61 protein-coding genes (1 of these 61 cut by a window edge) are annotated in these 55,582 nt (G+C 50.5%); 41 read left to right on the top strand and 20 right to left on the bottom strand.

Annotated elements, in window-relative coordinates; translation table 11 throughout:
• The 12 genes from EVJ23_RS12955 to EVJ23_RS12900 form a co-directional block, all read left to right on the top strand.
• A protein-coding gene (locus tag EVJ23_RS12955) for a hypothetical protein (RefSeq protein ID WP_131466307.1) crosses the window boundary here: on the top strand, window positions 1-428 show its 3' portion. Its footprint begins 61 nt before the window's first position; the window shows 428 of its 489 coding nt (coding positions 62-489); its start codon lies off the left edge, out of view; its stop codon occupies window positions 426-428.
• Window positions 429-711: 283 nt separating this feature from the next.
• A complete protein-coding gene (locus EVJ23_RS12950) occupies window positions 712-2,865 on the top strand; it encodes a glycoside hydrolase family 3 N-terminal domain-containing protein (RefSeq protein WP_131466305.1) in 2,154 nt (717 codons plus the stop codon).
• Window positions 2,862-6,080, top strand: coding sequence for a GH36-type glycosyl hydrolase domain-containing protein (locus EVJ23_RS12945; protein ID WP_131466303.1), 3,219 nt, complete (start codon window positions 2,862-2,864; stop codon window positions 6,078-6,080). The genes EVJ23_RS12950 and EVJ23_RS12945 overlap by 4 nt, the downstream gene beginning before the upstream one ends.
• Before the next feature lie 35 nt (window positions 6,081-6,115).
• The gene (locus EVJ23_RS12940; protein ID WP_131466301.1) at window positions 6,116-7,648 is read left to right on the top strand and encodes an alpha-glucosidase; all 1,533 of its coding nucleotides are present in this window, start codon (window positions 6,116-6,118) and stop codon (window positions 7,646-7,648) included.
• Window positions 7,649-7,665: 17 nt separating this feature from the next.
• The gene (locus EVJ23_RS12935; RefSeq protein ID WP_131466299.1) at window positions 7,666-8,640 is read left to right on the top strand and encodes a LacI family DNA-binding transcriptional regulator; all 975 of its coding nucleotides are present in this window, start codon (window positions 7,666-7,668) and stop codon (window positions 8,638-8,640) included.
• A 146-nt stretch (window positions 8,641-8,786) separates the two neighbouring features.
• Entirely contained in the window at window positions 8,787-10,028 is a 1,242-nt protein-coding gene (locus tag EVJ23_RS12930) for a sugar ABC transporter substrate-binding protein (RefSeq protein WP_131466297.1), read from the top strand.
• Window positions 10,029-10,071: 43 nt separating this feature from the next.
• Window positions 10,072-10,959: a carbohydrate ABC transporter permease gene (locus EVJ23_RS12925; protein WP_131466295.1), complete on the top strand. Its 888-nt coding sequence runs from the start codon at window positions 10,072-10,074 to the stop codon at window positions 10,957-10,959.
• A 12-nt stretch (window positions 10,960-10,971) separates the two neighbouring features.
• On the top strand, window positions 10,972-11,865 hold the full coding sequence (locus EVJ23_RS12920) for a carbohydrate ABC transporter permease (protein ID WP_131466293.1): 894 nt from the start codon (window positions 10,972-10,974) through the stop codon (window positions 11,863-11,865).
• Between the two features lie 121 nt (window positions 11,866-11,986).
• Window positions 11,987-12,925, top strand: a complete 939-nt coding sequence (locus EVJ23_RS12915; protein WP_131466291.1) for a DMT family transporter — start codon at window positions 11,987-11,989, stop codon at window positions 12,923-12,925.
• An 18-nt stretch (window positions 12,926-12,943) separates the two neighbouring features.
• Window positions 12,944-13,369 (top strand): DMT family transporter, encoded by a 426-nt coding sequence (locus EVJ23_RS12910; protein WP_131466289.1) that lies wholly within the window; start codon window positions 12,944-12,946, stop codon window positions 13,367-13,369.
• A gap of 11 nt (window positions 13,370-13,380) precedes the next feature.
• Entirely contained in the window at window positions 13,381-14,040 is a 660-nt protein-coding gene (locus EVJ23_RS12905; RefSeq protein ID WP_131466287.1) for a Crp/Fnr family transcriptional regulator, read from the top strand.
• A gap of 12 nt (window positions 14,041-14,052) precedes the next feature.
• The gene (locus EVJ23_RS12900; RefSeq protein ID WP_070329049.1) at window positions 14,053-14,526 is read left to right on the top strand and encodes a DMT family transporter; all 474 of its coding nucleotides are present in this window, start codon (window positions 14,053-14,055) and stop codon (window positions 14,524-14,526) included.
• A 3-nt stretch (window positions 14,527-14,529) separates the two neighbouring features.
• On the opposite strand, the gene EVJ23_RS12895 is transcribed toward EVJ23_RS12900, so the two are convergent.
• A complete protein-coding gene (locus EVJ23_RS12895; protein WP_131466285.1) occupies window positions 14,530-14,733 on the bottom strand; it encodes a hypothetical protein in 204 nt (67 codons plus the stop codon).
• Between the two features lie 78 nt (window positions 14,734-14,811).
• Here EVJ23_RS12895 and EVJ23_RS12890 point away from each other — a divergent pair, with 78 nt between their 5' ends.
• From EVJ23_RS12890 to EVJ23_RS12880, 3 genes are all read left to right on the top strand, one after another.
• Window positions 14,812-15,309 (top strand): hypothetical protein, encoded by a 498-nt coding sequence (locus tag EVJ23_RS12890; protein ID WP_131466283.1) that lies wholly within the window; start codon window positions 14,812-14,814, stop codon window positions 15,307-15,309.
• A gap of 82 nt (window positions 15,310-15,391) precedes the next feature.
• Window positions 15,392-15,859, top strand: coding sequence for a hypothetical protein (locus EVJ23_RS12885; protein WP_131466281.1), 468 nt, complete (start codon window positions 15,392-15,394; stop codon window positions 15,857-15,859).
• A gap of 26 nt (window positions 15,860-15,885) precedes the next feature.
• Window positions 15,886-16,371, top strand: a complete 486-nt coding sequence (locus tag EVJ23_RS12880) for a hypothetical protein (RefSeq protein WP_131466279.1) — start codon at window positions 15,886-15,888, stop codon at window positions 16,369-16,371.
• A 237-nt stretch (window positions 16,372-16,608) separates the two neighbouring features.
• Here the strand turns inward: EVJ23_RS12880 and EVJ23_RS12875 are convergent, their stop codons facing one another.
• Window positions 16,609-17,337: an ATP-binding cassette domain-containing protein gene (locus EVJ23_RS12875; protein ID WP_131466277.1), complete on the bottom strand. Its 729-nt coding sequence runs from the start codon at window positions 17,335-17,337 to the stop codon at window positions 16,609-16,611.
• A gap of 9 nt (window positions 17,338-17,346) precedes the next feature.
• Window positions 17,347-18,072: a hypothetical protein gene (locus EVJ23_RS12870; protein ID WP_131466275.1), complete on the bottom strand. Its 726-nt coding sequence runs from the start codon at window positions 18,070-18,072 to the stop codon at window positions 17,347-17,349.
• A 144-nt stretch (window positions 18,073-18,216) separates the two neighbouring features.
• Here EVJ23_RS12870 and EVJ23_RS12865 point away from each other — a divergent pair, with 144 nt between their 5' ends.
• The 5 genes from EVJ23_RS12865 to EVJ23_RS12845 are packed head-to-tail and all read left to right on the top strand — an operon-like array spanning window position 18,217 to window position 22,683.
• Entirely contained in the window at window positions 18,217-18,858 is a 642-nt protein-coding gene (locus EVJ23_RS12865) for an efflux RND transporter periplasmic adaptor subunit (RefSeq protein ID WP_131466273.1), read from the top strand.
• Window positions 18,855-19,538 carry an ABC transporter ATP-binding protein gene (locus tag EVJ23_RS12860; protein ID WP_131466272.1) on the top strand — a complete coding sequence of 228 codons (684 nt, stop codon included), beginning with the start codon at window positions 18,855-18,857 and terminating at the stop codon, window positions 19,536-19,538. Before EVJ23_RS12865 ends, EVJ23_RS12860 begins: the two co-directional genes overlap by 4 nt.
• Window positions 19,535-20,686 (top strand): ABC transporter permease, encoded by a 1,152-nt coding sequence (locus EVJ23_RS12855; RefSeq protein ID WP_070329060.1) that lies wholly within the window; start codon window positions 19,535-19,537, stop codon window positions 20,684-20,686. The genes EVJ23_RS12860 and EVJ23_RS12855 overlap by 4 nt, the downstream gene beginning before the upstream one ends.
• 18 nt (window positions 20,687-20,704) lie before the next feature.
• The gene (locus EVJ23_RS12850) at window positions 20,705-21,379 is read left to right on the top strand and encodes a response regulator transcription factor (protein ID WP_131466270.1); all 675 of its coding nucleotides are present in this window, start codon (window positions 20,705-20,707) and stop codon (window positions 21,377-21,379) included.
• Window positions 21,376-22,683, top strand: a complete 1,308-nt coding sequence (locus EVJ23_RS12845; protein ID WP_131466268.1) for a HAMP domain-containing sensor histidine kinase — start codon at window positions 21,376-21,378, stop codon at window positions 22,681-22,683. The genes EVJ23_RS12850 and EVJ23_RS12845 overlap by 4 nt, the downstream gene beginning before the upstream one ends.
• 3 nt (window positions 22,684-22,686) lie before the next feature.
• Here EVJ23_RS12845 and EVJ23_RS12840 read toward each other — a convergent pair whose 3' ends face one another.
• Window positions 22,687-23,304, bottom strand: a complete 618-nt coding sequence (locus EVJ23_RS12840) for a TetR/AcrR family transcriptional regulator (RefSeq protein WP_035386467.1) — start codon at window positions 23,302-23,304, stop codon at window positions 22,687-22,689.
• Window positions 23,305-23,472: 168 nt separating this feature from the next.
• Between EVJ23_RS12840 and EVJ23_RS12835 the strand changes: the two genes are divergently transcribed.
• Both EVJ23_RS12835 and EVJ23_RS12830 read left to right on the top strand, forming a co-directional pair.
• Entirely contained in the window at window positions 23,473-24,201 is a 729-nt protein-coding gene (locus tag EVJ23_RS12835) for an ABC transporter ATP-binding protein (protein ID WP_131466266.1), read from the top strand.
• Window positions 24,194-25,207, top strand: a complete 1,014-nt coding sequence (locus EVJ23_RS12830) for an ABC transporter permease (RefSeq protein ID WP_131466264.1) — start codon at window positions 24,194-24,196, stop codon at window positions 25,205-25,207. Before EVJ23_RS12835 ends, EVJ23_RS12830 begins: the two co-directional genes overlap by 8 nt.
• Before the next feature lie 37 nt (window positions 25,208-25,244).
• Here EVJ23_RS12830 and EVJ23_RS12825 read toward each other — a convergent pair whose 3' ends face one another.
• Both EVJ23_RS12825 and EVJ23_RS12820 read right to left on the bottom strand, forming a co-directional pair.
• A complete protein-coding gene (locus EVJ23_RS12825) occupies window positions 25,245-26,744 on the bottom strand; it encodes a phytoene desaturase family protein (protein ID WP_071398961.1) in 1,500 nt (499 codons plus the stop codon).
• Window positions 26,745-26,954: 210 nt separating this feature from the next.
• Entirely contained in the window at window positions 26,955-27,434 is a 480-nt protein-coding gene (locus tag EVJ23_RS12820) for a DedA family protein (RefSeq protein WP_131466262.1), read from the bottom strand.
• A gap of 269 nt (window positions 27,435-27,703) precedes the next feature.
• Between EVJ23_RS12820 and EVJ23_RS12815 the strand changes: the two genes are divergently transcribed.
• Both EVJ23_RS12815 and EVJ23_RS12810 read left to right on the top strand, forming a co-directional pair.
• Complete coding sequence (locus EVJ23_RS12815; RefSeq protein WP_071398959.1) at window positions 27,704-28,396, top strand: response regulator transcription factor; 693 nt, start codon at window positions 27,704-27,706, stop codon at window positions 28,394-28,396.
• Entirely contained in the window at window positions 28,393-29,466 is a 1,074-nt protein-coding gene (locus EVJ23_RS12810) for a HAMP domain-containing sensor histidine kinase (RefSeq protein WP_161567034.1), read from the top strand. The genes EVJ23_RS12815 and EVJ23_RS12810 overlap by 4 nt, the downstream gene beginning before the upstream one ends.
• A gap of 28 nt (window positions 29,467-29,494) precedes the next feature.
• On the opposite strand, the gene EVJ23_RS12805 is transcribed toward EVJ23_RS12810, so the two are convergent.
• Entirely contained in the window at window positions 29,495-30,115 is a 621-nt protein-coding gene (locus tag EVJ23_RS12805; protein ID WP_131466258.1) for an SAM-dependent methyltransferase, read from the bottom strand.
• Window positions 30,116-30,328: 213 nt separating this feature from the next.
• Window positions 30,329-30,838: a glucosaminidase domain-containing protein gene (locus tag EVJ23_RS12800; protein ID WP_236633782.1), complete on the bottom strand. Its 510-nt coding sequence runs from the start codon at window positions 30,836-30,838 to the stop codon at window positions 30,329-30,331.
• 241 nt (window positions 30,839-31,079) lie between these two features.
• On the opposite strand from EVJ23_RS12800, the gene EVJ23_RS12795 reads away from it, so the two are divergent.
• Window positions 31,080-31,526 (top strand): hypothetical protein, encoded by a 447-nt coding sequence (locus EVJ23_RS12795; RefSeq protein ID WP_131466254.1) that lies wholly within the window; start codon window positions 31,080-31,082, stop codon window positions 31,524-31,526.
• Window positions 31,527-31,573: 47 nt separating this feature from the next.
• On the opposite strand, the gene EVJ23_RS12790 is transcribed toward EVJ23_RS12795, so the two are convergent.
• Window positions 31,574-33,067 (bottom strand): DHA2 family efflux MFS transporter permease subunit, encoded by a 1,494-nt coding sequence (locus EVJ23_RS12790; protein WP_131466252.1) that lies wholly within the window; start codon window positions 33,065-33,067, stop codon window positions 31,574-31,576.
• Window positions 33,068-33,221: 154 nt separating this feature from the next.
• Here EVJ23_RS12790 and EVJ23_RS12785 point away from each other — a divergent pair, with 154 nt between their 5' ends.
• From EVJ23_RS12785 to EVJ23_RS12750, 8 genes are all read left to right on the top strand, one after another.
• Window positions 33,222-34,094: a TetR/AcrR family transcriptional regulator gene (locus EVJ23_RS12785; RefSeq protein ID WP_131466250.1), complete on the top strand. Its 873-nt coding sequence runs from the start codon at window positions 33,222-33,224 to the stop codon at window positions 34,092-34,094.
• 146 nt (window positions 34,095-34,240) lie between these two features.
• A complete protein-coding gene (locus EVJ23_RS12780; protein ID WP_131466248.1) occupies window positions 34,241-35,254 on the top strand; it encodes a LacI family DNA-binding transcriptional regulator in 1,014 nt (337 codons plus the stop codon).
• A 197-nt stretch (window positions 35,255-35,451) separates the two neighbouring features.
• Entirely contained in the window at window positions 35,452-36,765 is a 1,314-nt protein-coding gene (locus tag EVJ23_RS12775; RefSeq protein WP_236633539.1) for an ABC transporter substrate-binding protein, read from the top strand.
• A gap of 62 nt (window positions 36,766-36,827) precedes the next feature.
• The gene (locus EVJ23_RS12770) at window positions 36,828-37,727 is read left to right on the top strand and encodes a carbohydrate ABC transporter permease (RefSeq protein WP_016510553.1); all 900 of its coding nucleotides are present in this window, start codon (window positions 36,828-36,830) and stop codon (window positions 37,725-37,727) included.
• Between the two features lie 3 nt (window positions 37,728-37,730).
• Complete coding sequence (locus EVJ23_RS12765) at window positions 37,731-38,657, top strand: carbohydrate ABC transporter permease (protein ID WP_201739241.1); 927 nt, start codon at window positions 37,731-37,733, stop codon at window positions 38,655-38,657.
• A 24-nt stretch (window positions 38,658-38,681) separates the two neighbouring features.
• Window positions 38,682-40,034, top strand: coding sequence for a GH1 family beta-glucosidase (locus EVJ23_RS12760; protein WP_131466244.1), 1,353 nt, complete (start codon window positions 38,682-38,684; stop codon window positions 40,032-40,034).
• A gap of 101 nt (window positions 40,035-40,135) precedes the next feature.
• On the top strand, window positions 40,136-40,378 hold the full coding sequence (locus EVJ23_RS12755; RefSeq protein ID WP_131441496.1) for a hypothetical protein: 243 nt from the start codon (window positions 40,136-40,138) through the stop codon (window positions 40,376-40,378).
• Between the two features lie 2 nt (window positions 40,379-40,380).
• On the top strand, window positions 40,381-40,836 hold the full coding sequence (locus EVJ23_RS12750) for a WapI family immunity protein (RefSeq protein WP_071398940.1): 456 nt from the start codon (window positions 40,381-40,383) through the stop codon (window positions 40,834-40,836).
• Between the two features lie 107 nt (window positions 40,837-40,943).
• Here the strand turns inward: EVJ23_RS12750 and EVJ23_RS12745 are convergent, their stop codons facing one another.
• The 8 genes from EVJ23_RS12745 to EVJ23_RS12710 all read right to left on the bottom strand — a co-directional run bounded on the left by EVJ23_RS12745 (window position 40,944) and on the right by EVJ23_RS12710 (window position 47,594).
• Window positions 40,944-41,492 (bottom strand): hypothetical protein, encoded by a 549-nt coding sequence (locus EVJ23_RS12745; RefSeq protein ID WP_071398939.1) that lies wholly within the window; start codon window positions 41,490-41,492, stop codon window positions 40,944-40,946.
• Window positions 41,489-41,809, bottom strand: a complete 321-nt coding sequence (locus EVJ23_RS12740) for a hypothetical protein (RefSeq protein ID WP_071398938.1) — start codon at window positions 41,807-41,809, stop codon at window positions 41,489-41,491. Before EVJ23_RS12740 ends, EVJ23_RS12745 begins: the two co-directional genes overlap by 4 nt.
• Before the next feature lie 253 nt (window positions 41,810-42,062).
• Window positions 42,063-42,701 (bottom strand): hypothetical protein, encoded by a 639-nt coding sequence (locus EVJ23_RS12735; RefSeq protein ID WP_131466242.1) that lies wholly within the window; start codon window positions 42,699-42,701, stop codon window positions 42,063-42,065.
• Window positions 42,702-43,316: 615 nt separating this feature from the next.
• Entirely contained in the window at window positions 43,317-44,645 is a 1,329-nt protein-coding gene (locus tag EVJ23_RS12730; protein ID WP_131466240.1) for a PTS sugar transporter subunit IIC, read from the bottom strand.
• 11 nt (window positions 44,646-44,656) lie between these two features.
• A complete protein-coding gene (locus EVJ23_RS12725; protein ID WP_131466238.1) occupies window positions 44,657-46,063 on the bottom strand; it encodes a GH1 family beta-glucosidase in 1,407 nt (468 codons plus the stop codon).
• 15 nt (window positions 46,064-46,078) lie between these two features.
• Entirely contained in the window at window positions 46,079-46,387 is a 309-nt protein-coding gene (locus EVJ23_RS12720; protein WP_070329088.1) for a PTS sugar transporter subunit IIB, read from the bottom strand.
• Window positions 46,384-46,731 (bottom strand): PTS lactose/cellobiose transporter subunit IIA, encoded by a 348-nt coding sequence (locus EVJ23_RS12715; RefSeq protein WP_016510548.1) that lies wholly within the window; start codon window positions 46,729-46,731, stop codon window positions 46,384-46,386. Before EVJ23_RS12715 ends, EVJ23_RS12720 begins: the two co-directional genes overlap by 4 nt.
• A 152-nt stretch (window positions 46,732-46,883) precedes the next feature.
• Window positions 46,884-47,594 (bottom strand): GntR family transcriptional regulator, encoded by a 711-nt coding sequence (locus tag EVJ23_RS12710; RefSeq protein WP_070329090.1) that lies wholly within the window; start codon window positions 47,592-47,594, stop codon window positions 46,884-46,886.
• A 195-nt stretch (window positions 47,595-47,789) separates the two neighbouring features.
• On the opposite strand from EVJ23_RS12710, the gene EVJ23_RS12705 reads away from it, so the two are divergent.
• The 5 genes from EVJ23_RS12705 to EVJ23_RS12685 are packed head-to-tail and all read left to right on the top strand — an operon-like array spanning window position 47,790 to window position 50,078.
• Window positions 47,790-48,233 (top strand): hypothetical protein, encoded by a 444-nt coding sequence (locus EVJ23_RS12705; RefSeq protein WP_131466236.1) that lies wholly within the window; start codon window positions 47,790-47,792, stop codon window positions 48,231-48,233.
• The gene (locus EVJ23_RS12700) at window positions 48,230-48,658 is read left to right on the top strand and encodes a hypothetical protein (protein WP_131466234.1); all 429 of its coding nucleotides are present in this window, start codon (window positions 48,230-48,232) and stop codon (window positions 48,656-48,658) included. Before EVJ23_RS12705 ends, EVJ23_RS12700 begins: the two co-directional genes overlap by 4 nt.
• Before the next feature lie 4 nt (window positions 48,659-48,662).
• Window positions 48,663-49,106: a hypothetical protein gene (locus EVJ23_RS12695; protein WP_131466232.1), complete on the top strand. Its 444-nt coding sequence runs from the start codon at window positions 48,663-48,665 to the stop codon at window positions 49,104-49,106.
• Window positions 49,106-49,615 carry a hypothetical protein gene (locus EVJ23_RS12690; protein WP_131466230.1) on the top strand — a complete coding sequence of 170 codons (510 nt, stop codon included), beginning with the start codon at window positions 49,106-49,108 and terminating at the stop codon, window positions 49,613-49,615. Before EVJ23_RS12695 ends, EVJ23_RS12690 begins: the two co-directional genes overlap by 1 nt.
• Window positions 49,608-50,078: a hypothetical protein gene (locus EVJ23_RS12685; protein ID WP_131466228.1), complete on the top strand. Its 471-nt coding sequence runs from the start codon at window positions 49,608-49,610 to the stop codon at window positions 50,076-50,078. Before EVJ23_RS12690 ends, EVJ23_RS12685 begins: the two co-directional genes overlap by 8 nt.
• A 15-nt stretch (window positions 50,079-50,093) precedes the next feature.
• Here EVJ23_RS12685 and EVJ23_RS12680 read toward each other — a convergent pair whose 3' ends face one another.
• A complete protein-coding gene (locus EVJ23_RS12680; protein ID WP_131466226.1) occupies window positions 50,094-50,429 on the bottom strand; it encodes a hypothetical protein in 336 nt (111 codons plus the stop codon).
• Between the two features lie 354 nt (window positions 50,430-50,783).
• Here EVJ23_RS12680 and EVJ23_RS12675 point away from each other — a divergent pair, with 354 nt between their 5' ends.
• On the top strand, window positions 50,784-51,275 hold the full coding sequence (locus EVJ23_RS12675) for a DUF2798 domain-containing protein (RefSeq protein ID WP_070329097.1): 492 nt from the start codon (window positions 50,784-50,786) through the stop codon (window positions 51,273-51,275).
• A 248-nt stretch (window positions 51,276-51,523) separates the two neighbouring features.
• Here EVJ23_RS12675 and EVJ23_RS12670 read toward each other — a convergent pair whose 3' ends face one another.
• The gene (locus EVJ23_RS12670) at window positions 51,524-53,878 is read right to left on the bottom strand and encodes a bifunctional diguanylate cyclase/phosphodiesterase (protein ID WP_236633781.1); all 2,355 of its coding nucleotides are present in this window, start codon (window positions 53,876-53,878) and stop codon (window positions 51,524-51,526) included.
• A gap of 162 nt (window positions 53,879-54,040) precedes the next feature.
• Between EVJ23_RS12670 and EVJ23_RS12665 the strand changes: the two genes are divergently transcribed.
• Both EVJ23_RS12665 and EVJ23_RS12660 read left to right on the top strand, forming a co-directional pair.
• A complete protein-coding gene (locus tag EVJ23_RS12665; RefSeq protein WP_131466224.1) occupies window positions 54,041-54,892 on the top strand; it encodes a CPBP family intramembrane glutamic endopeptidase in 852 nt (283 codons plus the stop codon).
• Window positions 54,893-54,917: 25 nt separating this feature from the next.
• Entirely contained in the window at window positions 54,918-55,439 is a 522-nt protein-coding gene (locus EVJ23_RS12660) for a GNAT family N-acetyltransferase (RefSeq protein WP_131466222.1), read from the top strand.
• Between the two features lie 62 nt (window positions 55,440-55,501).
• Here the strand turns inward: EVJ23_RS12660 and EVJ23_RS15435 are convergent.
• A partial coding sequence (locus tag EVJ23_RS15435) for an IS3 family transposase (protein ID WP_131440828.1) occupies window positions 55,502-55,582 on the bottom strand: 81 nt, incomplete at its 5' end.

The following is a 55,582-nucleotide window of genomic DNA, read 5'->3' as shown; positions in this document are numbered from 1 at the left end:
GGTTTGTACGGTGGTGGATTTGGATGGCCGGGCTCATCGCCACGGTCGTCGTCGGCTATATGGCACCGACGTGGCTCCCGTTTGTCTTGGCCATCTCCTATTTCCCGTATTTATGCCTGGAGTGGCGTAAGACGAAGCTCCTGCTCACGTTCAACGAAAGTCGTCGCTACACACGCTGGGTCTACATGGGCTTCGTGTTCGAATGGATCGGATTCGTCGCGATTTTGAGCCTGTTCGCTTTCTATCATGCAGGTGTTGTTTCGATTCAAGTTCTGCTGGCACTCATTGTCAGTTTGATTGTTTTCAGTATCCTCACCCCACGCTGGCTCGATCGATTCATCTTGATGTTCGATGACGACCATGTCACCGCGAAAGTGTTGAGCAAAGCAAAAGAACAACGGAATACCGAGCACAAAACGAGTCAATGACACATGTCATGGTTCGTTTTTTTTCATTAAGCAATCTCGAATTATGAATCGATAAGCTTCGTAAAGACGCTAGTTCACATAAGGATCCACTTTGTGAGAGTTGGAGAATACCGAGGGCATAGGTAACAAGGTCATTGACCTAAAGATAAGATTTATCCATAAATTATATTTTTTATAGAAACGTTTCGATAAACCATTGCATCTCATTTTGTAAGCGCTTATACTTTTGATATACACAGGTGAAACGTTTCGATTTACAAATTAGAGATAAAGGCGGGATGGAATGAGAGCGACACAATTAGTGCAGCAAATGACGGTAGCCGAAAAAGTGGGACAGCTTGTTCAGACACTGCCATCCATTTTTTCGGATGACGAGCAAGATGTGATCACCGGACCGATCGCGGAGCTACTTAAGGAAGACGGCATCACCGACGAGAATCGGTGGAACATGGGATCGGTCATCGGGATCAGCAACGCGAAGCAAGCGCGAAAACTGCAGGAAAGTTATTTGCGACATAATCGACTCGGCATCCCGCTCCTGTTCATGGCGGACATCATCCACGGGCACCGGACGATTTTTCCGGTCCCGCTTGCGATGGCCTGTTCTTGGGATCTCGACGGACTCGAACAAATGGCACGCACTTCTTCTATCGAAGCGACGGCCTCCGGTCTACACGTCACGTTCTCTCCGATGGCTGACTTGTCACGCGATCCACGTTGGGGACGTGTCATGGAATCGACCGGAGAAGACGTTTGGCTGAACGGGGAGATGGCGGCGGCGTTCGTCCGTGGCTATCAGACGAACGATTTGACGAGAGAAGATACGTTAGCAGCCTGCGTCAAACACTTCGCGGCTTACGGTGCACCGGAAGGCGGACGCGACTACAATACGGTCGATGTGTCCGATCGCGAACTGCGTGAGTACCATTTACCAGCCTACAAACGGGCCCTTGAAGAAGGGGCGAAGATGGTGATGACGAGTTTCAACGTCGTCCATGGTGTTCCGGCCACTGCGAGCGAATATCTCATGCGGGACATCCTCCGAAGCGAGTGGGGGTTTGAAGGCGTACTGATCTCGGATTGGACGGCGATCAAAGAACTCATTCACCACGGTGTCGCCGAAACGTTGAAGGATGCGGGCGAACTCGCGCTACGAGCTGGCGTTGATATCGACATGATGTCGGGCGCATATTCTAACTATATCGAAGCGATGCTTGAAGAAGGGATCGATGAGGCGTTACTCGATGAGGCGGTCTTACGGATTTTGACGCTAAAAGAAGAGTTAGGTTTATTCGACAACCCTTACCGAGGGATCGATCAGACGAAAGAGACAGCGCTCCATCTGTCAGATGAGCACCGTGATCAAGCGCGGCGTCTGGCCGAAAAGAGTGCGGTCCTCTTGAAAAATGATGGTGTCCTCCCGTTACAAAAGCAACGTGTCGCGCTCATCGGACCGTTCGCCGACTCGAACGACGTGCTCGGTCCATGGGCGGGCTACGGGAAAAAAGAAGAGGCCGTGACGTTGCGACAAGCGTTCGACCGGGCCGAACTTCCATATACGTTTACGGGCGGGGCGACCGTCGAAGCAGAGATTGATTGGACGGAAGCATGCCGTATCGCGGAGCAAGCGGACGTGATCGTCTTGGCGCTCGGTGAAGCATCATGGATGAGTGGAGAAGCCGGCAGTCGGACGGACATTCGTCTTCCGAAGACGCAACGCGAAGGGCTTAAACGCCTGAAGGCGCTCGGGAAGCCGGTCGTGACGATCTTGTTCAACGGCCGTCCGCTCGACCTTCGCGACGTTGTCGAGCAGTCGGATGCAGTGCTTGAAGCCTGGTATCCGGGGACCGAGGCCGGTTCGGCACTCGTGAACTTGTTGTATGGGCAAGTCAGTCCGTCCGGGAAGTTGACGATGTCGTTTCCTTACAACATCGGACAAGTGCCGATTCGCTATGATGCGCTACGGACAGGGCGTCCGTCAGACATCGAACACGCCGACCCACGCTACACGAGCAAATATCTCGACGCGCCGAACGAGCCGCTCTTCCCGTTCGGATATGGGATGACATACACGACGTTTAGTTACAACGACTTCATCGTCAAAGAAGTAACGGACGGCATCGTCGAGGCGACGGTCGTCATTCGGAACGACGGGGCGACGACGGCAGACGAGATCGTCCAATGGTATATCCAAGACAAAGTGGCCAAAGTCTCGCGGCCCGTCAAGCAATTGAAAGGGTACGACAAAGTGACGCTCGAAGCAGGTGAGTCCGTGACGGTAACGTTCACTGTTGAAGCAGACATGCTCCGCTATCTTCAGCCGAACGGTACGTTTGACGCCGACCCTGGAACGTTTACGCTCTTTGTGGGCCCGAACAGCCGTGACGTATTGGCAAAATCTTTTGAACTAAAAACAAAAACGAGGTGTACGACGTGAATGTATTAACCGAACAGACGACGCTGACAGCTGGAGACGTGAGCCTCTCGCTCACTCCGATGGGAGATATCCGTCAATTGAAAACCGGACCGATCATGGTCAACCAGTTAATCCACCATCCATTTGATGGCTCAATGGCAAACCTTTATGTCCGATATGAGGGTGGAGTTGCCCGTCCGTTGCTTGGGCTTCATTCACCTAGTGATTTCGTGGCCTCAGGCCAGGAAATCGTTTGGTCCGGGCGATACCCTGAGTTCGCTTATGAAGTACGGGGGACGCTCAGTGACAATGGCGTTCGCTTTGACGCGACATTCGAAGGGACAGGCCGATTCGACGTCACATACGTCCAAGATCTCGGGCTCGCTGATGAAGGCGGTGTCCGCACGAACGAGGCGTACATGGCCCAGTATATCGACTATGTGAAGACGGATGCGGCGCTGATGGCCCGCCAAAACCAAAAGCAGTCGACCGGGTTCCCGGCGATTCGGATGACGTCGTCCCGAGCCATCGCAGAATATGCGACGGACGGATTTGACGTGTATGGGACATCGTATAAATTGACTGGACGGGCCGCGGGGCTAGACGGGGCATTGCCTTCCCGTGTGTATCAATATGAGTTCGCCTTGCCGACGCTTCGGACCGAAACGTTGGACATGGGGACGGACCGAGAAATCGCGTTCGAATTGTCATTCGTTCAAGATCATCCAGAGGCGCTGACCGAGCAATCGATCGAGCGTTTCGTAACGGTCGAAGCGGGAGCGCCTGTCGAACAACCAGTACGTCCGCGTCCGCGTCTTCGCCAACCGTTCCAACCAATCAGCGGAGCCGGGCTCACGATGACCGAAGTCGAGCGCCTCTATCCGGTGCGCCGACTCGAGGAGACGGAAGACGGACAGCTCTTGTCCTTCTTCACAGAAGAGGGCGCGCACGTCGTGTTGGCGGCGAAAGAGCACCTCGTTGAGCGGAGTCACGGCAACATCTTATTGAACGCCGGCAGCCTGATGCCGGACGAGTCGAAGCTCGCGACGACCGTGTTCATGAACGGCGTCTTCAACTCGCACATCGTTTACGGCAACACAAACTTCAACAAGTGGACGACCAACGTCCGCAACCCGCTCAACGTCCCGAAAACTTCAGGGCAGCGCATCTATGTCGAGATGGACGGGGCATACCGTTTGTTGACGATGCCGAGTCTGTTCGAGATGCGGCTGAACGAGGCAGTGTGGCGCTACGAGCTAGACGGGGAGACGATCGTCGTCCGTACGTTCATCGCTTCGGATGCTCCGGTCATCAAGACGACCGTCGAATCGTCGCAACCGCGACGCTTCGTCATGAGTAACCAGATCGCGATGAACACGCAAGAGTACGTCGCCCCGTTCCACATGGAGCAGACGGACAACCGGCTCGTATTCAAGGCGGACGAGGCGGCAGACAGCGCCGCGACACGACCTGATCTGACGTACGCGATCGAGAGCGATCAGCCGTTCCAACTCCTCAAAACATCGGATTGGTTCGACCAACCGTTCGAGGACGATCTCGTCTGGATGGCTTACGAGCCGAGTGAGCGTGTGACGATGCACCTTGGTCTGGCGACGCACACTCCGTTCGAGCTAGATGAAAAGCAGGAGCTACACGCTTACCGTACATGGATGGACAGCTATATGAACGGGCTCACACTTGAAGGTGAGACACCGGACATCGAGGCGTTGAATATTCAGGCGCTATGGTACGTCCAAAACATGCGGGTCCACTACCAGTCACCGCACGGTCTTGAGCAATATGGCGGAGCCGCCTGGGGGACGCGGGACGTGTCGCAAGGACCGATGGAGTTCTTGCTTTCGACCGGTCACTTTGACGAGGCGCGTAAACTTCTCCTCGTGATTTTCAGCCATCAATTCAAGGATGGGGATTGGCCGCAATGGTTCATGTTCGATGAATATGCGGGCATCCAACAAGAAGATAGCCATGGTGACGTCATCGTCTGGCCTCTCAAGGCGCTCTCGGACTATTTGAGCCGGACCGAGGACGTGACGTGCCTCGATGAAACGATTCCGTTCCGCGACCGGGACGGTAAAGCGGAGGCGAACGCTACACTTTATGCACACGTCGAACGCGCTCTCGGATTCATTGAAGAGCATTTCGTCGACGGCTCGGTCTTCTCCGCCTATGGCGGGGGAGATTGGGACGATACGCTGCAACCGGCCGATGAGGACTTGAAACGTCACTTGATCAGTTCATGGACGGTCACCTTGACGTACCAAGCGTTCCGTCAGTTGCATGAACAGTTGCCAACGTCTGCTTTGGCAGAACGTCTAGGCGAGTTGAGCCAAATCATCCGCAAACAGTTCACTGAGGAGATGATCCGTGACGGTGTGATCGCAGGGTTCTTGAAAGAAGTCGATGGACGGTTCGAGGCAATGCTCCACCCGTCCGATGAAACGCTGCCGATGCGCTACCGCTTGTTGCCGATGACGCGCAGTGTCATCGCGGAACTTGTCGATCAAGACCAGATGACACGTAACTTTGATTTGATCGCCACGCATTTGACGTTCCCGGACGGGGTTCGTCTCATGAACCGGCCAGCTGAATACCGCGGCGGCGTCAGCCGTCACTTTATGCGGGCCGAGCAGGCGGCAAACTTCGGTCGGGAGATCGGACTGCAATACGTGCACGCCCATATCCGTTACATCGAGGCGCTCGCGAAAGCAGGACATCGTGAGAAGATTCGCCCGGCCTTCAACATGATCAACCCAGTCCGGATGGACGAAGTGAAAAATGCCGCACCACGGCAACGGAACGCATACTTCAGTAGCTCGGACGGGGACTTCGCTGACCGCTACGCAGCGGAGTCGCAATTCGACCGCTTGAAAGATGGGACAGTACCCGTGAAAGCGGGATGGCGCATCTATTCGAGTGGACCGGGAATCTGGTTCAACCAGCTCGTCTCGAACTACCTCGGGATTCGTCTCGGGACAAACCATGTCGAGCTCGATCCGATCGTGGATGCCGATATGCATGTCCAGCTCCGCCTCTTCGGTGCGGATACGACGATCCAGTTCCGTAAGGGTGACCCGAGCGTGACATTGAACGGTCAGAAATTGACTGGTCACGCTCTGTCGAACCCTTACCGAGAGGCAGGACAACGCATCGGAAAAGATGAATTTTTACGCTACGCCAAGGAAAAGAATGAGTTAGTGATTACGGTGAAAGGGTGACGAATTCGTCACCCTTTTCTTAATAGGAGGAGCATATGGACGCAAAACAAATAAACACGGTCTATCAAGTGTATCCGAAGAGCTTTCAAGACAGCGACGGTGACGGGGTCGGTGATTTACAAGGAGTGGTCAGTCGCCTTGATTATTTAAGCTGGCTTGGGGTCGACATGGTGTGGCTGAATCCGGTATACGTCTCGCCCGGTTACGATAACGGTTATGACGTCGCGGACTATGCGCGGATCGACCCGATGTTTGGGTCGATGGAAGATATGGACGAGTTGATCCGAAAAGCGAAAGATAGAGGGATCGGCATCATGATGGACATCGTCGCCAACCACACGTCGCATCAGCATGACTGGTTCCTCCAGTCCGAGCGTGAGCCGGAAGGGGCATACGGCGACTTCTACATTTGGCGAGATACGCCGAACGAATGGAGCTCGTTCTTTGGGGGCGGGACGTGGACGTACTCACCGATCCGGGGCCAGTACTATTTCCATGCGTTCGCCCCGGAGCAACCGGATTTGAATTGGGGGAATGAGCAAGTACGGACGGAGATGGCGGGCGTCTTGGCGTTTTGGGCCGAGCGCGGGGTGACTGGTTTTCGTTTTGACGTCATCGATTTGATCGGGAAAGATGTCGACCGCAAACGATGGCTCGACTTTCCGTTGATGCGCCGCTACTTAAAAGATTTAGTGGCGCAAGTCGACACCTCTTCTTTGCTTCTTGTCGGTGAAGCGGGCGGATTGACCCCGGACGAAATTCTAGCTTTGCAACGGGACGGTTCGCTAGACATCGTCTTTAACTTTGAAGTCTGTGCCCTCGACGAACAAGCGGGGCAGGGTAAATGGAAGCTCGCCCCGTTCGAGCCGTCGCGGCTGAAAGCCACGCTCGACACGTGGCAACGGGCGTTCGCGGTCGAGGGACGCAATAGCCTGTTTTGGAACAACCACGATCAACCTCGTGCCATTTCAAGATGGTATGACGGTGACGAGCGGGCGGCGAAAATGCTCGCGGTCCTCTTATACGGGTTGAAAGGGATCCCGTTCCTCTACCAAGGGGAAGAAGTCGGCATGACGAACGGTATGATCGCGCCAGAGGATTATCAGGATATCGAGACGGTGAATTACTTACGGACGGGCGGGACGCTTGATGCCGTCCGAATGAAAGGACGTGATCACGCCCGGCTTCCGATGGCATGGGGCGAAGGAGCGGACACGTTCAGCACGGGAACACCGTGGCTTCGGTCGCTTCACCACGACGAAGGTAGGGACGTCTCGACGATGCGCTTGGATGAAACGAGTCTGCTTCACTTGTACCGAGAACTGATTGCACTGCGTCGGACGAATCGAGTGCTACGTGACGGGGCGTATGAACTCGTTCCGACCGAAGATCATCTGTACGTCTATCGCCGCTTCCTCGCGGAGGAGACACCACTCCTTGTCGTCGTGAATCTGTCTCCGGACACGGTACCGATACCGGTTGAATGCGGGGACCGATTGATTGCCACAGAGCAGGTCGAGTCACCAATGCTACGGCCGTATGAAGCGTTCATATGTTATAATTTTTGACAGAAGGAAGTGAGGAAATGGCAGGAATCAAAGACATCGCAAAAGAGGCGGGCGTTTCGATATCGACCGTTTCGTATGCGCTAAACGGTAGTCCGAAAGTGACAGAAAAAACGAGGCAACGCATCATTAAAATCGCCGAAGAGTTGAACTACGTGCCAAACGCCGCGGCGCGTACGCTAAAGACAAGAAAAACGCATATCATCGGAGCGTTTCTCGGGGACTACTCCGGATCGTTCTACGGGGAGTTACTAAAAGGGATCAACCAAGAGCTGGCTGATACCGGCTATGAGTTGATCGTTTGTAACGGTCCCGAATCACATCGTCTGATGACTGAGCGCATGGTAGACGGGGCGCTCATCTTAGGGCATCGCTTCACCCAAGAACAAATTTTAGAGTTCGCGGATCGAGGCCATCCGCTGACGATGCTCGACCGTGAGATTGAACATCCGAACATCAGTTGTGTGCTACTCGATAATCAAATCGGAATGAATCAAGAGATGGACGCCATCTTGGAAACGAACCCTAATCAGATTCATCTTGTGAACGGTCCGGTCGGCAACCATGATGCTGTCGAACGACGGAAAGTCGTCGTTGATCGCGCAAACGCAGCCGGAGTCGCTGTTCGAGAATGGAACGGCGAGTTTACGAAACGTTCAGGTATCCGGGCAGCGAGTGAATTGCTTGAAGTGATTCAAGAAGGCGACGCCATTATTTGTCTGAACGACGATATGGCACTCGGGGTTTATGACGTCTTGCAAAACTTTTCTCTCCGGATCGGGGAAGATATCTCGCTCGTTGGCTTTGATAAACTTGAAATCACCAACTATACTCAACCTCGAATCGCGAGTGTCAGCTACTCGAAGCCGGACTGGGGCAAGAAGGCGGCTCGTGCGTTGCTCCATTTGATTGAAGCGAAGGAAAATTCAAAACAGACAATCCCTTCAAAATTCATTAAAGACGCTTCAATCCGAAAAAAAAATAATAAAAAATAAAATACGTATTGTAAGCGGATACATTGTGAACTATAATGTTTATAGAAACGTTTAACCTGTTGATTTTGCAGTAAACCTTTGTATAAACATTATTTTTTTACATGATAATCGAAACGTTTCGATTATCGAGAAACGGAGGAATTCAGATGAAGAAATTAGGGTTAGCAGCGGTAGCGGGCACGGTAATCATTTCAGGTGTGTTGGCGGGATGTTCTTCTGGATCGAGCGGCGATGACGCGAATACAATCACGGTCTGGGCGATGGGCGAAGAAGGAAAAGCTTTACCGAAACTAGCAGAACAGTATGAAAAAGAGAATGAAGGTGTCAACGTCAAAGTACAGGCGATCCCTTGGGACACGGCGCACGATAAACTGTTGACTGCGGTCGCTTCGAAAAATGGTCCGGATGTCGTTCAAATGGGAACGTCTTGGATGCCTGAATTCGTAGAAGCGGGAGCACTCGCAGATATGAAAGACCTTGTAAAAGATTACCCGGAGCTCGATCCATCGAACTTCTATGAAGGATCGGTTGAAACGGTTCAATTCGAGGACGGCCTTTACGGAGCACCGTGGTATGTCGACACACGCGTTCTTTATTACCGGAAAGACGCGCTTGAAAAAGTAGGTTACCCGGAAGCACCGAAAACATGGGATGAATTAGAAGACGCTTCGAAAAAACTAGCGGCTCGTGACGGGGAAGACATGTACGGGATCACGTTGGACACGAACGACCAAATGCTATCGTTCATGTTCGCTCGTCAAAACGGTTCAGAGCTGTTGACAGAAGATCAAGAACCGCTCTTTGATCAACCGGAATTCATTGAAAGCGCAGAGTACTTAACTAATTACTTCACAGAAGGATATGCGCCAATCGATTTAGGGCTTGATGTCGTTCAAGCGTTTGGGGCCGAGGAACCGAACGTGCCGATGTTCATCAGTGGACCGTGGATGATCAACATCATCAATGACCAAATGCCGGACATTGAAGATAAGTGGGGTACAGCCGTCCTTCCAGCGAAAGAAAACAATATCTCGTTCCTTGGTGGATCGAACTTGAGTATTTTTGAGAGCAGTGAGAAGAAAGACGAAGCTGCGAAATTCATCGCCTATATGAGTAAACCAGAAACACAGACAGAGTGGATGGAGATGACGAAGTCACTTCCATCGACGAAAGCGACATGGGCAGAGAATGAGACGCTCAAAAACGATGAGAAACTCAAAACGTTCGGTGAGCAAATGGAAGCAGCAGAGCCGATGCCGATGATGACAACGTGGGAAAAAGTAGCGCAAACGTACTTGCAGAGTTTTGAGAAGATGTATCGCGGTGCGGCTACTGTAGAAGATGAAGCTAAGGTGTTCCAAGAAAAAGCGAAGTCGATTTTAAAATAAACGGAGGGGTACACCCCCTCTCGTTTTATTAAAGGAGAACCTTATGAAACAATTTCTTAATGATCGAGCGCCATATTTGCTCGTCGCTCCGACCGTTCTCTTGTTACTCATGTTCTCAATCATGCCGTTATTCATCGCGTTTTTCATGAGTTTTACAGACATGGATTTGGCGGGGATTGCGAACTGGGCAAACATCGAATGGATCGGGCTCACCAACTACATCGAAATCTTCAAAGATGAAGTGTTCATTCAAGCGCTATTGAATACGGTCGTTTATGTCGTCATTGGGGTACCGATTGTCATCGGTCTCTCGCTCGCGATTGCGATGTCGATCAATTTCGGGACTGGCAAAGTCTTCGAATGGTTCCGTGTCGTCTTTTATATGCCGTCGATCACGAACGTCGTTGCGGTCGCCGTCGTCTGGGGCTTCTTGTTTAATCCGCAGTACGGCCTCTTCAACTTCCTATTAAACACAGTCGGCCTTCCAGACGTACCTTGGCTCCAAGACCCGTTTATCGCTAAGCTATCGTTGATCATGCTCGCTGTATGGCGTGCAGTCGGAATCAACATGATTATTTTCCTAGCGGCGCTTCAAGGGATTCCACGCACGTACTATGAAGCGGCAGCGTTAGATGGAGCGAGTACGTTCCAGCAAATGTTCAAGATCACAATCCCGTTGCTCCGTTACGCGATTTTCTTCGTGACGGTCACGACGCTGATCGGCTGGATCCAGTTCTTCGAAGAACCGCTCATCATGACCGAGGGTGGACCGCTCAATTCGACGACGTCGCTCGCACTCTTCATTTACAACAACGGTTTCCAGCTTAGTAACTTCGGTTATGCGGCTGCCGGGTCCGTCGTACTGTTCATTTTGATCATCACGGTGACACTCATTCAGTTCCGTCTTCAAAAGAGCGAGAATAACTATTAAGGAGGGACATTCATGATTCCAAACGAAAAACCGGTTGCCGTGAATGTGAAGCGGGAGAAATTCTCGCCACTTCCCGACTTAAACCATAAACGAAAAGCCAAGCTGTCGCAGTTGTTCGTCGCGCTCGTTTTGACCGTCCTTGGCATCGCCTTCATGTTGCCGTTCTTCTGGATGGTGATCTCGTCCTTTAAAACGGATGCGGAAATCTTGTCGCTACCGTTGACAATCTTACCGGAAAACGTGACGTTCGAGCATTACATCGATTTATTCGTAAATTTAAACTTTTTGACGTATTTGAAGAATACGTTGTTGATCGTGCTTGCATCATTTTTCGGTTTATTGCTCACAGCAATGGCCGGTTATGCGTTTGCGAAGCATAAATTTAAGGGAAGTAACGTCCTGTTCATCGGTGTCTTGGCGACAATGATGATCCCGGGTCAGGTTACGATGATTCCAGTTTATTTGATGCTCAATCAAATGGGTCTTACGAACACGATGACGGGGATTGTCCTCCCCGGTCTCGTCGGGGCGTTCGGGGTCTTCTTGTTCCGGCAGTTCATGACGACGATTCCAGAAGAAATGTTAGAAGCGGCCCGCTTGGATGGAGCGAGTGAGTTTCGGATTTTCTTCTCAATCGTCTTGCCGATGTCAAAACCGATTTTGGCTGTACAAGGGATCTTAACGTTCATCGGGGCCTGGAACAGCTTCTTATGGCCGCTTATTATCGCTAACGACGAAGCGCTTTACACGCTGTCTGTCGGACTTGCGCTCCTCCAAGGGCAGCACGGTGGGAACTATGCGTTACAGATGGCCGGGGCCACATTTATGGTCGTGCCGATCATCATCATCTTCATGATTTTCCAAAAGTACATCATCGAAGGGTACAATATATCTGGGATGAAGTGAACCTTACGCCATGTAAGGTTCTTTTTTTATACTCAGGACATCGGTCCTTTATACTTTGGATGAGTGAGATGTACATTGAGATAATAACTTGCACTACATCATAGAATCGAGGAAACGAAATATGTTAGCCATTGTTATTGGACTCGTGATCGGCATCTTACTACCGATACAGACGAGCGTGAACTCGCGTCTGCGTTCGATCGTCGGGTCACCGTTTGTCGCTTCGTTCCTATCATTCGCGGTCGGGACGACCTTTTTATCGCTCATCCTGCTTGTCTCTGGACAAGGATTCGGGTTCGATTCGTCAATCTTTCAGCAACAGCCAATCTGGATGTGGTCGGGTGGCTTGTTAGGGGTCATTTTTTTAACGGGGAACATCCTCTTGTTCCCACGGCTCGGCAGCGTCCAGACGGTCATCATGCCAATCTTTGGACAGATCGTGATGGGGCTGTTAATCGATCACTTCGGTTGGTTCAATTCGACCGTGAGCGTCCTCACACCGTGGCGCGTGTTTGGGGCCTTGCTTGTTTTACTAGGGGTCGTCGGGACGGTCGCACTCACAGACTGGATCAATCGTCGGCGTGGAAAATTTGTCATCGCGAACCGGGTGGAGACCGGTAACTTGAACGTCTGGCGTTTACTCGGAATCGGGACCGGGATGATGAGTGCGATGCAGACCGCCATCAACGGCTATTTAGGGACTGTGCTCGAGTCTGCACTAAAAGGCGCGCTCGTCTCGTTTGTCGTCGGAATCGTCGCACTTCTCCTCATCTTACTCATCCTCCGGCCGAGCGTTGAATGGCGCGGGCTATCGGGACAACCGTGGTGGATTTGGCTTGGCGGGATCATCGGCGCGCTCTTTATCGGCGGGAACGTCTTGATTGTCCCGATGGTCGGGACCGGCATCGCCGTCGTCATCGTCATTGTCGGTTTACTATGCGGAAGTTTGCTGATCGACCGGTTCGGTTGGTTCGGTGCGGCCAAAAATCCGGTGACCGGGATTCAACTCGTCAGTTTGCTCGCCATGGTGCTCGGCATCATGATGATCCGCTTGTCATAATATAAAGGAGGGGATACGATGCGCGGAGTCTTGTTCGCCATCAGCGGCGGTTTCTTTTTAACGTTGCAAAGCGTCGCCAACGCACGAATCAGTTCACAGATCGGCACGTGGCAGGCCGCGACATTGACGCAGATGACCGGCTTCATTGTGGCGCTTCTCGTCATGCTGGCTGTGCGTGACCGGACGTATAAACAGATGCGACACGTGCACCCGCTCTATTTGTCGGGTGGCGCGTTCGCAGCCCTCATCTTGTTCAGCAACATGACAGCCGTCCATCAGCTCGGTGTCACGTTGACAATCTCCTTGTTTCTGATTGCGCAGCTCGCCCTCGCGCTCGTCATCGATTGGCGCGGCTGGTTCGGGATGATACGCCGAGAGTTGAACGTGTCACAATTGCTCGGTGTCGCCATGATGGTCGCCGGCATCATCTTGTTGAAATGGTAGGAGGGGACCGGATGCTAGAACACTATTTGACGCAACTGGAGTTGCAGGTCTTGCCACAAGCGACACACGAACATTTCACGCTCGTCCGTTACGAGCCAGGTGCGACGATTTGCGCCCAAGGTGACGACGCGCACCACCTTCATTTTCTCGTCAAAGGCAAGATTCGCGTGGCGCATACGTCGGCAACTGGCAAACGCCTCGTACTGTCGTTCAAACGTCCGTTCGATTTGATAGGGGACATCGAGTACGTGCGCCGGACACCGTACTTAAATACGGTCGAGGCGGTCACGTTGGTCGAGATGCTCGTCATCCGGTTTGACGATTTGGCCCGACACGCGGCGGACGATGTGGCGTGGCTCCATTATCTGTTAGAAGAGATCACGAGAAAGTTCGAGTTGAAGTCGCAGTCGATGAGTTTCAACTTGTTTTACCCGGTCGACGTCCGGCTCGCGAGCTACTTGTTGTCGATGACGCCGGACGAGCGTGCGCTCGGGTCGACGGTCGATGAGTTGACCGATATCGCCGACTTGATCGGGACGAGTTATCGCCACGTCAATCGGACGCTCAAACGCTTCGTCGAACAAGGATTGATTGAACGGGATCGTCGGTCGATCGCAATCATCAATCGCGCCGGGTTGATCGCTGTCGCAGGGGAGAGTATTTATGAGTGAGGGGGAACGACAATGGCACTTGGAATGATGCTCGCGGTCATGGGCGGCATGCTCGTCTGTGTACAGAATACGTTCAACGCCAACGTGAAACAACGGGTCGGGGCCTGGGCGACGACGACGCTCGTCCTCGCACTTGGTTTTCTCGCCTCTCTCTTCATCGGATTGATCAGTGAAGGTGGCGGTTTGTTTGATTTACGTGACATGGAGACGTGGTACTGGTTCAGCGGCATCATCGGTGTCGGTGTCGTCATGAGCGTGACGCAAAGCGTCCAGCAGCTCGGTCCGAGTTACGCCATCTCGATCGTGATGGTGTCGCAAATCTTGTTCGCCTTGCTGTGGGATACGCTCGGCTGGTTCGGACTTGAGGCGATCCCGTTCACGTGGAAGACGGCGCTTGGCATCGTCTTGATCGTCGGCGGGGTGCTGTTGTTCCAGTTGAGTGGGAAGAAAATGACCGCGCGCCAGCAGGTAAAACAAGTAGGTTGATCTTCAGAATGATTTACGGCAATTTGTACAAGTTTGCCCGTGTTCCTGCCGTCTCACGACGGTTTGGCAATGCGGGCATTTTGTCGTGTGAGAGCCGTTCGGTTGAATGAGTGAGCGTTCCTCGAACGATGACGGATATAAAGTATAGGAACGGGTCACAATAAAACCGACGACGCCGAGCAAGACGGCTAAAATGAGGATATCCATCGAAATCCCTCCTAATAATTGGTATGCTAGTTGTATATACGCGTCATGGATGGATTTGGTTTCAAAGGGGGAGATTGGATGATTACACGGAAAGAACGGACTGAAGAACTATATGGATTGACTGAAAAGCAGTCTAGCATGGGCACGGCGCTTCGAATCGGTCTGATTGGTTTAGCCGCAGGACTATGGTTTTATGGGAATTTTTCGCTAACTCATAGTGCGATGTTTCTGTTTGTCACGACTATTGCGGTGCCGTTTAGCTATATGTCATGGAGAAAGACGCGCACGCAGCTGTCGTTCAATGACAATCGTGCGTATCAAGGATTGATTCGAGTAAAAGGGATTGGGGACATCGCGATGTTATGGGGCATGTTCGGTTTAATGATAGGACATGAATTAAACTTCTTTGAACTATCGACGCTCAGCAGCGTACTTGCCAGCATATTGGTCGTCCATTTACTGACTGCGACGTTGATCGACAAACGATTGCTCCGCATCGATGACGAGCACGTCGTCGACAGTCTGTTCGGGCTGACGAAGCGGGAGCAGATGAAACGGAAATGGGACGAGAAGTGATGGTCGATTACAAGAAATCAATTCAGGATATGTGACGAATCGGGAGTTACGCAAACAAAGACGATTTGGCTAGGAGGATTTGATGGTTGACCATACGGTAAGACTTGAACGAATGATTGAAAATGACCAGAAGCGACAAAAACAGACGCTGTATCCGACATTCGGGTTCATTGCACTGTTCATCGTTTATTTCATGACAACGGAGGTTTTGTTGCTGTTGCCGATCATCTTGGTCGGACAGTTCCCGATGCTCTATAAAAGCTGGCACCGCATGAAGTTGTTGCTTACTTTCAACGACGCTGTCCGTTATCAACAAAAAGTACGGTCCGAATTTGGTTTGGCTGTCGGGAATCTCGTGTTTCTCCTGCTATTGATTACGAGTTCGATGCTTGGATGGATCACATTGCTTACATTTATCATCGTCATTATTGTCGGACTCATCACGTTCATGACGCTCGGTTTCCGGATCGACCGTGAGTTGAAAACGATTGACCCGCAACATGTGACAGGAATTGAACTCAGCAAGGTGCAACGTGAACGCAAAAAATGAAAGAACGTTTGATGGAGGCAGTGACTATGGTGGAAAAACAAGAACGACTGAAACGAATGGTCGAGAACGACCGCAACGTGAACCGGACGGCGCTTTTGCTCACGTTCGCGATTTTAGGGATCGCCTTTTACTTCATCTTCACGCAAGACATTAAAGTGGCGACGTTCGCCGTCATCATCATGGCGACCCAGTTGCCGAGTTTATATCGGGCCTGGCACCGGATGAACTTACTGCTCACCTTTAACGACGAGGCGCGCTATCAAAAGTTCGTCCGTCTCGAATTCGGGATCGTGCTCGCGAATGTCATCTTGCTCGGTATCTTTATCGCCATCGCCTGGTCGATCGAAGGCTCACTCCTCGTCTTCGCGGGAATGCTTCTCGCCTTGTTCATCCCGTTCATTTTCTTATCGGTCTGGGTGAACCGGAAGCTTGAACTGATTGACCCGGAGCATGTGACGAACCATGAGTTGCGGACGGCGCATCGCGATGCGTCGAAGAATCGGTTTAACTAGAAGGAGATAAATAAATGCACCTCACAGATGGAATGTGGCAACTGATTAACATCGTTCTGACGTTTTGTGCAACGTGGATTGGTTTTATGGTTGTCTATCGCTGGATGGAAGACTAAAACCCAGCTTCTGATTCGTCAGAAGCTGGGTTTTCTTATGAAAACATACCGACTAAACAGCCACAGATGACCATACCAGCTGTATAAAACTTGAAGCGGTGTCTTTCCCAAAACGAGTCATTCACGTTGTCACCGCCACATCATCTTGAATGCCTTCGACCATCTTCACGAACGCCTCGTCGGGGTCGGTCGTCCCGGACGCGCGCAACCAGTCTTGGAAATCGCCTTCATACAGGACACGACCTTCATGGAGGAAGATGACATGGGACTCCAGCTGGGATAAGTCATGCAGTTGGTGCGTCGAGATGAGGCACGTCCGACCGTCTTTTACGAGTCGCTGTAAATGGCGCATGATGTTGATGCGTGACGCCGGATCGACGCCGCTCGTCGGTTCGTCGAACAAGTAGAGCGATCGTTTGACCGAGGCGAGCAATGTCACGAATAGCCACTTGCGTTCTCCGACCGACATTTTGCCGAGCTTCATCTTCCACAGATGCTCGAACAGCTCTTGTTCCCGGGCGGTCGTGAGTCCGTTGACATAAGTCGCTAGTCGCTTGAAGTCAGGCCGCTTTGTGAGCCGTCCGATGAAGTACGTGAGATCTTTTCCCGTTAATTCGTTGTGATACAAAATCTGTTGCGTTAAATACAGCATGTCAGACGATGGCACGAGCTGTAGCGAGGCCCGGTCGACTGGGAGCGTCCTTGTCATACAATCAAACAACGTCGTCTTCCCGGCCCCGTTCAGGCCAATCAAGACGTTCAGTTTATTCGGATGTAGCGTGAATGAGACGTCGTCGAGCACGGGACGTGCTGCTTTCGGATAAGAGTAGGTCAAGTTTTGAATGTTCATCATTTCCTCCTAGCGTGTGACGGATGAGACGAGGTTGAAGCGATTCATCGCGAACAGGCCAACGATGACGTAACCGACAAGAGAGAGAATTGTCGTAATCAGGTTAAACGAGACGTCGACTTGCGTGACACCATGAACGACGGCAAGCGACAGTTGAAGTAGGGCATAAAACGGATTGGCATAACCGAACCAGACATCTGGCTGTTTGACGGCTAAAAGGAACAGCGGATAGGTGAGAATGTTCGCAAATTTCATCAAGCTCGATACTTTCACCGGCAGAAGCGTCAAGACGACACTTCCGAGCGCGAACGGGAAGCTGGCGAGCAACAGTAGGATTGGGCTCGCGAGCAAACCGAAAGTGAAATGACCGTGGACGAGCGTGACGACAACTGTGAACAGTAGGAGACTGATTGCGGCAAACAATAGTTGAGCCAACAAGATGGCCAGGACGTATGTATATTTGTTGCCGGAGATCATGACGTACGTCTTCATGAGACCGTATTCGCGCATTCGTGCGAGTTCGAGCGCAATCCCGTTCAAATAAGTCGCCAAGATGATGTACACCCAAAAGTACGACAAATACGTGGCATACTCGGCAGACGTCATCGTACCGATATTTGGTGGACTGTACAGGAGGGCAACACCGAGCGGGAGTCCCATCGTTAAAAGAAATGGAACTTTATCCGTAAGGACGATTTTTGCGTACAGAAAGAAATAACTCGTGATTTGATGCATATATACCTCCGAGGTTGATGTGGATTAATTCGATATACGCATTTACTAGCATGATAGTTTCAATTATTTGTAAATTTATCCGTTCATACTTTGTTTATAACTTCTGTTTATCCTTGAGGTACAACCAAAAGGAGGAATCGACAGATGAACAAAAAACTGAAGTGGGGATTAGGTGGCGGTGCCCTGGCCATCGCGTTAGGAGCGGGCATTGTCTTGATGCCACAATCGGTCGAATATAAGTCAGAGCAAGTGGCGACGGAGACGATTGAGAACGTCTACACGTTTGCCGGTCAGGTGACGACTGTCGGAGAAGATGCGACCGGACGACTGTTGATCGACGAGCGGGATTTAGGGAAAGTCGAGGAAGGTGATGCGCTGACGATCTATGCGAACGCATTGGACACTGAACTCGAAGGAACGGTCGAATCGATTGCGGATGAAGCAGAAGCATTGACGACTCCGGGCTCGTCAGCACGTTATGCGATGAACGTCACGTTGCCTGAAACGGACGGATTACGAAACGGGATGACGCTCGAAGGCTCGATTGTCGTCGAACGTGTCGAAGGAGCAGAGACGCTATCACTCGACAGCATCACGTTTGAAGAAGGCGACGCCTACGTGTACGTCGAGGGCACGGATGGTCCGGTGAAACGGCAAGTCGAGCTCGGCATCAGCGACGGCAGCCGCGTTGAGATTAAAGACGGATTAGACGAAGATAGCGTCCTCTTAATGGATGAGGCGACAGCTGGAGGCATCATGCCACCACAGATCGGAGGAGGACAATGAGCGCACTCATTGAAGTCACCGATTTGACGAAAGCGTACGGGGCGGGTGGAAACGAACAAATCGTGTTGAACGGGATCGATTTGACGGTTCACGACGGCGAGTTCGTCGCCATCCTCGGGCCGTCTGGTTCGGGAAAATCAACGCTTATGAACATTCTTGGTTGTCTGGACGGATACACGAGCGGTCGCTACAGCTTTGGCGACCGTGACGTGACCTGGTTATCCGAGACCGAATTGTCGGCGTTCCGCAATCAGCAGATCGGGTTCATCTTTCAACAGTTCAACTTACTGCCGCGATTGACGGCAAGCGAAAACGTCGAGTTACCGCTCATCTATCAACGGCTGTCGAAGTCGGAACGAAAAGACCGGACGCACCAGATGTTGACGCGTGTCGGGCTCGGCGATAAACAGAACCATTACCCGAATCAACTGTCGGGTGGGCAACAACAACGTGTCGCCATCGCGCGGGCGCTCGTGACAAATCCGTCCTTACTGCTCGCCGATGAGCCGACCGGGGCGCTCGATCAGACGAACGGACGTCAAATTCTGAACTTGTTTCATGAATTGCATGCGGAAGGGAAGACGATCATCATGATCACACATGACCTCGACATCGCCAAAGAAGCGACGCGCATCGTCTACGTTCGGGATGGCCGTATCGAGAAGGAGGAACGACGATGATTCGAGAAAATATACGTATGGCTTGGCTGACTGTGATCAGTCATAAGATGCGCTCGTTCCTGACGATTCTTGGAATTGTCATCGGGACGGCGTCCATCATCACACTCATGACGGTCATCTCAGGTGTCACGTCCTCGATCAATGAAGAAGTCGCGACGTTCGGGGCGGACCGAATGAGTGTCCAAATCGAAGATGCGACGAAGAATGGCATCAGCGTAACCGAAGTGGAACGTCTCGAAGCGATTGACGGTGTCGAGTCGTTATCACCGACGACAAGTCATCAAGCGGACGTCTATTTGGGCGGTCAAACGACCGAACAGAGCGTCCTTGGGAAGAGTGACGCGTTCTTCTCAGATTCGACACTCGCTTCCGGGCGAGGCATCACGCCAGTGGACGTCTCGGAGCGGACGCGCGTCGCCGTAATCGGCGATACGATTGTGAAGGAATCGTTCCCGACCACGTCGCCAATCGGTGAGACGATCACGATTGGCGGGATCCGTTACATCGTCGTCGGCACGCTCGCCCCGTCTTCAGAGTTTTCGATGTCGACGGACGAGACGATTGTCATTCCGGTGACGACCGCGCTTCACCAGTTTCATGTGAATACGATTTCGACGTTTGACCTGTACACGGAATCAGGACAATCTGAGACAGTAAGTGATGAATTGACGCAGCAGTTGACGACCGCATTTAACGGTCGGGACGCGTTTACCGTCACGAGCTTTGAAGACGCCCTCGCGTCCATCGACCAAATCAACGCCTTGCTCAGCATGCTGCTCATCGGCATCGCGTCCATCTCGCTGCTCGTTGGCGGTATCGGCATCATGAACATGATGCTCGTCTCGGTGACGGAGCGGACGAGTGAGATCGGCTTACGAAAAGCGTTAGGCGCGACACCGGCGAAAATTCGCCAACAGTTCTTGTTTGAATCGGTGCTCTTGTCCGTCCTCGGTGGGTTGGTCGGTGTAGTGGTCGGCGCACTCCTTGCCTTCGGTTTGACTGTCGTCATGGGTGTCCCGTTCACGTTGGCTAGTTCGACCGTCGGCTTGGCACTCGGGTTTTCAGTCGTGATCGGTGTCATCTTTGGATATATCCCGGCCCGTAAGGCGTCCGCCTTGCAGCCGATTGAAGCGTTACGAAACGCATAAAGAAAGAAGGAATCTCGTATGGTCACGCTATTGCTTGTCGAAGATGATCCGGCACTCGGAGGTCTTCTGTTTGAATATTTGACGACAGCGGGCTACCGCGTGCTGTGGGCCGTTGACGGAGAGGAGGCGCTCGATCTGCTCGATCAGCAACCGATCGACGTCATCGTGACCGACATTATGATGCCGCGTCTCGATGGTCGAGCGTTGACCGAGCAACTGCGGGACGCCGGTTACACGCTCCCAATCTTAATGTTGACCGCGCTCGAGACGTTGCTTGATAAGAAGAAAGGATTCCGGGCCGGGGCCGACGACTATCTCGTCAAGCCGGTCGATCTAGAAGAACTCGAGCTCCGCATCGAGGCGATGCTACGACGAGCCAATATATATCGAGACCACCAGATTCAACTGCACGATTGCGTGTTAGACGAAACATCACTGACGGTGATCACCCCGGTCGAGACAATCGAGGTGCCGAAGAAAGAGTTTGAGTTGCTGTATCATTTGGCGACGCATCTCAATCAAGTGTTCACGCGACAACAGTTGCTCGATCGCATTTGGGGCTATGAAACGGCAAGTGACGTCCGAACGATTGACGTCCATGTAAACCGTCTCCGGAGCCGCTTGAAGCATGTCGACGCATTTCAAATCAGTACCGTCTGGGGACTTGGGTACCGCTTGGAGTTGAAGTCATGAAGTCCTTCTTCAGTTCGATTTACGGACGTTTCCTGACCATCTTCTTCGGGCTGTTGCTCATCCCGATCTTACTGACGCTGACGCTCTTCTTGACGTTCCAAATGAATGCGTTGACGTCGCAAGTCGAGACGATGCTCGTCGAACGGGCCGAGAGCATGCTGACGGCTTCTGAGCGTTATGAATTAGGAGCCGATGAGGTCATCGACTTGTTTTCCGAACGGACGCTTGTTGTCGAGACGGACCGCTACGCGGCAGCAAGTTGGTCGGTCGCGGAGCGCGCGCGTCTTGAACGAGGCGACGTGCTGACCGTAAGCGACGAGCGATTGCCTGCCGTCACGCTTTTAATCGATCGGACTGTCGTGACGTTGTCCCCGAACGCGGACGAGAACCCGGTCACGATTTTCCGCGATCTATCGTTCCAGACGTTGTTGCTCACGGCGCTCGTCTCGAGCGTGCTTGTCTTGTTCGCGGTCCGGCTCATGACGAGACGGATCGACCGGGTGACCGAGGCGGCAAGTAAAGTCGCTTCTGGTGATTTGACGGTACGGGTACATGACGGCGGGGACGATGAGATCGGCAAGTTGGCGAGTCAGTTCAACCAGATGACCGAGACGTTGGCGACGAACGAGTCTAAAAACGAGGAATTGACGGCGATCATGGCGCATGAATTCAAGACGCCGGTCGCCTCGATCCTCGGCTACGCGACGCTATTGAAACGGGCTGACGTACCGACGGAAAAACGAGTCAACTATGCGACAATGATCGAACAGGAAGGCAAGCGGCTGTCGCGGTTGTCACGTGACTTGCTGCGCCTTGCCAAGTTGGATCACTCGGTCGTCGGATTAGACGTCAGCCGCTTCTCGCTCAGTGAACAGATGCGGGAAAGTATCTTATCGTTTGAACGAGAGTCGAGTCGCAAACGGTTGAACCTGATCGCTGAGCTTGATGAAGTCGAGATGGTCGGCGATGCCGGACTGCTGCACCAAGTGTGGATCAACCTGATCCAAAATGCGATGACCCACTCTTATGACGGCGGCACGATCCGCATCAAGCTCATGCAAACGGCGGAATCGATTGTTTGCGAGATCACGGATGACGGGGAGGGCATGACCCCGGAACAAGTGAGCCGTATGTACGAGCGATTCTATCAGGCCGACCCTTCGAGACATCAAGGCGGGTCAGGACTCGGTATGGCGATCGTTCAAAAAATCGTCACGTTGCACGGTGGTCATGTAGACGTCACGAGCGAATTGAAGTCAGGGACGACGGTGCGTGTGACGCTTCCCGATCAAAAAGACAGGTAGCTGCTACCTGTCTTTTTGTCTGTCCGGCTTCAACCCGCCCGCGACGAGCGGTCCTTCAAACGTGATCGTATAGATGATGCGTGCGATATCTTCTACCGTTTCAGTTCGGTCATTATAGAGCCACTCATAAATGACGCCCATATGTGCCGACGAGATATAGGAGACTAAATAATCGGGCGGGACGAGCGACTGCGTCTCGTCGAACAAAACGGTCGGGGAACGGTGGAACAGCGCCGTGTACATGTAGGCGCGGAGTCTCGCCTGGAACTGCGGATCGCCGTTCGGACCGAGGAGCGGTTTCATCAAAATCTTATTTTGCTCGATGAACCGGATGAACGGGACGAGCAACTGATGGGGAGCGGAGCCTTGCTGATTGCCAAAGACGTTCGGCAAATTTTTGATGAGTTTTGTTTCGGCCTCATGAAAGATCGTTTCAATCGATTTCTCCATGAGATCGTACTTATCCACATAGTGGCTATAGAACGTACCCCGGTTGATGCCGGCGCGTTCCGTGAGCGCCTTCACCGTGACTGCTTCAAATCCTTGTTCTTCGATCAATTCGAGCAACGCCTGTTTGATCAACTGCTTCGTCCGGACGACCCGTAAGTCTGTCTGTTCCATATTTTTTCTCCTTTATCCAACACATTATCGCCGTCTGTTGGAAAACCAACACTGTGACCGAGATTGATGATTGTTGGCCGTTCGAGCGCGGACTATACTGAACGTATAAACCAACACGGTGTCTTTTAGTCCAGTGTACACGAGGCAGACATCGGGAGGGAGTCCAATATGAATATTCAACTGAACGACGTCAGTAAATCGTTCGGTGACCAACTGGCCATCGATCATATCGGCTTCACGATCAACTCGGGAGACATTTGTTGTCTCTTAGGACCGTCTGGGTCGGGGAAGACGACGCTCATCCGTTTGATGATCGGCGCATTGGCGGCAGACAAAGGATCGATTCGAGTCGGCGAGACGGTGATGCCGAACATGAACATGCTTCATAAGATCGGATTCATGCCGCAAAACGATGGGCTGTACGACGATTTGTCGGGTGAGGCGAACCTCGAGTTTTTCGGCTCGATCTATAAGCTCGGCAAGGCAGGGCTCAAACAACGGATTGATGACGTGCTCGCCCTCGTCGACTTGTCGGCTGACCGGAGAAAGCTCGTCCGTAACTATTCGGGCGGGATGAAGAAGCGGCTGTCGCTCGCCATCGCCATCCTTCATCAACCGGACGTCTTGTTTTTAGACGAGCCGACGGTCGGGATCGACCCGATTTTGCGCCGCCAGATTTGGGATCAGTTTCAAACGATTCGAGCCGGTGGGACGACGATCATCGTCTCGACCCACGTCATGGACGAGGTGCTCGAATGTGACCGGGCCGCGCTCATCTATAACGGGCGCTTGATCGCCTATGACACGGTGACGCACTTGCTCGAGCAGACCGAGAACGGCCGTGTCGAGGAACTGTTCCTCATTGCCGGACGAGAGGAGGCGAAGCGCGATGCGTAACTTGGCGAAACGGGTCATCTTTCAGACGTTGAACGACAAGCGGAGCGTCGCCTTGATTTTGATTGCCCCGCTCCTCATCCTCACACTCGTCTACTTCTTACTCGGCGACTCGGATTACGTGCCGGTCGTTGTGCTCGACGAGGCCGCCCAGCAGCAGCTTATCGACGCGTTCGAAGCCGAGACGCTCGACGTGCGACTCGATACGGTCGAGGAGCCGGTTGCTTATTTGGAAGACAATAAAGACGTCGATGCCGTCTTCGAAGCGGGACAGGCGGGTACCATGATCACGTTGCGCGAACCGTCGACGAAATCGTCGAAAGCGGTGCGTGAGATCCAAGCGGCGTTGTCGGCGCTCAATCCGGCGGCCGATATCGAGATGAATTACGTATACGGAGAAGAAGGACAGTCGACGTTTGATTCGTTCGGCTACGTGTTCTTGTCGCTGTTCTCGTTCTTCTTCGTCTTCATCCTGTCGGCGATGGCGCTCGTCAAAGAGCGGAGCGGGGGTACGCTCGAACGGCTGCTCATGACCCCAATCAAACGCGGACAAGTCATTTTAGGGTATACGCTCGGCTATGGCGTCTTCGCGGTCGTGCAGTCTGTCTTCATCGTGCTCTATACGATTTACGTGCTCGGGCTGACGTCGCTCGGGAACATCGGTTGGGTATTTCTTGTGATGATTTTAATGGCTGGGACGGCCGTTTTGTTCGGGGCGACGATTTCGGTGTTCGCCCGTTCGGAGCTCCAAGTCGTCCAAATGATCCCGTTCACGATCATCCCGCAAGTGTTCTTCTCAGGATTGATCCCGCTCGACTTGATTCCATACGGGCTCGGCAATTTGAGCTACGCCATGCCGATCTTCTATGGGGCGACGGCGATCAAGGAAGTGATGGTGTACGGGAGCGGTTTCACCGGGATCTGGGGTTATGTGCTCGGTTTAATCGTTTACGCAGGTGTGCTTTATTTATTGAATATGCGGGCGCTCGGGAAGTATCGCGGGCACTAAAAAAGGATTCGAGCGTGGGCTCGAATCCTTTTTATGATCAGTTTTTAACGCCGTCACGCTTCGCGATCTTGTCGCTCACTTGTTGACCGCTCAATGTCACCATCGGCATGCCACCGCCAGGGTTCACGGTGCCGCCGACGAAATACAGATTGTTGTACAGCTCGCTTTGCTTCTTATGCTTGAAGCCGCCGTTCCGTTTTTTATCCGCGACGGTGCCGTAAATCGCGCCCCGGTCCGATCCATACGTGCGTTCGATGTCATGAGGCGTCCAGACGTCGCGCGTCACCGTGTTGTCTCGTAACCCGTCCAAGCCCATGCGTTCGAGCTTATCGAGGACGCGTTCTTCAAACGCCGCATACTCTTCTGGTGTGAACGGTTCGTCTTGGATGTACGGGATGTGCGGCAGAATTTTAATGTTCTCATGTCCTGCCGGCGCCTGTGTCGGGTCGGTCTTATTGACGTTCACCAAATAGATGGTCGGGTCGTCCGGTAGCTCGTGTTTCTCGAAGATCTTATCCATCTGTTCGTGCAAGTTCTCGGAGAAGAAGAAGTTGTGGTGTCCTAAGGCCGGATACTCTTTTTTGACGCCGAGATGAATCACGAAGCCAGAACTCGCCGGTTCATACTTTTTCACGAGCTTGTCGACATAGTCTTCATCCGCATCGACCATCTTTTGATAGAACGGGATGACTTCCATGTTGGAGACGAAGTAATCGGCTGACCGAAGTCGGCCGTCCTCGAGCTCGATGGCGGTGATCTTCTCGTTGATCGTATGGGCGCGGACGACACCTTGCCCCGTATGGATTTGGACGCCGATCTCCTCGGCGAGTTTCGTCAATCCTTCGGCCAATTTGTGCGTACCGCCTTCGACGTACCAGCAACCTTGAGCGTACTGCATATAAATCATCATGTTGAGCACGGCCGGGGCGCTGTAAGGCGACGAACCGACGTATTTGACATAGTAGGAGAGCATCGTCCGTAAATGCGGGTTGTTGATTCGTTTCGAGATCCCATCGTACATCGTCGACGTCAAGTCAAATCCGAACAACGTCGAAAACAGGCCGGTCTTCGCCACCGCTTCTAGCGGTGATTCAAACCCTTCCTTCAAGTAACTCTTCTCGGTCGTATGGTAGATGCGCTCGGCATAGTCCAATAGTGCCCGATACTCTTCCATGTCTTTATGTGACAGCGTCGGATTGGCGCGCTCCATCACGTCGAGGTCGTGATATAAATCTAATACCGTGCCATCCGGGAAGAACGAGCGCCACTCGAGATCGAGACGTTTGATTGGTACGTAGTCCGCCATCCGCTTGCCGCTGCCCGTGAATAACTTTTCAAAGATTTGCGGCATCGTTAAAATCGACGGACCGAGGTCGAAGCCGAACCCGTTTTGCTCGAGCCGATTCACTTTCCCGCCGATATGGCCGTTCTTTTCATATAAGGAAACCTCATACCCTTGTTGAGCGAGAGAAATGGCCGCTGACAAGCCGCCAAGTCCTCCCCCGATCACAATCACAGACTTGTTCACGTTGTTCATATACCGTGTCGCCTTCCTTCCAACATCTATTTTGCATACATTCAGCTTTTAAGTACTTTGCCGTCGGTCGACAGATTCCCTGCCTTGACGAGGAGGGGAAGATGCAATTCTGCACATTCAACATATAAACCGTTGGCATTCGATTCTTCTCCGTATACATACCCGTTTGGATACGTTTGGAATCTGAATGTATGAAGTGAGTGGCGGCCGTTAAAGGGAAAGAATCCAATCTTTCGTTTGATGGAAAATCGGGACGCGTTCAGCTAACTGAATCACGGTGAACCACGCACCGGTATAACCAAGCGCGGATAAGACGTTATAGAACGTATACGTTCGAAACGACAACGAGGTGAATCCGGCGACATAGTGGATCGGGTGGCGCAAACCAGGAATAAAGTAGGAGACAAGAATGACGCGTGCTCCGTATCGTGCATACAGCGCCTCGGCTCGTTTTAAATAACGCGAATCACGTTTTGAAGTTGGGATGAATCGATTCAATCCGCGGCCAATCAAATAAAACCAACTAAAGGCAAACGTGAAGACCATCCAAGTGGATATGAACACGATCCATTCGGGAACTGTCGTCACGGCTGTAATCGTCAAATGGGTGACCATCAAGACGTCATCGGACAACGGTGTAAACATGATACCGATTGCGAGCACCACGTATTGTGTAAGTATTGTTTCCAATCGAGTCACTCCTTCTAACGTCTAGTATGGAGCGATAAGCGTAAGAAGTGTTTAGCAGAGTCTTAAGAAATGTTAAGAAGTTCAACAGAATGCGTTGTGATGCGCTCGGTACACTTCATATAGGTATATAACTAAAACGTGAATCTGCATGTTTTTGCCGTTTCACAGGCGAAAGTGTATGGGAAATGTAAAAGATGCTACGCTAGTTGAACAAGATGAATTCAAAGTTCGTCTGTCAACACGTAGTGCACGAAGTGAGGGGGGAGAGAATGCGTCCACAACCGACAATTCTGATTGCCGATGACGATGAGGCGATCCGCGAGTTGCTCGCCATTTATTTAAAAAATGAAGGATACGCCTTGCGATTTGCAAAGACGGGTCAAGAAGTGCTTGACGTCGTCGCACACGAAGCCATCGATTTACTCATCCTTGATTGGATGATGCCCGTCATGGACGGCATCGAGGCCTGTATTGAAATTCGCAAGACGCAGTTCATGCCAATCCTCATGCTGACAGCAAAGACAAGCGATTTGGATCTGATGCAAGGCATCTCGATTGGTGCGGACGATTACATGAAGAAGCCATTCAATCCGCTTGAGGTGACACTTCGCGTGAAGTCGCTACTTCGACGCTACCGGGACTACGGTGCTGACCAGTCGGCCCAGTCCGGCGTGCTCATTTTTGATGACGTCACACTCGATATTCAAACAAGACAATGCACGAAAGGGGACACCTCGATTCGGCTGACACCGAAAGAGTTTGATATCCTCGCCTACTTCATGCGCCATCCGAACCAAGTGCTGACGGTCGAACAGATTTATGAGGCGGTTTGGGGAGAAGACGCGTTTGAAGTCGACAATACGGTCATGGTCCATATCACGAAAATTCGCGAGAAGATTGAAGAGACGCCGCGGAAACCTTCGTACATTAAAACGGTATGGGGCGTGGGGTACCGCCTATGAAAAAGCGACAGTGGGACCGGTTACTCGTTAAATTAATCGGGATTATCCTAATCAACGCCCTCATCGCCACGATTGCGTTTCTAATTATGGGCTATTTGATTAGCTTGTATTATATTCAGAACGAGACCACACCTGATCCGTTGATTTATAATCTTGCTTTCTTAAGCGTGACATTTATTACAATTATCATTTTTGTGATTGGCTTTTCATTGATGACGCGAAAGACGCTGCAAAAAATCACGGATTTATCAAACGAGATTGAACAAATCGCAAACGGAGATCTTGGACGAACCGTTGAAGTGACGGGGCGAGATGAACTCGCTACACTTGCAGAGAGCGTCAACCAAATGTCGAGGCAGTTGCATCAATTGTTCGAGAAAGAACGGTCGCATGAGGAAGAACGAAATCAACTGTTCTCTAACTTGTCCCATGATTTACGTACCCCGTTGACGAGCGTTCGCGGCTATGTTCAGCTACTCCAAACTGAACGGGAATGGACAGATCAAGAGCAAAGTCACTTCAACGTATTACATGAAAAAACGGCACAGCTCGAACATCTTCTCGATCAACTGATGGATGTGAATCGGTTGTATTCCGCACAAGTGACGTTATCGAAACGTCGCTTGAATATCAGCTTGTTGACGAGCCAATTGGTGCACGAACTACAACCGTTGTTTGCTGAAAAGGGATACCGTTTAATCGTGAACATCCAACCGGAAGTCTACGTGGAAGCTGACCAAGAGCAGCTCATCCGTGTCTTTCAAAATTTGATGTCGAATGCGTTAAAATATGCGACAGCTGAAAATCCGATTGAACTGACACTCGTCCAACAGGAAGCAGTGGTTGAGTGGCAACTCTGTAACGGGACGGCACAACAGACGATCGATGCGATGGATCAATTGTTCGACCGGACATACCGTGTCGATGCATCACGAGGTGAGACACCAGGCGACGGGCTCGGGTTATCGATCGCACGTCAAATCATGTTGCTTCATGAGGGGACGCTCACGGTGCATTCACCGGAAGCAGGACGCATTTGTTTTCGGGCGTGCTTTGCGCTTCGTATGTAAACAGTTGTCAATAGACACAAACACCGAATCAGCTTTCGCTAGATTCGGTGTTTGTGCGTTTTTGACCGATGTATTGAATGATTGCGGATGTACCTTGATGAAGTATTCCTTCGTGTCGTTCCACAACACCTTCAAACAAGCGGCACGTGTTGAGTGAGCCAGTGAAGGTAGAGAAATCATGCGCTGTGTATAAGAGAGTCTTTTCTTTTGGTCCGCCCGTCCCATAAGCGAGTTGCTCTTCACTATACACTTCTGTCACGAAGTAGCCTCCTGGCTTCAATGCCCGCGTGATCCCGGTAAAGACGGCCGTTTTCACTTCTTTCGGGAAATGACCGTATATACATAAAACGGCATCGTAAGCCTGTTCAGGCCAGTTCGCTTCAGCCAAATCGACGAGACGGGTCTGCAGCGTCACGCCGCGACGTTCGGCCAACCGTGTAGCTTTGTCTAACCCGACTTGCGAATAGTCCCACATTTCGACGTGGAGTCCTTGCTCCGCGAGCCAAACGGCGTTTCTGCCTTCTCCCTCGGCGATTGCGAGAACGGTCATTCCTTTTTTGAACAAGTGCGCTTGTTGCTTCACGAACTCATTTGGTTCTTCTCCATAGACATACTCATCCGTATCAAAACGTTGATCCCAAGTTGACATGTGATGTTCCTCCTTATCGACGGTCGAGCCGGCATGCGATCTCGTCTCTTCATTTTACTCGATGAACAAAAAAAGCATCCGAGCAGATGCTCTGAATGCTTGTTAGCGTTTAAGTAGCAAGACGACGCCCGTTACGAGAAGCGTGAGTCCGCTGAATAACCGTACTTGATTGCAAGTCACTATCGTTCACCCCTATAAGTCATGATCGTTCGTTCATTTTTTGGCGACCCGGATTTGGGTCCGTCCCATCTCTTTATAGATAGAGAGAATCTCGGTGCCGTAGTTGCCTTTTGGCTGCATCGCCCATTTGCGATGTAGCGCCGGCCAAGTTGTCGCAGAGCCTCGCTTCACATAATGGAAGCGCGGGTCGACGCGGGTCGAGTTTAACGCTTCTTTAGAAGCATAGGCTTTCAAATGTTGAATCTGTGCTGTTACGCCTTGGTGCGGGGAGCGGAAGAAATGACCTTTGACACCTTTGCCGACTGTACCGATCCCTGAGTAATTGTGCTGCTTCGGAAGGACATCCCCGCCGTAGCGGAAGTAACCTGTCTCTTTCAATGCTTGGGCAAAGGCGACGTCCCCACGGACGCCTTCTTTTGCGCCGATGATGACGAACAGTTTGGCGAGCTCTTCGACTGTCACGCCATGAAGGCGGACGGTTCTAGGATTTTTCGCTTTCACGTAGTCTGCCATCTGTTGAGGAGTTAAAGTCGATGCTCCCATAATAGCACGATTCTCTTTCTTTGGCGCGGCTTCGGCCGATGTTTCGAAGGTGAAGCATGAAGTTAAAATAAAGATCATAGCTAAGCCAAAAGCGAGCACTTTTTTCATCAAGACATCCTCCGATTCGATTGAATAAACTATACAGATAATACCATATTATTCAGAGTCGCAATCATTAATTTTAGCTAAAAAGGGAACATAATCCAAATTTGCGTCGTAGATTAGAATTGAGGTGAGGTAAATGGATAAACAACAACGAATTGAAAAGATTCAAATGTATCAAAAGAAATGGATGCCGTTACACGTATCCATCGCCCTGTTTGTCGGGCTATCATTCGGGCTGTTTTTGATGAACGACTCGCTCGGTTACTTGATTGGCTTTTTCGTGGCACTTTCAGCGTTGACGTATATGGAGTGGAGAGAGAGCCGTTATTTGCAGAGCTTGACGAAACATCGTACAGTGAAACGACTCATCCCAAGACCATACGTCATGCGAAGTGTGCAGTCGATGCTTGGCGCGCTCGCTATCTATTTTTTATTTCAAAACGACTTGCCGCTTTATATGTTGGTCGTCTTCGGAATAGTCGTTGGGATGCAGTCTTTGACAGCTCAATACTATGAGCGAAAAATCCGAAAGCTCGATCCGGAGCAGCCGAGTCGGGAGGATATGCGATTTGCGAAAGTTTGAACGACAGAAAAGCCGCCCTGTTCTCACAGGACGGCTTTTCGTATACGCTAATTCGCTTTTTTGAGCGCTTGCTCTTCTTCTTTGAAATCAAGGTTTCGAACATCAACCCGTTTCACAAAGAACGCCAAGATGAGCGCTAGGATGTTCATCCCTAATGCGACGTAGAACGACACTTGAATCCCTGACAGTAGCGCTTGTTGCGTCATCGCACCCATTGCGCTTTCAGTGAGTGTCGACGGATCGACGCCGGTCATAAGTGACTCGGCTTCAGTCCGCGTCACCGAGTTCATAATTGTCACCAAAATAGCCGTTCCAATCGCACCGGACACTTGTTGTGCCGTGTTGTTGATGGCCGTACCGTGCGGGTTAAGGTGTGTCGGCAACTGATTGAGACCGTTAGTCATGATGGGCATCATGACCATCGACATCCCGAACATGCGAAGCGTGTACGTCGTGACGATGTACGTATACGTCGAGTCTAGCTGGACGTTGGCGAGCATATACGTCGAGATCGCGGTGATGGTGAGACCTGTGATGGAGAGTAACTTCGGTCCGAACTTATCGAACAGTTTCCCCGTGATCGGTGACATGATCCCCATGATGATGGCACCTGGCAACAGCATCAGTCCTGAATCGAGCGGCGAGATGCCGCGGACGCTTTGGACGTAGGCCGGTGTCAAAATCATCCCGGAGAACATGGCGACCGCGTTGACCATCGCGATGATCGATGCGAGTGCGAACATCGGATATTTATACGCCCGTAAGTCGAGGAGCGGTTTTTCCATGTTGAGCTGGCGGACGACGAACGCGATCAACGCGACGAGACCGACGATCATCGTCGTCAAGACGATCGGGTTGTCCCAACCGTCCGAACTGGCCGAACTGACGCCGTATAAAATTCCGCCAAAGCCGAGCGTCGACAAGACGAGCGACAAGTAGTCGAGCGATTGGTCTTTGTTTTGAACCATGACGTTCTCGGCTTTCCAAACGGCAAGTCCAAGCCCGATGATGGCGAGCGGGAGAATCATCTCAAACAAGACACGCCAGTCATAATACTCGACGATATAGCCCGACAGTGTCGGACCGATCGCCGGTGCCGTGATCATGACGAGCCCGAAGATTCCCATCGCCGTTCCGCGCTTCTCACGCGGGAAACTGACGAGCATGACGTTCATCAAGAGCGGTCCCATCGTCGAGGCACCGACCGCTTGAATCATCCGCCCTGAGAGCAACCATCCGAACGTTGGCGAGAAGGCGGCAATCGCCGTCCCGAGGGCGAAAATCGCCATCGAGGTGATGAAGAGCGCCCGGTTTGAGAAGCGGGTGATCAAGTAGGCCGATGCTGGGACGAGGACGCCCGTAACAAGCATAAAGCCGGTCGCGAGCCATTGGACGGTCGAATAGTCGGCGATGTCCAAATCGACCATGATCGATGGAAGCGCGACGTTAAGTAATGAGTTGTTCAAGAAGGCGATGAACGCCCCGACGAACAAAACCGCAAGCATGAGGTACGGCGGTTTCTTTTGGAATTCTGGTTTCATACGAGTTGCTCCTTTATTTTCTAAATAGTTATATACTAGTAAGTGTCGATGTGATGATTTTATACCCATCGTATAAATAAATCAACAATTTTGTACCGGTAGTTCAAAATGCTATACTTAGGGTACAAACCAAACAGAACGGAGTAATCAGTATATGAAAGATAAGAAACGAAAAGTCGCCGATGTTGCCATGACGTTGTTCATCGAAAACGGGGTACAACAGACATCGGTTCAAGAAATCATCGAGCGAGCCAATATCTCAAAAGGCACGTTCTACAACTACTTCGCCTCGAAGACGGACTGCGTCGCCAACATCCTTGAAAACTTGCGTTATGACGCCGGCCAGCGTCGTATCGAGATGCAGATGGGACGGGACAAGCGCGATAAAGATGTCTTTATCGAGCAGATTTCGATTCTCATTCAGTTAAATGAGGAACGTAATCTGTACGCCTTGTTCGAGTCGATCATGTCGGCGAACGAGCCTGAATTGAAAAAACTCGTCTTGCAGCATCGCGTCTACGAGATCGAGTGGCTCGCGATGCGACTGACGGAAATCATCGGCGAACCGATTCGTCCGTATTCGATCGAATTGACGATTCTATTCAACGGGATGTTGCAACACGTGCTGTTCACGCTGCGCATCACGAACACGGCTTACTCGATCCAGAAACTTATCCGTAACTTGTACGAGTACGTCGAGCTGATGGCAGCACGGATGGTCGAGACCGGTGAACATATTTTGAACCCGGTTACGGTCGATCAAATGCGGGGGACGACGGATAAAAACTTGGTCACGAAAGAAGAGTTGGTCGAGATGGCAGAGCGGATCCAAAAGCATGTTGTGATGACGGAAGAACAAGGGGATTTATTTGAGGCGATCACGTATGAACTAGATCAAGACCGGCTTCGGAAGATTGTTCTTGAACAGTTGCTTAAACCATTTCAACGTCTATTTAAAGGCGTGACCGGCGAGACCGAGGTACAAAAATTTACGAATCTTGTCTGGTTGTACACACGGACACATTGACGACAAAAACTTTCCTGTTACTGTTATATAGAAGAAAGACGTCATAAAAATAAATCTCAAAATATTCCACGAAAAAGAATTGATTCCTACAAATTCATGCGCTACAATCAAGTTACCGAAAGCGCTTTCGGGAAGAGGAGACTGACATGGGTACGATCTATGATTTAGCAAAGAAAACCGGCTTTTCGATTACGACCGTCTCTAAAGCGTTGAACAACTACAAGGACGTGAGCGACAAGACGAGAGCCAAAATTTTAAAAGCTGCCGCCGAGATGGATTATCTTCCAAACGCACACGCCCAGTCGTTATCGACGAAGAAATCGTGGGCGATCGGAGTCATGTTCTCGGAAGCGAACGAAGTCGGAATGAAACATCCATTTTTTAACGGAATCATTGAAAGTTTTCGTCACGCGACAGAGGAACAAGGCTATGATTTGATCTTTGCCTCAAGGAACCTCCGCCAGCGTGACATGAGTTATCTCGAACACTTCAAACACCGCGCCGTTGACGGTATCGTCGTCATCTGCTCGGACCGGATGGATGAGCAAGTTCAAGAACTCATGCAAAGCGACATCCCGATCGTCGTCGTCGATATGGACAGCGCGGATTGTAGCGTCGTCTATTCAGACAATATCGCGGGTGCACGTTTAGCCGTGAACCACTTGTACGAACTCGGTCATCGCAAGATCGCACATATCGCCGGTGACAGAACGATTGACGCCGGTGCGGCCCGAATCAAAGGGTACGAGCTCGCCATGCAGGCACTCGATCTTCCAATTGAACCAGGTTACTTGATTAACGCCGGATTCTTTTCAGTCGAAGAAGGTAAACAAGCGATGGAGAAGCTTCTAAAGCTCGAAACCCCACCGACCGCAGTGTTCGTCGCAGGTGACCAGATGGCGATTGGTGCGATTGAAGCCGTCCATGAGCACGGTCTCCGGGTACCGGAAGACATCTCAATCATCGGTTACGATGACATCGACATGATCAAGTACATCACGCCGAAGCTGACGACGATTCGTCAAGATACGGACGAGATCGGCGAAGCAGCGGCCGAGTTGTTGATTGAACAGATGACCGCTAAAGAACGACTCACAGAACGTCGCGTCATTCCGGTCAAATTGATCGAACGCTTGTCATGCGCACCGGTCAAAAAGTAAAGTAGTCCCGATGATATTTCGAAGTCGCTCTCTCCCCTTTAACCGGATAGAGGGAAGAGCGCGATTTCGAAAGTCATTCCCAAAAAATCGAAATCGCTTTCGATATTTTATTTCGACATTTCCGAAAGCGCTTTCGACAAATTATTACCTCTTCTTGCAAACGCTTTCTAAAAAACATTAAAAGGATGGGTTCACACATGCGTAAAAAATTAGTCAGCTTACTTTCAATCGGAGCACTATCAGTCGGCGTCTTGGGCGCGTGCTCAAACGACGAAGGAACTTCAGGTTCTGAATCAGGTTCTAAAGACGACGTTCTAAAAGTTTGGTCGTTCACGGATGAGCTCAAAGAACCAATCAAAACGTACGAAGAGCGCAACGGCGTCAAAGTCGAATTGACAATCGTTCCAATCGCCGACTATCCGACAAAACTCAAGCCAGCACTTGAAAGTGGCGTTGGGGCACCAGACGTATTCACTGGGGAAATCGCGTTCCTTAAGCAATGGGTTGACGCAGGCTACTGGGAAAACCTTTCGGAAGAGCCGTACAACGTCAATGAAATCGCGGACGACTACATCCCGTACGTCTTTGACCTCGGTAAAGACAAAGAAGGCGATGTGCGTGCCCTCTCATGGCAGACGACTCCAGGTGGTGTCTACTACAAACGTAGCCTAGCCAAAGAAGTGCTCGGCACAGATGACCCGACTGAAATCGGAAACATGATGAGCTCGATGGACGGCGTCTTTGAAGTTGCTGAGAAGATGAAGCAAAAAGGCTATCGTATGTTCCCAGATGAAGGCGCAATCCGTTGGTTCTCACAAGGCGCAAACCCTGAAGCATGGGTAAACGACAAGAACGAACTCGTCTTGACACAAGATAAGATTGACTACATGGACTACGCGAAAGAGCTTCGTGAGAAACAATACACGGCACTCGCTCCAGAATGGTCGCCATCTTGGTTCGAAGGTATGTCTAAACCAATCAAAGTTAAAGAAGGCGGCAAAGAAGTCGAAACACAAGTCTTCTCATACGTCCTTCCAACATGGGGTCTCCACAGCGTCTTGAAAGACAGCGCGAAAGATTCAGCCGGTGACTGGGCAGTCACGAACGGTCCAAGTCCGTACTTCTGGGGCGGCACATGGCTCGGAGTTTACGAAGGATCGAAAAACAAAGAAGCAGCATACGACTTCGTTAAACTCATGACGCAAGACGAAGAGTTCTTGACAGGTTGGGCTGAAGAGACTGGTGACGTTCTTTCTTACAAACCGGTCACAGATAAGATCAAAGACGATTTCAGCGACGAGTTCCTCGGCGGACAGAACAACTACGAGTTCTTCCTCGACCAAGCTGATAAAATCACACCAGGGATCGTAACGAAATACGACCAACAGCTCGACACACTCTACGGCGCGTCTGTCCTCCAATACGTTGAAGGCAAGAAGTCGAAAGACGAAGCAATCGCAGAGTTCAAAAAACAAGCGAAGAACGCTTACCCAGACATTACAGTTGACTGAAGCAAGCTAACCCGTGGGGGGATTTCCCCCCTTAAGGGTTGCTATGGAAGGAGTAACACGACGTGAAAAAACTTGACCGTTACGGCTATGCGTTTATTGCCCCATTTTGGGTCGTCTTTTTGACATTCAGTATCTACCCGGTCTTCTTGACCCTGTACTACAGTTTCACCAACTATACCGGCAGTCCGGGTGAAGAGGTCGTCGGTTTCGCGAACTACGCGCGTTTGTTGACAGACACATACTTCATCGAGGCGTTCGTCAATACGATTAAGATTTGGGGAATAAACTTTGTCTTGCAAATCGGTCTCGCACTGGCTCTCGCGCTCTTGTTCTCAGATCTTCGTTTGAAATTGAAGGGCCTCGCGTTCTTCCGTTCATTCTTCTATCTTCCTAACTTGATCACGATCAGTTCGGTCGCACTCTTGTTTGGAATCTTGCTTGACTGGCAGCACGGATCACTCAACATGATGCTCTTGAAACTCGGCATTATCTCAGACCCAATCAATTGGTTATCGCAACCGGTGACGGCACAACTGTCCGTCTCACTCATTTTGACATGGATGTGGTTCGGTCACTCGTTCATCATCGTCATGGCCGGTGTGTCGGGGATTTCGCAAGACTTCTTCGAAGCTGCCCATATCGATGGCGCGAACCGTTGGCAGATGTTCACGAACGTCACGGTGCCACTGCTTAAACCGATTCTCTTGTATATCATGATCACATCGCTCATCGGTGGCCTTCAATTGTTCGACCTTCCGCTTCTCTTGACAGACGGAGTCGGTGCGCCAGATGGATCACTGAACACGATGGTGCTTTACTTGTACAACCAAGCATTCAAGTATAACAACTACGGCTATGCATCAGCGGTTGCTTACGGCTTGTTCTTGATCACGCTCGTCTTCTCGGCGGTCGTCTTCAAAGGCATGTTCCGTAAAGAGCGCGCTGCGCAGAAGGGAGCATAACCAATGGAACAAAATGCAGAAACACGGCGTATGCTCGCCGACAGCGAAGTACAGCCGCCGCGCGAGGAGAAACCTCTCCGCGTGGAGCCGCCAAAAAACAAGGTCAAAAAGAAACGGTTTAGCCGTGGCTTGATCTATACAGGCTTGGTCATCTTGACGATTATCTGTTTCATCCCGTTCCTCATGATGCTCGTCAACGCGACACGGACGAACGGAGAAATCATGACCGGTTTCTCGCTCATCCCAGGGACATCACTACTCGATAACTATGCGATCTTGAGCGACTACATCAACATCTGGACCGGATTTAAAAACAGTTTGATTGTTGCAGTGCTCGTGACGTTACTCTCGGGTTACTTCTCAGCCATGACTGCGTTCGGATTTTCGTTCTATGAATTCAAAGGGAAAAATGTGATGTTCATCTTCATGCTCGTCATGATGATGGTCCCGGGACAACTCGGACTTATCGGTTTCTACGAGATCAGCAAGACGCTCGGGATTCTCGATTCGTTCATCCCGCTCATCATCCCGTCGATCGCGAGTCCGTTCGTCGTCTTCTTCATCCGCCAGTACACGCAAGCGACGCTGCACGTCAGTATGATCGAAGCAGCGCGGATCGATGGAGCGAGCGAGCTTCGCATCTTCCATACGATCGCGCTTCCGATGATGATGCCAGCTGTTGCGACGATGTCGATCTTCACGTTCATCGGCTCGTGGAACAACTACTTGATGCCGCTCGTGCTCTTGTTCTCACCAGAGAAGTACACGTTGCCGGTACTCATGGGCTTCTTGAAAGGTTCGCAAGTCGCCGAAAACCTCGGCGCCCTTTACCTCGGTATCGCGATTTCAGTCGTGCCGATCATGATCGCCTTCTTGTTCTTGTCGAAATACATCGTCAGCAGTATCTCGGCTGGTGCGGTCAAAGAATAACTAGACAGAAAAGAGGAATTGACTATGCAGTTTAACAAAGACTTTGTCTTCGGAACGGCAACTTCGTCTTATCAAATCGAAGGCGCCCACAACGAAGGCGGGCGTACGCCGTCGATCTGGGACATGTTCTGTGACATCGACGGACGTGTGTTCGAAAAGCATAACGGTGACGTCGCTTGCGACCATTACCATCGTTATGAAGAAGACATTCAGCACATCAAAAAGCTCGGCGTTGACACATATCGCTTCTCGATCGCCTGGCCACGCATCTTCCCGGCCAAAGGTGAGTTCAATCCGGCCGGTATGGAATTCTACAAGACGCTTGCGACGCGTCTCCGTGAAGAAGGCATCAAGCCGGCTGTCACGCTCTACCATTGGGACCTCCCGATGTGGGCCCATGAAGCAGGCGGCTGGGTGAACCGCGACTCGGTCGACTGGTTCCTCGAGTACGCGAAAGTGTGTTTCGATGAGCTCGACGGCATCGTCGACTCATGGATCACGCACAACGAACCATGGTGTGCCGGCTTCCTCGGCTACCATGCCGGTGTTCACGCACCGGGACATCGTGACATGAACGAAGCGGTCCGCGCCGTGCATCACATGTTGCTCTCGCACGGGAAAGCAGTCGAACTGTTGAAGAACGAGTTGAAGTCGACGACGCCGATCGGCATCACGCTCAACTTGGCACCGGTCTACGCGAAGACGGACTCGGCGAACGACAAACTCGCCCAGAGCAACTCGGACGGCTACTCGAATCGCTGGTTCCTCGATCCGGTCTTCAAAGGCCAGTATCCGGTCGACATGATGAACTTGTTCTCGAAATACGTTCACTCGTACGACTTCATCAAACCAGGTGACATGGAGACAATCTCGACAGAGTGCGATTTCTTTGGCATCAACTTCTACAGTCGTGGACTCGTCGAGTTCAGCGCAGCGAACGACTTCATGACAGTCGCCGCTTACTCCGATTACGACAAGACGGGCATGGGCTGGGATATCGCCCCGAACGAATTCAAAGACCTGATCCGTCGCTTACGTAACGAGTACACAGATCTTCCAATCATCATCACAGAGAACGGCGCAGCGTATGACGACGTGCTTGAGAACGGCGAAGTCCATGACGATAATCGCATCGACTACGTCCAAAAGCACCTCGAGGCCGTATCTGACTTGAACGACGAAGGCATGAACATCGCCGGATATTACCTCTGGTCGCTCATGGACAACTTCGAATGGAGCTTCGGTTACGAGAAACGCTTCGGCATTCTCTACATCGACTTCGACACACAAGAGCGCGTCTGGAAAGACAGCGCGAAATGGTACGCAGGCGTCATCGCGGACCATAAAGCCAAACACGCAGATAGCATCGAGGCGTAAGACGAATCCATCCCTGCCGCTACAGGGATGGATTTTTTGTGTGGAACCGATTCAAGCGGGGAACGTATAGAAGAGGACAACGAATGAAAGGGGCGGTTCAGATGAAACGCGAGTATGCGACATACGAAGTGACAGGTTACGACGATAAAGGGAAAATCAAGTTCATTCACTTGAAGGAAGGCGAGTTCGTCTTACCGGTCGAGATTAAAGGCGACGACTTGACGAAAATCAAGAAGATGATGGAGCTCAATCCGGGGGTGACGGTCATCGTGCATGCGGCCGTCGATCAGAAACGGATGCGTCTACAGGAGATTGACGGCTATTCACTGCGAAAGGACGGATAACGATGCCGATTGCGAAATTGATGTCGCGTGACGAGACGATGGATGTGACAATCGAGAGTTACGCGTACGCCTATTCAGACGCCGACAACATGCATGACGCGTCGTGGCATCGGAATTGGGTCGGGCTCCATACGCCTGACCATCGCATCACATTCGACGACATTATGCTCGACAGTTTGCTCGTGGCGCACTACATATCTGTGTTCGAGTCGTTTGTAGCGGGCGACGTGCAGGAAGTCGTGTTCGCGCCGACAGAACCGTTCATCAGCGTGACGTTGACGAGACGGGACGCGGATGGGGATGAAGTGAGCGTACGAGGTATCTTGGAACATCCGCTCGAGGACGAGGCAGAGGAGATTGATTTTGAATTTGAGACGTCCATAACGAATGTGGACAACTTCTTAAAAGGATTACGGGACATCGCAACTGATTTTCCAGTACGGGGGCCAATCAAGTAAAATCCATCTGTCTAGACGACAGATGGATATTTTTATGCGTTCGTTTTTTAATCGTTAAAATAAAATTTAAACGATTAAAAAAGTTTGTAAACAACAAATGGCTCGATTTAGCGGCTAATACGACGAACCCGACGCAAAATCTCGAGTTTCGATACGTTTGGATACTGTTGTTGGATGGTCTCGACACAGTCGGGTACGGTCGCGGTCCGTAACATCTGAACAATTTGATGATCGAGGGAATCGTTCGGTGCAGTTCCCGCTTTGCCCGGTGAATCGTTCCGAAGCCAAAGATGTGCCCCAAGCCAATGCACGAAAACAATCACGCTCATCGTCAGTGGTGACAACGCGACATTCGGGAATAACCAGGTCACGCTATATAAACTACCGGCACTTGTCGCAAGATGACCGACGGCGCGTAGGAACGGCAATGCTCGAGTGTAACGAAGTGACGCGAGGACAGCGCCGAAACCGTCGATGAGGAGTCCGAAGCCAAAAGATATGCTATAAAAGCAACATAATGCGATCAAAAGGGAGAGCGGTGCGGGCAAGCTCCTTTCGAGCAGCCAGATGAGTCCGATATCAAGTAAAAGCAAAGGAAGGACGAGGAGGACAAGAAGTCCTCCGACGATCCCTCCTGACTGTAAGAATGATTTCATGATTGCGACTGATATCGGCCAAGTGCAATGAACGCGCATACGATACAGACCATATGCAACGCAATTCCGATGAGCATGGCGTATGGGACGATGGATTTAAAGCCGAGACCGAATGCGAGTGCGGCGCTCGATAAGATCATGAAGCTCGGCGTATAATTGCGTGTTTCCGCTTGCTTCTTTTTAGAGACTGTAAAGTATCCCGCGACGAGTAAACAGACAGGTACTAACAAGATGGGATAGACAGACTGTAGTGCTAACCCGACTAATCCGGACACGCCAGCGAGAACAGCAAATAGGGCAGGATAGTACACTTCCACTTTTCCACCCCCTTTACTTTTTTCCCTAAATATAACAGCCCTTCTCTGTGATGAGAAGGGCTGTCGTTTTTGTTACAGGTCGATACTTGGTTTAAGTATATAAAGAGGACTTATTAAAGCAAGAAATTATGTTTCTCAATTTACGTATTATGTAGAAAAGAAATTAAGTATTTAATTTATACTCATGAGTTAAAAAGAAGGAGAATAAGGAAAAAAGATGTAGGAAAGTAAGATTACCTCCCTACAACGGAAGTTAGCTAAAAATTTTACAAGCTGCTTTTTTACTACCATATTTTTCGACAAGCGTTTGGAAAACGTATCTGCAGGCAAGAGCAGCTGCGCCTGCTCCAAATGGACCAGCCACTCCGAATCCTATTGTACCGGCCGCTGCTGCACAAGCAACATAGCTAGAGAAAATACAGGCCCATTTGTAAGCTGTATTACTATTACTTTTTGCATTTATTTGATGTGAGACCTTGCCAGTCTCGTTTGCAACTTGCGAAGTGAATTCATGGTGAGAATTATTAAATGAGTCGATAGAATATAGTTCGAATTTCGCATCTTTTGAATCATGACTCACATAATATTGAATACTGTAGTAAGTGATGTGATCTTTTTCAACGTACAAGTTATAATATTTATTTTCTGATGAATTGAATATGTTAATTACACCAGATTTGACACTTTCATCTAACCAATAAGAAGAGATAATGTCATTGGGATCTTGATGAATCAACTCAAAAATTTGTTCATGATTCTTGATGTCATTCAAGTTTAAATGCTGATTTGTAGCCCCAGAATGTTCAGCGGCATTAACTGAAAGTGAAAAAGAACCAAACAAAAGTAATAGAGTACTCATTACAAGTGTAAATTGCTTATAAAACTTTTTCATAAGTTTACGTTACCCCCTTTTAGTGTTAAATTAAGTATATAATAAATATTAAATGGAATAAAGGAGGGATTTAAGTGAAAATGTACCACAAACTCACTTATACACAAAAATTTAAGAGAACATTGTATGCAGGGTTACCTATTCTTATCTTTCTTACTTTGTTCATTTTTTTGACAGTAACTTCGCCTCTTGAAAAAATATTAGTACCGCTTTTATTATTAATTATGTTTTTGGCTCAGTTGCTATATACTTATAAAAAATCTCAATCTGAACACCAAAAATGGGATTAATCAAATTTGTTAAAAGAATATTTACTGCGAATGACTTTCAATAAGAATAGAATATGGGCTTATATTGAGATTTATAACCTATTCTGATTTTGTTTTAATGAACTATAAATTAAGTAGAACACTCCGAAGTGAATACAAAACGCTAATAGCGATAGCCTGGTGTAGAATGAAATTACTAAATTGGTATTCGATTCGTAGATGACCATTGACGAAACGGAGGAGCTTGATTTTGAGTTCGAGACGTTGCAAGGACGCTCAACGTTCATAGACATTTTCCTAAATATAACAGCCCTTCTCATCGTTGAGAAGGGCTGTCGTTTTTTACTTAGGCTGATGCTTGGTCTGATTCTTCTTGTGCTTTCAACTCTTCACCGTACGAGACGCGATCTTGCATGCGGACGAACGGGAGGTAGATGGCTACGGCCATTGCGATCGTGACGATCTGCAAGAGCGCTGCACGCCATCCGCCGATTAAGAAACCAGAGATAATCGGTGGTGTCGTCCACGGCACCTGAAGTGCGTTGAACGGATCGACCCAGCCCCAAAGGATTGAGAAGTACACCATGAACGATGCGATTGCAGGTACGATGACGAACGGTACGAACATGATCGGGTTGAACACGATCGGCATCCCGAAGATGACCGGCTCGTTAATGTTGAACAAACTTGGTGCAAGCGAGAGCTTACCGAGCTGTTTCAAGTGAGCCGAACGGGCGACCATAAGCGTAGCGATGATGAATCCGATCGTGATTCCTGAACCACCGAGCTTCGTGAAGACGTCGAGGAACTGGATTGTAACGATTTTTGCGTTCTCACCGGCAACAAGTGTTTGGCCTGAGTCGATGAGCGCTTGGTTTTGAAGCGCGTTTGCTGTAAGGAGTGGCCCCATGATACCCATGATGATTGCGGCACCGTGAATTCCACACCACCACATGACTGACATGAGAACCATGATGATGACTGCTCCTGCGAGCGTGTCTGTCAGGTTTTGAAGTGGTGCTTGAAGCACGTCATAGACGACTTCTGTGAACGTACGCTCTGCAACCGCTTGGAAGACAGCGAACGTCACAGCAGCAAGTGCGATGATCGCAAGACCAGGAACGAGTGCCGAGAATGAGTTCGAAACACCAGGTGGGACACCGTCAGGCATTTTAATGCTGATCCCGCGTTTGATGAATTGCGAATAAATGAATCCGACGACTAAACCGACGACGATGGCAGCGAGGACACCTTGTCCACCTGTCCATACTTTCGGGATGACTCCGTTGACTGCTTCTCCTGATTCAGAGAGGACAGATGCTTGTGTGATGATCAAGAACGAGATGATTCCGAGGATACCAGCTGGTACGCCTTCGATTTTTTCGTTTTTGACGTACGAGTAGGCGATTCCGAATACCCCGATCAAAGCGAGGATGTCAAACGTCGCACCGACGACTTGCGTGAGTGGGAGCGTCCAATCGGCTCCGAACAATCCTGACATGAACTCGGCCCAACCTGGAATCGGTAACGCCAAGATCAGTAGGAACAGCGAACCGATGATCGTCATCGGCATTGTCAGGATGAACCCGTCCTTAATTGCAAGGACGGGCTTTGCGTTCGCAAATCGAACGAAACCTGGTGTGAACTTTTCAAATACTCTTTCTAAGCGGCTCATGGGGAACCTCCTTATAGGTTTTCAGCGCGCGTGGCGATGATGTCTTTGTACCAGTGGAACGATTTTTTCTTCTTGCGAGCGAGACCGTTCGCGTGATCAACGTAGATGAAGCCATACTGCTTCTTATATCCGTTGAGCCAGCTGAGAAGGTCGATTGCCGACCAAGCGTAGTAACCTGCGACGTTGACACCTTGTTCAACGGCGTGTTTCACAGCGCGTAAGTGGCCTTCGATGTATTCGATACGTGGGTCGTCGAGGATTTCGCCGTCAACGATTGGATCGACGTCGCCGAGACCGTTCTCGGTGATATAGATTTTCACGTTGCCGTAACGCTCCTTCAACATGTGCATGCCGTCAAGGAACGCTTCCGGTGAGATTTCCCATGCCCATTTCGTATATACCTTGTCATCCATCATGACTGTCTTGTAGACGCCGTCGAACGATGGGTTACCTGGGCGGCCTGTCGAGTTCTCACGACCACCGGCCATAACGAGCGCTGAGTCATTTTTCATGACGCGTTGCGGGCTGTAGTAGTTGAGACCGATGAAGTCGTTCATCGGCGCTGTACGCTTGAGAAGCTCGAGCTCTTCAGCTGTCATTTCAGGGAGAAGACCTTGCTCTTCAAGTCCTTTCACGACGTATTCTGGATATTCGCCTTTCAAGATCGGGTCATAGAACCAGTGCGTCGCATAAGCGTTCGCGTGCATTTCCGCAAATTTGTTCTCCTCGGCTTCATCGATGCTGAAGGCCGGGTTGAATACGTGCGTGATGCCGATTTCACCTTCGTAACCGTTTTGTTTGAACAACTCGACGGCACGGGCGTGTGCGACGAAAACGTGGTGTGTCGTTTGGAAGTAACCTTTGACATCGCCTTCGATACCTGGTGGGTGTGCCCCAGTCAAGTAGCCGAGCGAGCAGAAGATGACCGCTTCATTGAACGTGATCCAGTGACGGACGCGGTCACCGAACGATTGGAAACAAGTATCGGCGAAACGTACGAACGCGTCAACCGTAGCTGGATTTTTCCAGCCGCCTGTTTCTTCAAGCGCTTGCGGGAGGTCCCAGTGGTAGAGTGTCACGAACGGGACGATGCTGTGCTTCAAGCACTCGTCGATCAAGTTGTTGTAAAACTCAAGTCCTTTTTCGTTTACTTCCCCTGTGCCGTTCGGGAAGATACGCGGCCATGAGATTGAGAAGCGATATGATTCGAGTCCCATTTCGGCCATGAGCGCGATGTCTTCTTTATAACGATGGTAATGGTCGACTGCGACGTCGCCGTTCGTATCTTCAAATGTTTTTCCAGGAATTTTCGAGAAGACGTCCCAGTTTGAGAGTCCTTTCCCGTCCTCGTTCCATGCGCCTTCGACTTGGTAAGAAGCCGAAGCAGCGCCGAACAAGAAATCTTTTGGCATTTTCAAAGTGGTCACCTCAGTTTATTTATTTACAAGCTTAAGTGCGTGGTCTAATACTTTCGTTCCGTTCATCATGCCGTAGTCGACTGTGTTGATGACGTCGATTGGAACGCCTTTTGGCTCACAGATTTGTTTGCCTTTTGAAAGCAAGTACTTCACTTGTGGTCCGAGAAGAGCGACGTCGAGGTCGTTCACATACGTTTCCATTTCTGATTCTGGGTAGGCTGCGATTTCTGCCTCGAGACCACGTTCAGCGGCAACCGCTTTCATTTTTTCTACTAACATACTTGTTGACATACCTGCTGCGCAGAAGAGTCCGATTTTCATCATTTTTGATCCATTCCTTTCAATTGGTTGATTTCGTTTTGCATGTTCATCATGTAGCCGAGCATCTCTTTTACGAGGATCGTGTTCATCAAGTGGTCTTGCGCGTGCACCATGAGGACGCCGACTGTCGCCGTTTTCCCTTGTGCTTCGAGCGTGACGAATTTTGTTTGGATAGCGTGTGCTTCTTTCAACGTCGCGTCGCCAGCTTTAACCGCTTCAGCCGCTTCCTCTGGCTTGCCTTCTTGCATGAGGAGCATTGCGTGGTGGTAACTTGCTTTCGCGTCACCTGAGAGGGCGATTAAACCGAAGATGTCTTCGGGTGTAATTTCGATTGTTTCAGAAACCATAATATCTCTCCTTTTTTGTATGGATAACTAAGATTCGTAGGTACAAATTCTATAGTTTGATACTAGCACGACACCGCTTACATGTAAACCCTTTCTTTTTGAATAAAATGTGAACGAAAAAAACGCACGCGAGATCAACCTCTCGAGTGCGTTTAAGACTTGATGTTAGAGACTTTCAGCATCTTAACATGGCGGAAATGATGTGTCGAGCGCGATACGTCGAAGATTTGACCGTTCGTTAAATAGACGGTGTTGTCGACGAGAAGGGCCGGATCGTTTTCGTTCAACCCGAGTAAAACGGCATCATCGGCGTTCAAGAAATCGGCGTAAATGACGCGGTCGGCAAAACCGATGGCGAGCTTTTGGTCGTTACGGAAGTAGTTATAGATCGACTTCTCGGTGATGTTTCGGTCGAGATAGACGACGAGGTTTTTGCGGAAGTACGAATCTTCGACCGAGAACGGGTGGTCGTCGACGAGACGCAGCCGCTTGACGTAATAGACAGGCGTCCCGACCGGACACTTCATCCGTTCCGCCACTTCTTCGTTTGCCGTCGTCTCCTCAAAGGCGAGGACGTGTGTCTCGACTTTTCGTCCACTGAAGTCGCTCGTGAGACCTTGGAGTTTTTCGAGGTTCACATAATCGCTGTCGTAATGGTCACGGACGAAGACGCCGCTCCCTTGGACTTGATAGGCGTAGCCTTTGTTGACGAGAATCTCGATCGCTTTCCGGACCGTGTTGCGGCTGACGGCGTATTTCGTAGCATATTCGTCTTCCGTGAGGAGTTTGTTCGTATGCTGATAGACGTGATTGACGATATCCGTCTCAATCTGTTCAGCTACTTGCTTATACTTTGGGGCCATGACTGTTTGCACCTTTCACATCAATTTGTAGGAATGAATACGCTATCATTATAGCAGAAATAATTTGTAACGGTCGTAAATCATTCGCCAATTGTTGAAAAACGTCGAATGATTGTACAGAGAATCATTGAAATCGGCGAAACGAATTCGAAAGGGTTTCGTATAAAAAAGGAGAAGAGTGAGGAGGAGAAGGGTATGGCACAATCAGTTCGGATGGAACGAGAACGAGAATGGAAGCAACGACATACACGCATCGGCTATGCTTTATTAACAGTTGTCGTTCTGGCGTTCACTTTGATGTTCTTTGGACGGGCAACGTGGATTACAGTCCCGCTTGGCCTGGTCGGCGCAGCCCTGCTCGCTTCAGATGTGGCGAAATTTCGGATGAGACGGATGTATCTATTCGACTCCGCAGCCCAGAAATTGCTCCGTTGGCAGTTGTTATATGACGTCGTGAATACGAGCGTGCTCACGATTATGGTTGGTGGGCTCTTGATTTTTAGCCAAGACAACATCTATTGGGGGTTCGCCGTCCTGATTTGGGGAACGTTCGCCGAAATCGTGTCACGTCGGTTGAATCGGGCGCTACAAGCGCATGATCCGGTATTACGCACCCTCGAGCTGGAGGAAGCGCGATGAGGGAACGAGTCGAACAGGAACGGGCGTGGATCCATTCGTTCCAACAACTCATGTTTGGGATTGTAGGGGTGTTTCTAGTCGTCATTCTTCCAATCGTTTGGTGGACGGACAGTCTGTTTTGGGGCATCGTCTACATGGCACTCGTGCTCGTTCCCGTCAATGTGATGTATATACGTCGCTATCAGATGCGACAACGGTTGAATCCGAAATTGACGCATCGCTATCGCCAACAGTTGGGGAGTGACGTGTTGAATACGGTTGCCTTCTTTCTCGCATTGAACGGCAATGAATTGTTGGGGGCGAAAGTTTTCTATACAGTCGGTTTACTCGTGATTGTGTTAGCTGGATGGATGACGATGAAGATTGATAAGCGGATGAAGCAGGAAGACGTGTGGCGTCCTACATATAAAGAAATAGGGAGGTGAGGAAATGGACCAGGTGCGACACGATGTTAAGAGAGTCGTCAATATTCGAAGGTATGGTGTCCCGATATGGATTGTTTATATGACCATCTTTCTATTCGCGCTTTTCTTTGAACAGATCTGGCTCATTCCCTTGATGTGGTTACTCGCAATTTTTCTCATCATCATGGGGAATAAAGAATATCGCATCATGCGTCATTTTGCAGAAACTTTTCAAACCCTCAAATTGCTTCGCATACAATATGCAATGACTTGGTTGGATGCACTATTGCTTTCGACTTCAATGACGGCGCTGGTTCTCAATCACTCAATCGGATTTTTGATTGGGGCTTTATTTGCTATGATGCGTTTTACCGATTCTTATCGAGACCGATTGATTAGAAACAAACTGAAAGCGGTTGATCCTGACATGCCGACATACGACCAAGTGATTGAAAGGATGAAATCATAATGGAACTTTCACCGCAAACAAAACAACAGATTGATACGGTGTTGCGAATGGATAAATGGACAAGCTGGGGCGTCGGCATAATCGGTGTGTCAGCAATTATCGGCATGCTGATTTACGCGTCGTATTGGGAGATGCCGGATTCGTTTTTCCTAATATTCATATTCTCTATATTTAGTCTCGTCGTCACGACAGAGGTGATGCGTTTCCGGATGTGGCGCCGCTTCGTGAAAAATGAGAAGGCGCGAAAGCTGTTGACGCTACGGTATACCGCTTATTTACTGGGACTTGTCGCTCTCGGCTACTACGGGGTCGTTGTGTTCAATCAAACATCGCAGCCGCAATCGTTCCAAGCGTTTCTTTTATCACAAGCCTTTTTCTGGGGCGCGACGTTCTTTGGAAAATGGCTCGACTGTATCATTCAAAAACATGATGGTAACTATTTGACGGATCAAGATATCAAAGCAATTAAAGAAGCGCGGGAAATTGAAAAGGAAGAACGATATGGATAAGCGGAGCCAGATGCGTGAACTGACGGCGTTCGATGAGGCAAAGCATTCCACGGTCGCGTTCATCTCAGCGGTGTTCGCTGGGCTCATGTTTTTCTCGCTAGAATATGGCTGGCTCTCGCCGGTGATGGTTATGTTTCTCGGTGCGGTAGCGAGTCTGCCGGACTTCCGGAAAATGTGGCGTCGTGAGAACATCAAGAAACAGTATTTACAGTCGCGGGAAGCGAGGTGGCTCATTCACTTCAATTCATTGTTCGGGCTCATCTTCCTACCGCTCATTTTGGTATGGGTATATGCGCTGCTGACGGATTTGATTTCGCTCCAAACGTTTGCGTTGATTGGTTTGGTGGCGTATTTGATTGCCATCGTCGAACAACGTTTGTATGAACGCCACATGGTCACTCTCGACAACAACTATGTCACCGAAGCCGAATTGCGAGAAGAACGAAAATGGGGGAGCGCATGAGCGCTTCCCCCGTTTTCATTTGAACGTACGGATGATGAAGTAAAGGCAGCCGAGGAAGGGGATTAAGAACAGTGCACCGAGCCATTCGCCTTGGCCGAAAACGAGCCAGGCGAACAACTGGAACGATAGAATGCCACCGGCCGCGAGCCCAGCGAAGCGGAGCGCTTTCGGTCGCTTTGATGGTTCCTCCCACCACTCTTTAAAGAACGGCAAGCTGAACAACAGCGCCAAGCCGAGAAAGAATGCAGCTGGAAATACGAGCACATCTCCGCGCGCATCCTGTCCGTTAAACTGCAGCCATTTCGAGAGAATCGATAAGATGATGCCGATGACGAGAAAGAGCCCGCTCATATCCGTTCCTCCGTTTCATCTCTATATACTATTATCATGCACGAACCGCGTCAGGCGGACAAGCCTCCAAAAAAATGGCTTGTTAGTGAAAGTGGTGACTTTTACGTGAACGGTAAAAAGTCGACAGCACGAAGTTTGTTCAGGCGACTAGTTTTGCCATTCGAAACGGACTAGCATGAGACTGTATCTGAAAAAAAACGGTCGAATAAAAAACAAAAAAATAATGCTTACGAAGCAGGCCTCCAATTTGCTACACTATGAAAATCAGTTTGTAGAGATATCGGTTTCGTACCGAAAATATATGTCGCAAGATACGTCTACCATCTGAAATCATATGTGTACGGAGGCTTTATTATGCACTTAGAAGACCGGTTACCTCAAAACCCAAAAGAAGGCGTTTTGTTCATGTTGATTATCTCGATTTTATCCGTGAACACGATTGCCCCGATCATCGTCGGCATGGAGCGAGGCTTTAGTGTCGCCCATTACGTCGATACGCTCAAAATCATCCCGTTCGCTTGGATTGCGCTCATCGTGTTGATCCGTTTCATTGTGAAGCCGCTAGCCGGTATACTATTTAACCGGCTTGCCGGTCAGACGGACGGCTTCAACGCCCGTATCTTGTTGAACATCGTCTTAAACGTCTCGATGATCTCGTTTGTCATGACGATTATCGGACCATGGATCGGTATGGGCGAGATCAACTTCGAAACGTTGCATCACTTCTTCCCGACGTGGTTCCGCAATTTCGGCATCGCGTTTTGGATAGAGTTGTTGTTCGCTCAGCCAATTGCTCGAGCCGTCATGAAGTCGATTCATACACGAAAACGCCTGAAGACCGCTTAACTTTAGACACAGCATCTTTCCGATTGAGGAGAGGTGCGTCTTACTGTTTGCCGATGATTTTGACAAAGAGCAAAATAGTAGGTGAAGTAAGCGGTCCAATCGTATGGTTAGATAAAGATAAGCAACGGCCTTACAGGATGAACCACTTAATTTATCGTTTGAGGGTGAAATCGACGGGTAACCAATCACTCAGCACCAACAAAAGAGGTGACTCTGATCCGATACGGATGAGTCACCTCTTATTGGTGTTAAGCCCGGGTCTTCCCGAACTCGATATAGGTCGTGACCGATTTGACGTGCTTCACGACGTCTTTCTCGCGAAGCGGACGGCTGAAGTAAAAGCCTTGGACATAGTCGCACTGCTCATTGAGCAACCATTCGAGTTGGTCAGACGTTTCGACGCCTTCCATCAATACTTTCATGCCGAGGTTATGGCCGAGTTGGATCATCGACCGGACGATCGCTTCTTGGTTGCGGTCTGTGAACAAGTTGACGATGAACGAGCGGTCAATCTTGAGCACTTGGACCGGAAGTTCGCGCAGTTGGCGGAACGACGAGTAACCAGTCCCGAAATCATCGAGCGAGATCAAAATCCCGTACTGATGAAGTTGGGTGAGCTTATCGCGCGTCGATGCCTCGTACGATAGCATCGATGATTCCGTCACTTCAAGTTCGAGGAACATCGGGTCCATGCCGGTCTCTTGTAAGATGGTTTGGAGCGTCTCGACGAAGTCTTCACGCGCGAACTGGAGCGGTGACACGTTGACCGAGAGCGTGAACGGCTTGACGCCGGACTTGTTCCACCGTACCCAAGCGAGACACGACTCGCGCATGACCCAGTTGCCGATCTGGTGGATCAGTCCGGTGTTTTCTGCGATCGGGATGAATTCGGTCGGTGTGACATCGCCGAGTTCGAAATGATTCCAACGCAAGAGCGCCTCGACGCCTTCGAGTCGATTTTTCGTGAGCGATACTTTCGGTTGATAGACGAGCGTGAACTCGTGACGATCCAGTGCGTGAATGAGCGCTTTCTCGATCTCAACCGTGCGTAAAATTTGATGCTTCGATTCGTCTTCGAACTCTTTGATTTGGTTTTTCCCGATCCGTTTTGATTCGTGGACGGTGAGTCGCGCGTATTGGACGAGTTCGTCCGCGGACGTCGTGTCTTTCGGATAATGGCTGACGCCGGCGCTCATCGTGAGTTCGACGGTCGTCCCGTCGATATCGAACGGTTGTGAGATCGCTTTAATACATTTCTCCGCTTTTTGTTTGGCGAGTGTGCTGCGCTTATCGAACAGTAAGATAATGAATTCCGAAGCACCGACTCGTGTCAAAATGTCATCTGGATGAATCGTGACGCGAAGACGTTCGGCGATTTGCATCGTCAATTCGTCCGTGCCGTGATGTCCGAGCATATCACTCAAGAAACGCCAGCGGTCGATGTCGATGTAAAGACAAGCGACCGGGTCTTCGATTTGAATATGTTCCGCAAGGATGCGTTCGAGCTTGTGACGGTTCGGCAGATCAGTGAGCGTATCGTGATACGCCATATGTTCGACGAGACGTTGTGAGGCGATCGCCTCCGAGACGTCCCGTAAAAACCAGAGCACTTGGTCCATCGCTTCACCTTTGAGCGGGTAGCTCGTCACTTCAATCGTCTTATCGTCGATCTCGACCCGTCTTGGGTCATAGAACTGTTGATTGATCGTCAAGGACGAGTGGTAGTCTTGGAAAAAAGTATCGTCCGTTTTGTCGAACAAACGATAAAACGCGGTGTTGGCGTACTGGATCATGCCATCTTTCGTCGTCGTGACGACCGCATCCGTCGTCGAATCGAGAATCGTCGCTTGGATGAGTTCACGTTTCTTGAGGTGACGGTCGAGCGTGAGCGACAAGAAGAAGATGGCAAACAAGATGACCGTGATCGCCGTGACGAGCCAGGCGAGAAGCGACGGTTCGACGGCATTGGCGAACGGGCCGTTCGCTTCGATGAACGCGAACGATGACGCGGCCATACCGACAAAGTGCATCCCGAAGATGGCGACGCCCATGAGCAGTGAAAAGAACACTTTCAGCTCGAGGTCGATCTTTTGTTTGGCATACTTCGAGTAGAAGCCGATCCATAAGGCAATAAGTGAGGCCGCGATGGCGATGATGATCGACAACATGGCCAACCATGGATCATACGAAATCGCAACGCCTTGAATCGCGGCCATGCCGACGTAATGCATGCTGGCGATACTGGTTCCCATCAACAGTCCCGCACCGATCAAGGCGGGATGAGTCGTCCGGCGCGAGACGATCAAGAAGCCGAAGATACAGCCGGCCATCGCAATGATGACAGACAGCAAGACGAGCGGGATCGAATACGTGACGGGGCGCAACGCCTCGTGAGCGAGCATGGCGATGAAATGCATCGACCAAATCCCGAGTCCGAGGGTGGCGCCGCCCGCCAAAATCCACATATTTTGAGTGGAGCGATTCGTCGCGTTCACGCGGCGTGCCAGTTCGATGGCAGCATAAGCGGAAACAGCGGCGATAATATAAGAAAGAATCACGAGAAAGTAATTGTGACTCATCGAGTGTTCGACTACTGGTTCCATGTGTACCTCGCTAGTAAATGTGATTTTATTGTAACTCTGATTATACCTCGGCAAATAGTAGCCGACCTATCATTTTGCTTCATATGTTAAAAATATTTTGCCGGTGAAGTAGGCAAGTCGCTTCTAGAGTGGGTAAACTACATATAAAAGGAGGCGGAGCGCATGATCCCGACACGAAAAGAAGTCATAACGTTTATCGTCATCGCGTTCGCGTTCTCATGGTTAAGCTGGTGGGGGCTCTATACGTGGACAAGCTTGCCGATTTTAGCGACCGTCTTGATCGGTTCGTTCGGACCGAGCGTGGCCGGCAGTTATATGGCGTTTCGAGAAAACGGATGGAGCGGGGTGCAGACACTGTTGAAGCGAGGCTTCGAGTGGCGGATGGCCGGTAAGTACTATGCGTTCGGCCTGTTGCTCATCCCGTTCTTATTTGTCCTCGCGTACTGGCTGACCGATGCGAGCGGTGCGTTACTGCTGAACGAACCTTGGCTCGTCATCCCGTACTTCCTCTACATGTTATTTCTCGGGGGAACGGTTCAACAAGAGTATGGTTGGCGCGGGTATTTACTCGACGCGCTGCAACTCAACAAGACGCCGCTCCAGGCGAGCCTGTTCGTCGGCGTGGTGTGGGCGGTTTGGCATATTCCCCTCTTCTTTATGACGGGCACCGGACAGGCATCCCTCCCGTTTTGGGCTTACGCCGTCGCCATTCTATCGTTTACGTTGATCATCTCGTGGTTATATAACGTCACGACGATGAACTTATGGGCGGCCTTTTTACTGCATACGACGTTTAACGTCTCGTATGCCCTCGTCCCCTTGATCGAGCCGGGGCAGGTCTCAATCGGTTTTCTTTATTTGACGCTCTTGTTGTTCACGACGGCAATCGTGCTTGTCTGGAAGACGCACGGGTATCTCGGGTATGACCATCTCGAACAGCTCGAGGCGGTGGAAGGGTCGCATCAACCGAACGTTACGTTAGGCAGAGACACGGGTAAAGAAGGAAACGTATGATTATGGATAGAGGGAAGTGGAAATATTGAACTTTCGTCCGCTTGAACGAGATGATGTCAAACCGCTCCAGCGTTTGTTTATGGAGAGTCTGAGCGATTTGATCCGCCGGGAACAGTTTGAAGACGCTGATTTGTTGGACGAGGAAGTGGCGCGCTTGAATACGACCGTTCAAGATAGTTTGGATGACGAGACTGTCCAATTGTTTGTTGTGCTAAAAGACGACGTCATCGTTGGAACAGCGGCTATCCTTCCTCCGAACGAGATTATCACGGCACATCTCGATGTCGAGCCGGACGTACCGGAAGTCGGATGCATCTATGTGACGCCGAGCGAGCAGCGGCAAGGGGTCGGTCATTTCTTGCTTAAAAACGTGATGGACGAGCTGTTGATCAGGGGACAGCCGATTTTTTATCTCGATGCGGGGTTTCCGACCGCGCAAACGTACTGGGAAAAACGGATGGGTCCACCTGTACTCACGATCGACCATTACTGGGGACTCGGTGCCCCTCATAAAATCTGGCGTTGCGATGTGACGCAATACAAATAGAGACCCAGCTGAACATTGAACTGCTCCCCGTCAAGTAGACAGGGTAAATAATGAAAACCAGCCTAGGCGGCTTGAGCCCTGTATTCGACAGGGCTCAAGCCGTTTAGTCGTTTCTGGAGACGATCATGGTTGTAGAACGATAT

The sequence above is a fragment of the Exiguobacterium sp. SH1S1 genome (assembly GCF_004337245.1).
Lineage (GTDB): Bacteria > Bacillota > Bacilli > Exiguobacteriales > Exiguobacteriaceae > Exiguobacterium > Exiguobacterium aurantiacum_A.
Note: the sequence above shows the minus strand (reverse complement) of the source record. Positions and strands in the feature narration are given on the sequence as shown.

What these genes read in the sequence shown, in the direction of transcription:
- EVJ23_RS12855 (WP_070329060.1), top strand. Translation starts at nt 19,535, where the DNA reads ATGATTCGAGAAAATATACGTATGGCTTGGCTGACTGTGATCAGTCAT.
- EVJ23_RS12845 (WP_131466268.1), top strand. Translation starts at nt 21,376, where the DNA reads ATGAAGTCCTTCTTCAGTTCGATTTACGGACGTTTCCTGACCATCTTC.
- EVJ23_RS12825 (WP_071398961.1), bottom strand. Translation starts at nt 26,744, where the DNA reads ATGAACAACGTGAACAAGTCTGTGATTGTGATCGGGGGAGGACTTGGC.
- EVJ23_RS12915 (WP_131466291.1), top strand. Translation starts at nt 11,987, where the DNA reads ATGTTAGCCATTGTTATTGGACTCGTGATCGGCATCTTACTACCGATA.
- EVJ23_RS12735 (WP_131466242.1), bottom strand. Translation starts at nt 42,701, where the DNA reads ATGAAAAAGTTTTATAAGCAATTTACACTTGTAATGAGTACTCTATTA.
- EVJ23_RS12675 (WP_070329097.1), top strand. Translation starts at nt 50,784, where the DNA reads ATGCACTTAGAAGACCGGTTACCTCAAAACCCAAAAGAAGGCGTTTTG.
- EVJ23_RS12815 (WP_071398959.1), top strand. Translation starts at nt 27,704, where the DNA reads ATGCGTCCACAACCGACAATTCTGATTGCCGATGACGATGAGGCGATC.
- EVJ23_RS12890 (WP_131466283.1), top strand. Translation starts at nt 14,812, where the DNA reads ATGATTACACGGAAAGAACGGACTGAAGAACTATATGGATTGACTGAA.
- EVJ23_RS12670 (WP_236633781.1), bottom strand. Translation starts at nt 53,878, where the DNA reads ATGGAACCAGTAGTCGAACACTCGATGAGTCACAATTACTTTCTCGTG.
- EVJ23_RS12705 (WP_131466236.1), top strand. Translation starts at nt 47,790, where the DNA reads ATGGCACAATCAGTTCGGATGGAACGAGAACGAGAATGGAAGCAACGA.
- EVJ23_RS12885 (WP_131466281.1), top strand. Translation starts at nt 15,392, where the DNA reads ATGGTTGACCATACGGTAAGACTTGAACGAATGATTGAAAATGACCAG.
- EVJ23_RS12790 (WP_131466252.1), bottom strand. Translation starts at nt 33,067, where the DNA reads ATGAAACCAGAATTCCAAAAGAAACCGCCGTACCTCATGCTTGCGGTT.
- EVJ23_RS12755 (WP_131441496.1), top strand. Translation starts at nt 40,136, where the DNA reads ATGAAACGCGAGTATGCGACATACGAAGTGACAGGTTACGACGATAAA.
- EVJ23_RS12835 (WP_131466266.1), top strand. Translation starts at nt 23,473, where the DNA reads ATGAATATTCAACTGAACGACGTCAGTAAATCGTTCGGTGACCAACTG.
- EVJ23_RS12930 (WP_131466297.1), top strand. Translation starts at nt 8,787, where the DNA reads ATGAAGAAATTAGGGTTAGCAGCGGTAGCGGGCACGGTAATCATTTCA.
- EVJ23_RS12895 (WP_131466285.1), bottom strand. Translation starts at nt 14,733, where the DNA reads ATGGATATCCTCATTTTAGCCGTCTTGCTCGGCGTCGTCGGTTTTATT.
- EVJ23_RS12765 (WP_201739241.1), top strand. Translation starts at nt 37,731, where the DNA reads ATGGAACAAAATGCAGAAACACGGCGTATGCTCGCCGACAGCGAAGTA.
- EVJ23_RS12685 (WP_131466228.1), top strand. Translation starts at nt 49,608, where the DNA reads ATGGATAAGCGGAGCCAGATGCGTGAACTGACGGCGTTCGATGAGGCA.
- EVJ23_RS12695 (WP_131466232.1), top strand. Translation starts at nt 48,663, where the DNA reads ATGGACCAGGTGCGACACGATGTTAAGAGAGTCGTCAATATTCGAAGG.
- EVJ23_RS12860 (WP_131466272.1), top strand. Translation starts at nt 18,855, where the DNA reads ATGAGCGCACTCATTGAAGTCACCGATTTGACGAAAGCGTACGGGGCG.
- EVJ23_RS12785 (WP_131466250.1), top strand. Translation starts at nt 33,222, where the DNA reads ATGAAAGATAAGAAACGAAAAGTCGCCGATGTTGCCATGACGTTGTTC.
- EVJ23_RS12920 (WP_131466293.1), top strand. Translation starts at nt 10,972, where the DNA reads ATGATTCCAAACGAAAAACCGGTTGCCGTGAATGTGAAGCGGGAGAAA.
- EVJ23_RS12880 (WP_131466279.1), top strand. Translation starts at nt 15,886, where the DNA reads ATGGTGGAAAAACAAGAACGACTGAAACGAATGGTCGAGAACGACCGC.
- EVJ23_RS12925 (WP_131466295.1), top strand. Translation starts at nt 10,072, where the DNA reads ATGAAACAATTTCTTAATGATCGAGCGCCATATTTGCTCGTCGCTCCG.
- EVJ23_RS12780 (WP_131466248.1), top strand. Translation starts at nt 34,241, where the DNA reads ATGGGTACGATCTATGATTTAGCAAAGAAAACCGGCTTTTCGATTACG.
- EVJ23_RS12830 (WP_131466264.1), top strand. Translation starts at nt 24,194, where the DNA reads ATGCGTAACTTGGCGAAACGGGTCATCTTTCAGACGTTGAACGACAAG.
- EVJ23_RS12850 (WP_131466270.1), top strand. Translation starts at nt 20,705, where the DNA reads ATGGTCACGCTATTGCTTGTCGAAGATGATCCGGCACTCGGAGGTCTT.
- EVJ23_RS12775 (WP_236633539.1), top strand. Translation starts at nt 35,452, where the DNA reads ATGCGTAAAAAATTAGTCAGCTTACTTTCAATCGGAGCACTATCAGTC.
- EVJ23_RS12700 (WP_131466234.1), top strand. Translation starts at nt 48,230, where the DNA reads ATGAGGGAACGAGTCGAACAGGAACGGGCGTGGATCCATTCGTTCCAA.
- EVJ23_RS12710 (WP_070329090.1), bottom strand. Translation starts at nt 47,594, where the DNA reads ATGGCCCCAAAGTATAAGCAAGTAGCTGAACAGATTGAGACGGATATC.
- EVJ23_RS12865 (WP_131466273.1), top strand. Translation starts at nt 18,217, where the DNA reads ATGAACAAAAAACTGAAGTGGGGATTAGGTGGCGGTGCCCTGGCCATC.
- EVJ23_RS12795 (WP_131466254.1), top strand. Translation starts at nt 31,080, where the DNA reads ATGGATAAACAACAACGAATTGAAAAGATTCAAATGTATCAAAAGAAA.
- EVJ23_RS12750 (WP_071398940.1), top strand. Translation starts at nt 40,381, where the DNA reads ATGCCGATTGCGAAATTGATGTCGCGTGACGAGACGATGGATGTGACA.
- EVJ23_RS12745 (WP_071398939.1), bottom strand. Translation starts at nt 41,492, where the DNA reads ATGAAATCATTCTTACAGTCAGGAGGGATCGTCGGAGGACTTCTTGTC.
- EVJ23_RS12875 (WP_131466277.1), bottom strand. Translation starts at nt 17,337, where the DNA reads ATGAACATTCAAAACTTGACCTACTCTTATCCGAAAGCAGCACGTCCC.
- EVJ23_RS12730 (WP_131466240.1), bottom strand. Translation starts at nt 44,645, where the DNA reads ATGAGCCGCTTAGAAAGAGTATTTGAAAAGTTCACACCAGGTTTCGTT.
- EVJ23_RS12910 (WP_131466289.1), top strand. Translation starts at nt 12,944, where the DNA reads ATGCGCGGAGTCTTGTTCGCCATCAGCGGCGGTTTCTTTTTAACGTTG.
- EVJ23_RS12905 (WP_131466287.1), top strand. Translation starts at nt 13,381, where the DNA reads ATGCTAGAACACTATTTGACGCAACTGGAGTTGCAGGTCTTGCCACAA.
- EVJ23_RS12715 (WP_016510548.1), bottom strand. Translation starts at nt 46,731, where the DNA reads ATGGTTTCTGAAACAATCGAAATTACACCCGAAGACATCTTCGGTTTA.
- EVJ23_RS12720 (WP_070329088.1), bottom strand. Translation starts at nt 46,387, where the DNA reads ATGATGAAAATCGGACTCTTCTGCGCAGCAGGTATGTCAACAAGTATG.
- EVJ23_RS12940 (WP_131466301.1), top strand. Translation starts at nt 6,116, where the DNA reads ATGGACGCAAAACAAATAAACACGGTCTATCAAGTGTATCCGAAGAGC.
- EVJ23_RS12935 (WP_131466299.1), top strand. Translation starts at nt 7,666, where the DNA reads ATGGCAGGAATCAAAGACATCGCAAAAGAGGCGGGCGTTTCGATATCG.
- EVJ23_RS12900 (WP_070329049.1), top strand. Translation starts at nt 14,053, where the DNA reads ATGGCACTTGGAATGATGCTCGCGGTCATGGGCGGCATGCTCGTCTGT.
- EVJ23_RS12760 (WP_131466244.1), top strand. Translation starts at nt 38,682, where the DNA reads ATGCAGTTTAACAAAGACTTTGTCTTCGGAACGGCAACTTCGTCTTAT.
- EVJ23_RS12810 (WP_161567034.1), top strand. Translation starts at nt 28,393, where the DNA reads ATGAAAAAGCGACAGTGGGACCGGTTACTCGTTAAATTAATCGGGATT.
- EVJ23_RS12870 (WP_131466275.1), bottom strand. Translation starts at nt 18,072, where the DNA reads ATGCATCAAATCACGAGTTATTTCTTTCTGTACGCAAAAATCGTCCTT.
- EVJ23_RS12690 (WP_131466230.1), top strand. Translation starts at nt 49,106, where the DNA reads ATGGAACTTTCACCGCAAACAAAACAACAGATTGATACGGTGTTGCGA.
- EVJ23_RS12665 (WP_131466224.1), top strand. Translation starts at nt 54,041, where the DNA reads ATGATCCCGACACGAAAAGAAGTCATAACGTTTATCGTCATCGCGTTC.
- EVJ23_RS12805 (WP_131466258.1), bottom strand. Translation starts at nt 30,115, where the DNA reads ATGTCAACTTGGGATCAACGTTTTGATACGGATGAGTATGTCTATGGA.
- EVJ23_RS12950 (WP_131466305.1), top strand. Translation starts at nt 712, where the DNA reads ATGAGAGCGACACAATTAGTGCAGCAAATGACGGTAGCCGAAAAAGTG.
- EVJ23_RS12680 (WP_131466226.1), bottom strand. Translation starts at nt 50,429, where the DNA reads ATGAGCGGGCTCTTTCTCGTCATCGGCATCATCTTATCGATTCTCTCG.
- EVJ23_RS12840 (WP_035386467.1), bottom strand. Translation starts at nt 23,304, where the DNA reads ATGGAACAGACAGACTTACGGGTCGTCCGGACGAAGCAGTTGATCAAA.
- EVJ23_RS12800 (WP_236633782.1), bottom strand. Translation starts at nt 30,838, where the DNA reads ATGGGAGCATCGACTTTAACTCCTCAACAGATGGCAGACTACGTGAAA.